This window comes from Hoeflea sp. 108 (genome assembly GCF_000372965.1).
In the GTDB taxonomy this organism is placed as follows: Bacteria; Pseudomonadota; Alphaproteobacteria; order Rhizobiales; family Rhizobiaceae; genus Aminobacter.
In genome coordinates this window covers 1,926,870-1,982,324 of sequence record NZ_KB890024.1, presented here as the reverse complement: position 1 = coordinate 1,982,324, position 55,455 = coordinate 1,926,870, and the positions used below count along the sequence as shown (strand labels likewise).

General features: G+C 62.9%; 55 protein-coding genes, 3 tRNA genes and 2 pseudogenes (2 of these 60 running past the window's edge). 23 read left to right on the top strand and 37 right to left on the bottom strand.

From position 1 onward, the window contains the following. The 4 genes from ttcA to B015_RS0109570 form a co-directional block, all read right to left on the bottom strand. Window positions 1–164: the 5' portion of a tRNA 2-thiocytidine(32) synthetase TtcA gene (ttcA, locus tag B015_RS0109585; protein ID WP_018427472.1), read on the bottom strand. The gene continues 691 nt to the left of window position 1, outside the view; 164 of the gene's 855 nt are visible here — the first part of the coding sequence; its start codon is at window positions 162–164; its stop codon lies beyond the left edge, outside the window. A 171-nt stretch (window positions 165–335) separates the two neighbouring features. Continuing rightward, window positions 336–953, bottom strand: coding sequence for a 30S ribosomal protein S4 (rpsD, locus tag B015_RS0109580; protein ID WP_018427471.1), 618 nt, complete (start codon window positions 951–953; stop codon window positions 336–338). A 223-nt stretch (window positions 954–1,176) separates the two neighbouring features. Then, entirely contained in the window at window positions 1,177–1,902 is a 726-nt protein-coding gene (locus B015_RS0109575; protein WP_018427470.1) for a 2OG-Fe(II) oxygenase, read from the bottom strand. Window positions 1,903–1,974: 72 nt separating this feature from the next. Then, window positions 1,975–2,403 (bottom strand): helix-turn-helix domain-containing protein, encoded by a 429-nt coding sequence (locus B015_RS0109570; RefSeq protein WP_018427469.1) that lies wholly within the window; start codon window positions 2,401–2,403, stop codon window positions 1,975–1,977. A 143-nt stretch (window positions 2,404–2,546) separates the two neighbouring features. Here B015_RS0109570 and B015_RS0109565 point away from each other — a divergent pair, with 143 nt between their 5' ends. Then, complete coding sequence (locus B015_RS0109565) at window positions 2,547–3,185, top strand: NAD(P)-dependent oxidoreductase (protein WP_040456636.1); 639 nt, start codon at window positions 2,547–2,549, stop codon at window positions 3,183–3,185. A gap of 48 nt (window positions 3,186–3,233) precedes the next feature. Here the strand turns inward: B015_RS0109565 and B015_RS0109560 are convergent, their stop codons facing one another. Then, the gene (locus tag B015_RS0109560) at window positions 3,234–3,422 is read right to left on the bottom strand and encodes a DUF3008 family protein (RefSeq protein ID WP_026227078.1); all 189 of its coding nucleotides are present in this window, start codon (window positions 3,420–3,422) and stop codon (window positions 3,234–3,236) included. A 231-nt stretch (window positions 3,423–3,653) separates the two neighbouring features. Here B015_RS0109560 and B015_RS0109555 point away from each other — a divergent pair, with 231 nt between their 5' ends. Beyond that, a complete protein-coding gene (locus B015_RS0109555) occupies window positions 3,654–4,001 on the top strand; it encodes a cupredoxin domain-containing protein (RefSeq protein ID WP_018427466.1) in 348 nt (115 codons plus the stop codon). Window positions 4,002–4,005: 4 nt separating this feature from the next. Further along, window positions 4,006–4,815, top strand: a complete 810-nt coding sequence (locus B015_RS0109550; protein WP_018427465.1) for an FTR1 family protein — start codon at window positions 4,006–4,008, stop codon at window positions 4,813–4,815. Window positions 4,816–4,851: 36 nt separating this feature from the next. Here the strand turns inward: B015_RS0109550 and murI are convergent, their stop codons facing one another. Further along, window positions 4,852–5,652 carry a glutamate racemase gene (gene murI / locus B015_RS0109545; protein WP_018427464.1) on the bottom strand — a complete coding sequence of 267 codons (801 nt, stop codon included), beginning with the start codon at window positions 5,650–5,652 and terminating at the stop codon, window positions 4,852–4,854. Further along, complete coding sequence (locus tag B015_RS0109540) at window positions 5,645–6,523, bottom strand: RNA methyltransferase (RefSeq protein ID WP_026227076.1); 879 nt, start codon at window positions 6,521–6,523, stop codon at window positions 5,645–5,647. Before B015_RS0109540 ends, murI begins: the two co-directional genes overlap by 8 nt. 84 nt (window positions 6,524–6,607) lie before the next feature. Here B015_RS0109540 and B015_RS0109535 point away from each other — a divergent pair, with 84 nt between their 5' ends. Together B015_RS0109535 and B015_RS0109530 are read left to right on the top strand one after the other, a co-directional pair. After that, window positions 6,608–6,940, top strand: a complete 333-nt coding sequence (locus B015_RS0109535; RefSeq protein ID WP_018427462.1) for a TfoX/Sxy family protein — start codon at window positions 6,608–6,610, stop codon at window positions 6,938–6,940. Between the two features lie 180 nt (window positions 6,941–7,120). After that, on the top strand, window positions 7,121–8,332 hold the full coding sequence (locus B015_RS0109530) for an NADP-dependent isocitrate dehydrogenase (RefSeq protein ID WP_018427461.1): 1,212 nt from the start codon (window positions 7,121–7,123) through the stop codon (window positions 8,330–8,332). Between the two features lie 73 nt (window positions 8,333–8,405). On the opposite strand, the gene B015_RS0109525 is transcribed toward B015_RS0109530, so the two are convergent. Next, complete coding sequence (locus B015_RS0109525; protein WP_026227075.1) at window positions 8,406–9,254, bottom strand: AraC family transcriptional regulator; 849 nt, start codon at window positions 9,252–9,254, stop codon at window positions 8,406–8,408. 188 nt (window positions 9,255–9,442) lie between these two features. Between B015_RS0109525 and B015_RS0109520 the strand changes: the two genes are divergently transcribed. Next, window positions 9,443–9,841 (top strand): VOC family protein, encoded by a 399-nt coding sequence (locus B015_RS0109520; RefSeq protein ID WP_018427459.1) that lies wholly within the window; start codon window positions 9,443–9,445, stop codon window positions 9,839–9,841. Window positions 9,842–9,933: 92 nt separating this feature from the next. Here the strand turns inward: B015_RS0109520 and alaS are convergent, their stop codons facing one another. Together alaS and recA are read right to left on the bottom strand one after the other, a co-directional pair. Then, complete coding sequence (alaS, locus tag B015_RS0109515; RefSeq protein ID WP_018427458.1) at window positions 9,934–12,594, bottom strand: alanine--tRNA ligase; 2,661 nt, start codon at window positions 12,592–12,594, stop codon at window positions 9,934–9,936. A gap of 260 nt (window positions 12,595–12,854) precedes the next feature. Continuing rightward, a complete protein-coding gene (gene recA, locus B015_RS0109505) occupies window positions 12,855–13,943 on the bottom strand; it encodes a recombinase RecA (RefSeq protein WP_026227074.1) in 1,089 nt (362 codons plus the stop codon). Between the two features lie 279 nt (window positions 13,944–14,222). On the opposite strand from recA, the gene B015_RS0109500 reads away from it, so the two are divergent. Beyond that, window positions 14,223–15,164 carry a carbohydrate kinase family protein gene (locus tag B015_RS0109500; protein ID WP_026227073.1) on the top strand — a complete coding sequence of 314 codons (942 nt, stop codon included), beginning with the start codon at window positions 14,223–14,225 and terminating at the stop codon, window positions 15,162–15,164. Window positions 15,165–15,184: 20 nt separating this feature from the next. Continuing rightward, entirely contained in the window at window positions 15,185–16,102 is a 918-nt protein-coding gene (locus B015_RS0109495; protein WP_026227072.1) for a pseudouridine-5'-phosphate glycosidase, read from the top strand. Between the two features lie 29 nt (window positions 16,103–16,131). Here B015_RS0109495 and B015_RS0109490 read toward each other — a convergent pair. The 8 genes and pseudogenes from B015_RS0109490 to B015_RS0109455 form a co-directional block, all read right to left on the bottom strand. Next, window positions 16,132–16,425 (bottom strand): annotated as a pseudogene (locus B015_RS0109490) (TfoX/Sxy family protein); the annotation flags it as partial. A 21-nt stretch (window positions 16,426–16,446) separates the two neighbouring features. Beyond that, entirely contained in the window at window positions 16,447–16,827 is a 381-nt protein-coding gene (gene sufA, locus B015_RS0109485) for a Fe-S cluster assembly scaffold SufA (RefSeq protein ID WP_026227071.1), read from the bottom strand. 102 nt (window positions 16,828–16,929) lie between these two features. Further along, window positions 16,930–17,328 (bottom strand): SUF system Fe-S cluster assembly protein, encoded by a 399-nt coding sequence (locus tag B015_RS0109480; RefSeq protein WP_018427451.1) that lies wholly within the window; start codon window positions 17,326–17,328, stop codon window positions 16,930–16,932. Between the two features lie 5 nt (window positions 17,329–17,333). Next, window positions 17,334–18,575: a cysteine desulfurase gene (locus B015_RS0109475; protein ID WP_018427450.1), complete on the bottom strand. Its 1,242-nt coding sequence runs from the start codon at window positions 18,573–18,575 to the stop codon at window positions 17,334–17,336. Window positions 18,576–18,752: 177 nt separating this feature from the next. Then, window positions 18,753–20,018 carry a Fe-S cluster assembly protein SufD gene (sufD, locus tag B015_RS0109470; RefSeq protein ID WP_026227070.1) on the bottom strand — a complete coding sequence of 422 codons (1,266 nt, stop codon included), beginning with the start codon at window positions 20,016–20,018 and terminating at the stop codon, window positions 18,753–18,755. Between the two features lie 10 nt (window positions 20,019–20,028). Continuing rightward, window positions 20,029–20,784, bottom strand: a complete 756-nt coding sequence (sufC, locus tag B015_RS0109465) for a Fe-S cluster assembly ATPase SufC (protein WP_018427448.1) — start codon at window positions 20,782–20,784, stop codon at window positions 20,029–20,031. 30 nt (window positions 20,785–20,814) lie between these two features. Further along, window positions 20,815–22,332 (bottom strand): Fe-S cluster assembly protein SufB, encoded by a 1,518-nt coding sequence (sufB, locus tag B015_RS0109460; protein ID WP_018427447.1) that lies wholly within the window; start codon window positions 22,330–22,332, stop codon window positions 20,815–20,817. Between the two features lie 225 nt (window positions 22,333–22,557). Next, complete coding sequence (locus tag B015_RS0109455) at window positions 22,558–23,721, bottom strand: cysteine desulfurase family protein (RefSeq protein WP_018427446.1); 1,164 nt, start codon at window positions 23,719–23,721, stop codon at window positions 22,558–22,560. A gap of 198 nt (window positions 23,722–23,919) precedes the next feature. On the opposite strand from B015_RS0109455, the gene B015_RS0109450 reads away from it, so the two are divergent. Then, complete coding sequence (locus B015_RS0109450) at window positions 23,920–24,615, top strand: alpha/beta hydrolase (protein WP_323848087.1); 696 nt, start codon at window positions 23,920–23,922, stop codon at window positions 24,613–24,615. Between the two features lie 17 nt (window positions 24,616–24,632). Then, window positions 24,633–25,283 carry an FMN-binding negative transcriptional regulator gene (locus tag B015_RS0109445; RefSeq protein ID WP_018427444.1) on the top strand — a complete coding sequence of 217 codons (651 nt, stop codon included), beginning with the start codon at window positions 24,633–24,635 and terminating at the stop codon, window positions 25,281–25,283. A 132-nt stretch (window positions 25,284–25,415) separates the two neighbouring features. Here B015_RS0109445 and B015_RS0109440 read toward each other — a convergent pair whose 3' ends face one another. Both B015_RS0109440 and B015_RS0109435 read right to left on the bottom strand, forming a co-directional pair. Further along, window positions 25,416–26,774, bottom strand: a complete 1,359-nt coding sequence (locus B015_RS0109440) for an esterase-like activity of phytase family protein (RefSeq protein ID WP_018427443.1) — start codon at window positions 26,772–26,774, stop codon at window positions 25,416–25,418. Between the two features lie 99 nt (window positions 26,775–26,873). Further along, window positions 26,874–27,059, bottom strand: a pseudogene (locus B015_RS0109435) (anhydro-N-acetylmuramic acid kinase); the annotation flags it as partial. A 110-nt stretch (window positions 27,060–27,169) separates the two neighbouring features. Between B015_RS0109435 and tyrS the strand changes: the two are divergent. Then, window positions 27,170–28,423 carry a tyrosine--tRNA ligase gene (gene tyrS / locus B015_RS0109430; protein ID WP_018427441.1) on the top strand — a complete coding sequence of 418 codons (1,254 nt, stop codon included), beginning with the start codon at window positions 27,170–27,172 and terminating at the stop codon, window positions 28,421–28,423. Window positions 28,424–28,506: 83 nt separating this feature from the next. Here the strand turns inward: tyrS and B015_RS0109425 are convergent, their stop codons facing one another. Next, the gene (locus B015_RS0109425) at window positions 28,507–31,911 is read right to left on the bottom strand and encodes a DUF3971 domain-containing protein (RefSeq protein ID WP_018427440.1); all 3,405 of its coding nucleotides are present in this window, start codon (window positions 31,909–31,911) and stop codon (window positions 28,507–28,509) included. Window positions 31,912–32,013: 102 nt separating this feature from the next. Here B015_RS0109425 and B015_RS0109420 point away from each other — a divergent pair, with 102 nt between their 5' ends. Together B015_RS0109420 and B015_RS0109415 are read left to right on the top strand one after the other, a co-directional pair. Continuing rightward, window positions 32,014–32,481, top strand: a complete 468-nt coding sequence (locus tag B015_RS0109420) for a peroxiredoxin (protein WP_018427439.1) — start codon at window positions 32,014–32,016, stop codon at window positions 32,479–32,481. A 118-nt stretch (window positions 32,482–32,599) separates the two neighbouring features. Continuing rightward, window positions 32,600–33,877: a M23 family metallopeptidase gene (locus B015_RS0109415; RefSeq protein ID WP_018427438.1), complete on the top strand. Its 1,278-nt coding sequence runs from the start codon at window positions 32,600–32,602 to the stop codon at window positions 33,875–33,877. Window positions 33,878–34,218: 341 nt separating this feature from the next. Here the strand turns inward: B015_RS0109415 and B015_RS0109405 are convergent. Next, window positions 34,219–34,295, bottom strand: a tRNA-Asp gene (locus tag B015_RS0109405). A gap of 344 nt (window positions 34,296–34,639) precedes the next feature. Then, window positions 34,640–34,716 (bottom strand) — tRNA-Asp (locus B015_RS0109400). A gap of 213 nt (window positions 34,717–34,929) precedes the next feature. Between B015_RS0109400 and B015_RS0109395 the strand changes: the two genes are divergently transcribed. From B015_RS0109395 to B015_RS34140, 4 genes are all read left to right on the top strand, one after another. After that, window positions 34,930–35,005: transfer RNA gene (locus B015_RS0109395), tRNA-Val, on the top strand. A gap of 285 nt (window positions 35,006–35,290) precedes the next feature. Then, window positions 35,291–35,719, top strand: coding sequence for an HD domain-containing protein (locus B015_RS0109390; RefSeq protein WP_018427436.1), 429 nt, complete (start codon window positions 35,291–35,293; stop codon window positions 35,717–35,719). Between the two features lie 161 nt (window positions 35,720–35,880). Then, the gene (locus B015_RS34145; RefSeq protein ID WP_343122974.1) at window positions 35,881–36,096 is read left to right on the top strand and encodes a response regulator transcription factor; all 216 of its coding nucleotides are present in this window, start codon (window positions 35,881–35,883) and stop codon (window positions 36,094–36,096) included. Window positions 36,097–36,110: 14 nt separating this feature from the next. Next, on the top strand, window positions 36,111–36,500 hold the full coding sequence (locus B015_RS34140; protein ID WP_343122973.1) for a response regulator transcription factor: 390 nt from the start codon (window positions 36,111–36,113) through the stop codon (window positions 36,498–36,500). Between the two features lie 210 nt (window positions 36,501–36,710). On the opposite strand, the gene B015_RS30700 is transcribed toward B015_RS34140, so the two are convergent. Then, a complete protein-coding gene (locus B015_RS30700) occupies window positions 36,711–37,724 on the bottom strand; it encodes an HlyD family type I secretion periplasmic adaptor subunit (RefSeq protein ID WP_245262309.1) in 1,014 nt (337 codons plus the stop codon). On the opposite strand from B015_RS30700, the gene B015_RS33800 reads away from it, so the two are divergent. Further along, a complete protein-coding gene (locus tag B015_RS33800; protein ID WP_018427434.1) occupies window positions 37,614–37,835 on the top strand; it encodes a hypothetical protein in 222 nt (73 codons plus the stop codon). The two genes, B015_RS30700 and B015_RS33800, sit on opposite strands and share 111 nt — an antisense overlap. A 99-nt stretch (window positions 37,836–37,934) precedes the next feature. Here B015_RS33800 and B015_RS0109370 read toward each other — a convergent pair whose 3' ends face one another. The 6 genes from B015_RS0109370 to B015_RS0109345 form a co-directional block, all read right to left on the bottom strand. Beyond that, the gene (locus B015_RS0109370; protein WP_026227069.1) at window positions 37,935–38,444 is read right to left on the bottom strand and encodes a hypothetical protein; all 510 of its coding nucleotides are present in this window, start codon (window positions 38,442–38,444) and stop codon (window positions 37,935–37,937) included. Window positions 38,445–38,790: 346 nt separating this feature from the next. Next, window positions 38,791–39,297: a GAF domain-containing protein gene (locus B015_RS0109365; protein WP_018427432.1), complete on the bottom strand. Its 507-nt coding sequence runs from the start codon at window positions 39,295–39,297 to the stop codon at window positions 38,791–38,793. 53 nt (window positions 39,298–39,350) lie between these two features. After that, the gene (locus B015_RS0109360; protein ID WP_018427431.1) at window positions 39,351–40,094 is read right to left on the bottom strand and encodes an ABC transporter ATP-binding protein; all 744 of its coding nucleotides are present in this window, start codon (window positions 40,092–40,094) and stop codon (window positions 39,351–39,353) included. Then, window positions 40,091–40,921 (bottom strand): ABC transporter ATP-binding protein, encoded by an 831-nt coding sequence (locus B015_RS0109355; RefSeq protein WP_018427430.1) that lies wholly within the window; start codon window positions 40,919–40,921, stop codon window positions 40,091–40,093. Before B015_RS0109355 ends, B015_RS0109360 begins: the two co-directional genes overlap by 4 nt. After that, window positions 40,918–41,823 (bottom strand): ABC transporter permease, encoded by a 906-nt coding sequence (locus tag B015_RS0109350; RefSeq protein WP_018427429.1) that lies wholly within the window; start codon window positions 41,821–41,823, stop codon window positions 40,918–40,920. Before B015_RS0109350 ends, B015_RS0109355 begins: the two co-directional genes overlap by 4 nt. Continuing rightward, window positions 41,823–42,815, bottom strand: a complete 993-nt coding sequence (locus B015_RS0109345; RefSeq protein WP_018427428.1) for an ABC transporter permease — start codon at window positions 42,813–42,815, stop codon at window positions 41,823–41,825. The genes B015_RS0109350 and B015_RS0109345 overlap by 1 nt, the downstream gene beginning before the upstream one ends. Before the next feature lie 229 nt (window positions 42,816–43,044). On the opposite strand from B015_RS0109345, the gene B015_RS0109340 reads away from it, so the two are divergent. From B015_RS0109340 to B015_RS0109325, 4 genes are all read left to right on the top strand, one after another. Then, complete coding sequence (locus B015_RS0109340; protein WP_245262308.1) at window positions 43,045–43,698, top strand: XRE family transcriptional regulator; 654 nt, start codon at window positions 43,045–43,047, stop codon at window positions 43,696–43,698. After that, window positions 43,695–45,290, top strand: coding sequence for an ABC transporter substrate-binding protein (locus B015_RS0109335; protein ID WP_018427426.1), 1,596 nt, complete (start codon window positions 43,695–43,697; stop codon window positions 45,288–45,290). The genes B015_RS0109340 and B015_RS0109335 overlap by 4 nt, the downstream gene beginning before the upstream one ends. 78 nt (window positions 45,291–45,368) lie before the next feature. Further along, window positions 45,369–46,463 carry a Xaa-Pro peptidase family protein gene (locus B015_RS0109330; RefSeq protein WP_018427425.1) on the top strand — a complete coding sequence of 365 codons (1,095 nt, stop codon included), beginning with the start codon at window positions 45,369–45,371 and terminating at the stop codon, window positions 46,461–46,463. Window positions 46,464–46,637: 174 nt separating this feature from the next. After that, window positions 46,638–47,057 (top strand): DUF6636 domain-containing protein, encoded by a 420-nt coding sequence (locus B015_RS0109325; RefSeq protein ID WP_157632704.1) that lies wholly within the window; start codon window positions 46,638–46,640, stop codon window positions 47,055–47,057. A gap of 92 nt (window positions 47,058–47,149) precedes the next feature. Here B015_RS0109325 and B015_RS0109320 read toward each other — a convergent pair whose 3' ends face one another. The 4 genes from B015_RS0109320 to B015_RS0109305 form a co-directional block, all read right to left on the bottom strand. Beyond that, window positions 47,150–47,422, bottom strand: a complete 273-nt coding sequence (locus B015_RS0109320; protein ID WP_018427423.1) for an HU family DNA-binding protein — start codon at window positions 47,420–47,422, stop codon at window positions 47,150–47,152. 194 nt (window positions 47,423–47,616) lie between these two features. Beyond that, on the bottom strand, window positions 47,617–50,031 hold the full coding sequence (gene lon, locus B015_RS0109315) for an endopeptidase La (protein ID WP_018427422.1): 2,415 nt from the start codon (window positions 50,029–50,031) through the stop codon (window positions 47,617–47,619). 306 nt (window positions 50,032–50,337) lie between these two features. Further along, entirely contained in the window at window positions 50,338–51,612 is a 1,275-nt protein-coding gene (clpX, locus tag B015_RS0109310; protein WP_018427421.1) for an ATP-dependent Clp protease ATP-binding subunit ClpX, read from the bottom strand. A gap of 299 nt (window positions 51,613–51,911) precedes the next feature. Then, window positions 51,912–52,544, bottom strand: a complete 633-nt coding sequence (locus B015_RS0109305; RefSeq protein ID WP_018427420.1) for an ATP-dependent Clp protease proteolytic subunit — start codon at window positions 52,542–52,544, stop codon at window positions 51,912–51,914. A gap of 139 nt (window positions 52,545–52,683) precedes the next feature. On the opposite strand from B015_RS0109305, the gene B015_RS0109300 reads away from it, so the two are divergent. Continuing rightward, on the top strand, window positions 52,684–53,283 hold the full coding sequence (locus tag B015_RS0109300; protein ID WP_018427419.1) for a methyltransferase domain-containing protein: 600 nt from the start codon (window positions 52,684–52,686) through the stop codon (window positions 53,281–53,283). Window positions 53,284–53,300: 17 nt separating this feature from the next. Here B015_RS0109300 and B015_RS0109295 read toward each other — a convergent pair whose 3' ends face one another. From B015_RS0109295 to B015_RS0109285, 3 genes are all read right to left on the bottom strand, one after another. Then, a complete protein-coding gene (locus B015_RS0109295) occupies window positions 53,301–53,645 on the bottom strand; it encodes a cupin domain-containing protein (protein WP_018427418.1) in 345 nt (114 codons plus the stop codon). 68 nt (window positions 53,646–53,713) lie between these two features. Further along, the gene (locus B015_RS0109290) at window positions 53,714–54,997 is read right to left on the bottom strand and encodes an O-acetylhomoserine aminocarboxypropyltransferase (protein WP_018427417.1); all 1,284 of its coding nucleotides are present in this window, start codon (window positions 54,995–54,997) and stop codon (window positions 53,714–53,716) included. Window positions 54,998–55,141: 144 nt separating this feature from the next. Continuing rightward, window positions 55,142–55,455, bottom strand: the 3' portion of a protein-coding gene (locus tag B015_RS0109285) for a CoA-binding protein (protein WP_018427416.1). It continues 208 nt past the right edge of the window; only the last 314 of its 522 coding nucleotides appear in the window; its start codon lies beyond the right edge, outside the window — the gene reads right to left on this strand; the stop codon is at window positions 55,142–55,144.

The following is a 55,455-nucleotide window of genomic DNA, read 5'->3' as shown; positions in this document are numbered from 1 at the left end:
CGTTCGCCCGGCTTTGCCATGGCGTAATCTTCTATGGCCTGGCGCGCCTGCCGTAGCAGCCGCTTCCGCAGCTTGTTGAATTCCACCGACGAGGGAGCATCGCGATAGAGCGGGAAGTTCACCTCTTCCGGCTCGGCCAGTGCGTCCTGTTCGTGAATGCCCATCGGCCCGTCCTTCAAATCCGCTGGAGCCGCACGCGCGGCAACTGCATGTCTGCTGCGGTATTTCGCAAAATCCTGCGCCGCGCAAGACGCCGAGGCCAAGACAGAAACCCAAACGAAAAGAGCGGCCGTTGCCGGCCGCTCTCTTGAATTCGATGCTGAACCCGTGAGGGATTAGCGCGAATAGAATTCGACGACGAGGTTCGGTTCCATCTGGACTGCGAACGGAACGTCCGACAGGCCGGGAACGCGAGCGAAGGTGGCGACCATCTTGTTGTGGTCGACTTCGATGTAGTCGGGAACGTCACGCTCGGCGAGAGCGACGGCCTCGAGAACGATAACCAGCTGCTTCGACTTCTCGCGGACTTCGATCACGTCGCCAGCCTTGCAGCGGTAGGACGAGATGTTGGTGCGCTTGCCGTTGACGTTGACGTGGCCGTGGTTGACGAACTGACGGGCCGCGAAAATGGTCGGCACGAACTTGGCGCGGTAGACGACCGCATCCAGACGCGACTCGAGCAGGCCGATCAGGTTCTCAGAGGTGTCGCCCTTGCGGCGGTTGGCCTCTTCGTAGGTCTTGCGGAACTGCTTTTCCGACACGTCACCGTAGTGACCCTTCAGCTTCTGCTTGGCGCGCAGCTGCAGACCGAAGTCCGAGAGCTTGCCCTTGCGACGCTGACCGTGCTGGCCGGGGCCGTATTCACGCTTGTTGACCGGGGACTTCGGACGGCCCCAGATGTTCTCGCCAAGACGGCGATCAATTTTGTACTTAGCGGATTCGCGCTTGCTCATCGCATTCCCTTTCAAAACAATACACTCGAAACCTCGTGTTTCGAGTGAAGGAAACGCGCCCTCCTCTGGCCTCCGTTTTCGAGACCTGACAGGACCTTCCACGCACGCATTGCGGAAAAGGCCCACGGGACACGTCAAATGAAACACCGGGCTTTTCGGCCCGGCGTTGGCGGCTAACTAGGGGAAACAGCCCTGGATGTCAACGCCTGGGCCGGCAGCCGGCTCATTTCGCATCATGGAAGATGATGCCGAGCGTGAAGCGCTCGCCGGAGCGAATGCGGCTGACGCCGTGGCGCATCTTTACCCTGTAATCGCCCCGGCTTCCAGCTTTCGGCCTATCGTTGACGGCAAACAGCGCGCCACAGCCCATGTGCAGCGGCACGACCTCGGCGCGTGACTGCATGCGGGGGCGCTGCTCGGTCATGACCAATTCGCCGCCGTCGAACTCCTCGCCAGGTTCGCTCAGCAGAATCACCAGCTGAACCGGGAACAGATGAGTGCCGTACACATCTTGATGCAGGCAATTGTAGTCGTCGGCGCCATATTTGAGCAGCAGTGGCGTCGGCCTGGTCTGGCCGTCGGCATGACATTCGGCCAGGAAGGCATCGAGATCCGGCGGATAGCGCGTGGCGATGCCCATGCGCTCGTTCCACCTGCTAGCGAAAGGTGCAAGGCGCTCGTAGAAGCCATGGCGCAGCGCCGAGATCATGTCGGGTAGCGGATCGGCGAAATACTTGTACTCGCCCGAGCCGAAGCCGTGGCGCTGCATGACGATGCGGCTGCGGAAATGTCCGTCGCCATCGTAGAGCCCGCGTAGCGCGCGGCAGGTTTCGCGATCCAGCAATGGCCCTGTCAAAGCGGTGCCGAACTCATCGAGCTCGGCAAGCACACGCGGCCAATCAACGTTCTCGGCTATGGCGTTGGGCGGGATGATGCGTGTGACTTCCATCTGCTTGCTCCTTCTTTGGAGCCCGGAGACTAGGAGCACACGCCGCGCCACGCATTCCGATTCCTGCAGCGCTCAGCTTGCCTGATCGAAGGCTTCGCGGGCGCCGCGCATCTGGTCGCGGTTGGCGGCGGCCCAGCTGCCGAGCGCGCCGATGGGCACGGCGATCGACTGGCCAAGCTCGGTGAGGCCGTATTCCACCTCGGGCGGGGTGGTCGGGCGCACGGTTCGGCGCACCAGGCCATCACGCTCGAGCGAGCGCAAGGTCACCGTCAGCATGCGCTGGGAGATGCCCTCGATCGAGCGCTTCAGCGCATTGAAGCGCACCGGCTGCTCCTGGAGATTGATGATGACCAGGATGCTCCAGGTGTCGCCGACACGGTCGAGTACTTCACGGATCGGACAATTGCGCCCATCGCTGGCGAAACCCGGCGTGGTGTGCAGCAGCGGAACCAGCGTGTCGGTGCCGGCGTTTTGCCCGACAGGTTTGGTCGAGGCGTTCATGCGGTTCTCTCGGGGTAACCTGGGCACAAAATCATGCGTTCTTTTCGGCCCGTTTCATCGAAGCTATATAGTTATCATTGGTAACCTGATTACAGATTATACCCTCGATGCCATTCCAAGGCAAAGCGGGTGGAATGGAGAAAATCATGAAAATCGCTCTCATCGGCGCATCCGGCTTCGTCGGCAATGCCGTGCTCAAGGAAGCCGTATCGCGCGGCAACAAGGTTACGGCCATCGTCCGCAATCCGGCGAAGGTAGCAACGCTCGACGGCGTCACCGCTGTGAAGGCGGACGTTACCGACATCCCGGCGCTCAAGGCGACCATCGCCGATGCCGACATCGTCATCTCCGCCTTCAACGGCGGGTGGGGCGATCCTGATATCTATGCCAAGCACAGCACCGGCTCGAAGGCCATCATCGAAGCCGTCAAGGCGGCCGGCAAGCGCGTGGTCGTGGTCGGTGGCGCCGGCAGCCTCGAAATCGACGGCAAGCAGCTGGTGGACGGTCCGGACTTCCCTGCCGCCTACAAGGATGGCGCCCGCGCCGCCCGCGACGCGCTGGCGGCGCTGCGCAAGGAGACAGGGTTCCAATGGTCGTTCATCTCGCCAGCCATCATGATGGCGCCGGGCGAACGCACCGGCAAGTTCCGCCTCGGCGGCGACCAGCCGGTGTTCGACGCCGGCGGCCAGAGCCACATCTCGGTCGAGGATTTCGCCGTTGCCGTTGTCGATGAGGCCGAGCACCCAGTTCATACCGGCAAACGCTTTACACTGGGCTACTGAGCCAGCGCTGCCGGAGCTATCGGTGCATCCGAACGGATGCACCGCACCCTAGTGTTTGGCCTTATGCTCCGGCAGGCCCTTGTGCTTGGTCTGGGCGAATTCCTCGAGTTCCTTTTCGGTCATCGATTCATACATTTCCTTCGACGCACCGAAGAGTTCGTTCTTGTTGATTTCGCCGCGCTTGGCAGCGAGGGCCGCGCCAGCGGCCTTCTGCTGGGCTCTGGAAGTGGCGGGCATTGCATTGGCCTCCCTCGGCTGGTTCAACATAGAAGGTCAACGCAAGGCCGTATCCGAGAGTTCCACAGCCACCATATCAAACCGGCACCAATCCTCTAACACTCTGTAATCATTGTATTTATAACAATTCTAAGGTGTCAATTTAACTTGACACACCCCATCACCTTTCTATCCTGATGCCATTCCCTGCCCGGCCGGGCGGACGTTGGCAGGGGCAAGAAGGTCGAAGCCATGCTCCTTTCCCGCACAACATTCGCAATCCTCGCAACGGGGCTGCTCGTCGCTTCCGGCGGCCTCTCGCATGCCGCAACCGATGCAACTTCGTTCACGATCACCATCAAGGACCACCGCTTCAAGCCGCAGAGCGTGACAGTTCCCGCCGGAAAGGAATTCGACCTTGTGGTCGTCAACGACGATCCGACGGCGGAGGAATTCGAAAGCAACGACTTCCATGTCGAGAAGGTCGTGGCCGGCGGCAAGCAGATCACGCTGCATGTCGGACCACTGTCGGCCGGAAGCTACGGCTTCTTCGGTGACAGGCACAAGGAAACCGCGCTCGGCAATCTGTTTGCGGAGTGAACCGATGCTCTCGACTTTCGTCATTGTCTTTCGCGAGACGCTCGAAGCAGCGCTGATCGTCTCGATCGTTTTGGCGGCTAGCAAAGGCATTGCGGGGCGAACCGGTTGGGTGGCGGGCGGCGTGGTGGCAGGCCTTGCCGGCGCTGCGATCGTCGCCTTCTTCGCCAGCGGCCTGTCGGACCTGTTCGACGGCAACGGCACCGAACTGTTCAACGCCACGATCCTGCTCGTCGCCGTCGCGATGCTTGCCTGGCACCAGATCTGGATGAGCGCCCATGCAGCCGAGCTGGCCGGTCATAGCCGCGCCGTCGGCGAAGCGGTCAAGGAAGGCTCGCGACCGCTGTCGGCGCTGGCGATCATCTGCGCGGTTGCCGTGCTGCGCGAAGGTTCGGAGACGGTGCTGTTTCTCTATGGCATCGCCATCGACGGCGAATATGGCCTGGCACCCATGCTGCAAGGCGGATTGCTCGGCGTAGGTGCGGCGGCACTTGTGGGCACGCTGTTTTATGCCGGGCTGCTGCGCGTGCCGCTGAAGCAGATTTTTCGCGTTACCGGCGTCATAATTATCCTGCTGGCGGCCGGGCTCGCCGCGCAGGCCGCGGCCTTCCTGGTCCAGGCCGGCGTGCTTCCGCCACTCGGCTACGACATCTGGAACACGTCGGAAATCCTGCCGCAGACAAACGCGATCGGCTTCCTGCTGCACATACTGGTCGGCTATGTGGCGCGGCCCGAGGGCATTCAGATCGCCGCTTATGTGGCGACGATACTGGTGATCCTGTCGGCATCGGCGATGGTCAGGCGCACCGCGGCCTAGCGACCAGCCTGGGAGCGTGCTTATAGGGCGGTCAGCTCAGGCCAGGCTGAGCCCGAAGCCCTGTATCAGCCGCACCGTTGCGAAATGCGGCTTGCCCGAGGTGAAAATGGCAATGTCGCGGCCGAAGCCCGGTGCCTCATCCCGCAACGAGCCTTCCCTCGGCTTGAGCAGCGACTGGGCGCGGCGGGCGATGGCCTCGGCCGGATCGATCCAGTCGACCGGCCAGGGTGCGGTCTTGCGCATGCGGTTGACCAGGAAGGGATAGTGCGTGCAGGCGAGCACCACGATGTCGGTGCGCCGCCCGTCCTGCTCGACGAAGCACGGGGCGATTTCTTCCGCCACCGCCTGCTCGTCAACGAAGCCCTCGCGCATGTAGATCTCGGCGAGTTCGGCCAGCCGATGGCTTCCGACGAGGCGGACATGGCATTTCGATGCCCATTGGGTGATGAGGTCGCGGGTGTATTGCCGTTTCACCGTGCCGGGCGTCGCCAGCACCGAAACATGGCCCGAGCGCGTGCGCTCCGCCGCGGGTTTGATCGCCGGTACCGTGCCGACGAAGGAATGCCCGGGAAAGCGCTCGCGGATCGCCTCGATGACCAGTGTCGAGGCCGTGTTGCACGGGATGACCGACAGCTCCGGCTTGAAGCGTTCGAGCAGTTCGGCGAACAGACTGAGGATGCGCTCCTTCAGCGCCGGCTCCTCCCAATTGCCATAAGGAAAGGCGGCATCGTCCGCGACATAGACGAAGCGCCGATCAGGCATCAGCACGCGCGCCTCGCGCAGCACGGTCAATCCACCGATGCCCGAATCGAACATCAGGATCGGGCGGTCAGTCATTGTCGAGTCCCTTGCCGCCGACAGGCGGGATGTCATCTTCATCACCGCCTGCGCTGCCGGAATGAACGGCATTATCGACCTTCGCCTTGCGCTCCGGGTAGCCGGCGCCACGCGGCTCCTTGGGCGAGAAATAGTCGAGCGAGGCCACAACACCGCGCAGCACCTTGAGTTCGGGCTCGTGAAAACCGGCGCGGGTCAAGACGGCGCGCAGATTGTCCACCATCTTGGGCTTCTTGGTTGCCGGGCGGAAATAGCCGCGCGATTCGAGCGCCGCTTCGAGATGATCGAACAAGCCCTGCAGCTGCTGCTTGGTGGCGGGCGCCATCTCGGGACCGGAGAAATTGGTCTGGGTCTCACTCTCCAGGCCCGACTTCATCCACTCATAGGACATGAGCAGCACCGCCTGGGCGATGTTGAGCGAAGAAAAGCCGGGATCGACGGGAAAGGTGACGATCTCGTCGGCGAGGCCCACTTCTTCATTGTAGAGGCCGAAACGCTCGCGCCCGAACATGATGCCGGTGCGCTGGCCCGAAACGCTGCGCGCCCTGAGCGCCCTGCCCGCCTCGACCGGGCCGCGGACTTCCTTGAAGCCGTCGCGTTCGCGCGCCGTGGTAGCGAAGACGAAGTTGAGGTCGGCGAGTGCCGAGGCTAGGTCGGGGAACACAGCGACGGCATCGACGACATGGTCGGCGCGGCTTGCGGCTGCGCGGGCCTTCTCGTTCGGCCAACCATCGCGCGGATTGACGAGCCTGAGCTCGGCGAGCCCGAAATTGGCCATGGCGCGCGCCACCATGCCGATGTTTTCGCCGAGCTGCGGCTCGACCAGGATGATGACGGGCATTGCTGACGGCGAGGCTTCAGTGGCTGACATGGATGCGATTGAACCAAAAATTGCGACTTTTGCGCGTCCCTGACATATTTGCGCGCGAAAATGAAGTTCCGGTAAGGAACCAGCATGGCCGACGACCTCGCGGAACGCATCAGACATGCCATTGGCGAAGACCCCAATGTCGGCGAAATCAGGATGTTCGGCGGCACCTGCTTCACGCTCAACGGCAACATGCTGGTGGGCACGCTGAAGGATGGCGCATTGCTTGCGCGCGTCGGCGACGAGCAGGAGCCTGCGGCACTTGCCATGCCCGGCGCGAAGCGGATGGATTTCACCGGCCGCGAGATGAAGGGCTTCATCATGGTCGACGCCGTTGAGCTCGACGACACAGCACTCGGGCAATGGATCGCCATGGCTTCGCGCTTTGTCGGACCGATGCCGCCCAAGAAGAAAAAATGACGCCCAAAACTGCGACCAGGGGCGTCGCAGGCAGGCGTGTTCATACAATGTCAGCGGACAGGCCGAAGGTCGCAATCGCAATCATTTGCGCGCTCCGATTCGCTTTGGTATAGGGGCCGCACTCCCAATCGTGAACCCTCCGGGACCGGCTGGTTCCAGGCAAAAAGAGGCATTTTCCAAATGGCGAAGATCAAGGTGGCCAAGCCCGTCGTCGAGCTCGACGGCGATGAGATGACCCGCATCATCTGGCAGTTCATCAAGGACAAGCTGATCCACCCCTATCTCGACATCGACCTGGAATATTACGACCTCGGCATCGAGCACCGCGACGCCACCAACGACCAGGTGACGATCGACGCCGCCAACGCCATCAACAAGCACGGCGTCGGCGTTAAATGCGCGACCATTACGCCCGACGAACAGCGCGTCGAAGAGTTCAAGCTCAAGAAGATGTGGAAGTCGCCCAACGGCACGATCCGCAACATCCTCGGCGGGACCATCTTCCGCGAGCCGATCATCATGAAGAACGTCCCGCGCCTGGTGCCGGGCTGGACCAAGCCGATCATCGTCGGCCGTCACGCCTTCGGCGACCAATACAAGGCGACCGATTTCAAATTCCCGGGCAAGGGCAAGCTGTCGATCAAGTTCGTCGGCGACGACGGCCAGGTGATCGAGCACGACGTGTTCGACGCGCCGGGCGCCGGCGTGGCGATGGCCATGTACAACCTCGACGAGTCGATCCGCGAATTCGCCCGCGCCTCGCTGAACTACGGCCTGCTGCGCAACTATCCGGTCTATCTGTCGACCAAGAACACCATCCTCAAGGCCTATGATGGCCGCTTCAAGGACATCTTCCAGGATGTCTACGAGAAGGAATTCGAGGCCGAGTTCAAGGCGCGCAAGCTCTGGTACGAACACCGCCTCATCGACGACATGGTGGCCTCGAGCCTGAAGTGGTCGGGCGGCTACGTCTGGGCATGCAAGAACTACGACGGCGACGTGCAGTCGGACACCGTGGCGCAGGGCTTCGGCTCGCTCGGCCTGATGACCTCGGTGCTGATGACGCCTGACGGCAAGACCGTGGAAGCGGAAGCCGCCCACGGCACCGTGACGCGCCACTACCGCCAGCACCAGAAGGGCGAAGAAACCTCGACCAACTCGATCGCATCGATCTTCGCCTGGACCCGCGGTCTGGCCCACCGCGCCAAGCTCGACGACAACGCCGAGCTGAAGCGCTTCGCCGAAACGCTGGAGCGCGTCTGCATCCAGACCGTCGAAAGCGGCTTCATGACCAAGGATCTGTCGCTGCTGATCGGCCCCGACCAGCCCTGGCTGTCGACCACCGGCTTCCTCGACAAGATCGACGAGAACCTGCAGAAGGCGATGGGCTGATCTGCCTGTCGGTATTGAAGCAAAAAGGGCCCCGGAGCGATCCGGGGCCTTTTTCGTTCGGGACATGCCGACTTCACACCAGCGGCAGGTGGATGTCGGTCAGAAGCTCTGCGGGCGTCACTTCGCGCGGGTTGTTGAGATACTCCTCGAACATGAGGGCATCGCGCAGCTGACGGCCCGATTTCGGCAGCCATTCGGCATAGAGCCACTTGTAGGCCTTGTGCATCTCGGCATAGGGGCCCTTGTGGCGCAGAACGGCATACTCACCGCCCGAAATCGCGCGACGCTCAAGCGGTGCGGCCGCGGGTGCCGAGGCATCGGCATTGACGCAGGCAATGGAGCGCAGCCTTTCTTCGGCGACAAGATCGGGATCGTCCAAATAGACGCCGATCATGCGCATGTCCGGTCGCGCCTGGCCGCGGGCGTAGAGCGTACCGAACAGCTGCTCGAAAGCCCTGTCGATCTGCATGTAGGAGCCTTGATGGGCGACGCCGACGAGGCTGGTGTCTGGGATGGTGCGGACCTGAACGTCGAACATGTGGGAAGCCTTTCCTCTGTTGGTTTCGAAGAGCTTGTGGCTTCCCTCCCTCCGGTAGCGCGCCGGCGGCATGCCGTAGACCGCCTTGAAGATGCGGTTGAACGACTGGACATTGGGATAGCCAGACCGCTTTGCAATTTCACCGACACTTAGATCCGTTCCCACGATGTCTCCGGCTGCGCGATGCAGCCTTAGGCGCTTGACCGTTGTGGCCGCCGTTTCGCCGTATATGGCGCGGTAGATCCTGTGCCAGTGATAGCTCGACAGGCAGGCGATGTCGGCCAGACGGTCCATATCCAGCTCCTCGTCGAGGTGCTCGTGGATATGGGCAGAAACCCGTCTCAGGCGGGCTTCATAGACTGCCCATGCCGTTTCGCCGTTCATGCCAAGCCTCATGCAAATCGATCGACCGGACACAACCATAGGCCGATTTGACAAATCCTGCTGACTTCAAGCCGAGGGTCCAGCACGCATGCCGCAAGCGCAAGCGCTGGCGATCAGGCTGGCTGACAGCGCCTGGACGCGATACACATTTCGGGACGGCAAGAGACTGCGTTCAGGGGAACAGCCCTATGCTCCATCACGTCGAAATCTATGTCTCCAACCTTGAGAAATCCCATGCCTTCTGGGCGTCCCTGCTCGGGCAGATCGGCTATCGGCAAGACGGTCGGTGGGACAGTGGCTTCACCCTCGCGCATGAGGACGATGCCTATCTCACCTTCGTGCAGGTGGCGGAGAAACACGCGCAGCGGCCCTATCATCGATCGGGCGTCGGACTGAACCATTTGGCATTTCGTGTGAAGGACCGTGAGACGGTCGACAGGCTGAGGCAGCACTGCCACGACAACGGCGCCTCCTGCCTCTATGACGAGCGCTATCCTTTCGCCAATGGCGGCAGCGACTATTACGCGCTGTTCGTCGAGGACCCGGACCGGATCAAGGTCGAGTTCGTCGCGACCTTTGAAGACTGATCCCAGGGCGCGACCGGTGGCCTGAACATCGACCAAATGAAAAGGGCGGGAACCGAAGCTCCCGCCCTTCAATTCTCGAAGCCGACCTAGGATCAGCCGGCCATCGCCTGAGCGACGGCCTCGACGGCCTCATCGGCCTTGGTGGCGTCGGGACCACCGGCCTGGGCCATGTCGGGGCGGCCGCCGCCACCCTTGCCACCCAGCGCGGCGGAAGCGACGCGTACCAGGTCGACGGCGCTGAAGCGGCCGACCAGGTCTGCGGTGACGGCAACGACAGCGCTTGCCTTGCCGTCGTCGGAAACGCCGACCAGCGTCACCACGCCCGAACCCAGGCCAGTCTTGCCTTCATCGGCCATGCCCTTGAGGTCCTTGGGGTCGACGCCCGAGACCACCCTGCCGAGGTACTTGACGCCTGCGATCTCGCGCACGGCATCTGCCGAGCCGCCCTGCCCGCCGCCCATGGCGAGCTTCTTGCGGGCATCGGTGAGATCCCGCTCGAGCTTCTTGCGCTCATCGAGCAGCGCCTCGACGCGCGCGAGGACATCGCCCGGTGCCACCTTGAGGGTCGAGGCGACCGACTTGAGCCGGCGGTCCTGTTCGTCGAGGTGACGGCGGGCGGCATCGCCCGTCAGCGCCTCAATGCGGCGCACGCCGGCCGCGACCGCGCCATCGGAAACGATGCGGATCAGGCCGATGTCGCCTGTCGAGCGGGCATGAGTACCGCCGCAGAGCTCAACCGAATAGGGCCGGTTGGCCTTGACGCCGTGCAGACCGGTGCCCATGGAGACAACACGAACCTCGTCGCCATACTTCTCGCCGAACAGCGCCATGGCGCCCTCGGCAATGGCATCGTCGACGCTCATCAGGCGCGTGGTGACAGGGCTGTTCTGGACGACGATCTCGTTCGACATGCGCTCGACCTCCTCCAACTCCTCGGCGGAAATCGGCTTGTTGTGCGAGATGTCGAAGCGCAACCGCTCCGGGGCCACCAGCGAGCCCTTCTGCGCGACATGCGTGCCGAGCACCTCGCGCAGCGCCTCGTGGATGAGGTGGGTGGCCGAATGGTTGGCGCGCAGCTTCGAGCGCCTGTTGTGGTCGACCTTCAGCTCCACGGCCGCACCGGTCTTGAGCTTGCCCTTGGTGACCTTGCCATAGTGAACGAACAGGCCGTCGGCCTTCTTCTGCGTGTCGGTGACCTCGATGACGAAACCTTCGCCCGAGATCGTGCCCGTGTCGCCCATCTGGCCACCGGACTCGCCATAGAACGGCGTCTGGTTGACGACGATGGCAACTTCTTCGCCCTCATTCGCAGCGTCGACGACCGCACCGTCCTTGATCAGGGTCAGGACTACGCCCTCAGCCTGCTCCGTCTCATAACCCAGGAAGTCGGTTGCGCCCGCCTTCTCGCGGACGGCGAACCACACGGCCTCGGTCGCGGCTTCGCCGGAACCCGCCCAATTGGCGCGCGCCTCGGCCTTCTGCCGCTCCATCGCATCGGTGAAGCCGGCGAGATCGACCGAAATGCTACGCTGGCGGAGCGCGTCCTGTGTCAGGTCGAGCGGGAAGCCGTAGGTGTCGTAGAGCTTGAAGGCCGTCTCGCCGTCGAGCATGTCCCCGGCACCCAGCGTCTCGGTGGCGTCGGCCAGCAGGCCAAGGCCGCGGGCGAGCGTCTTGCGGAAGCGGGTCTCTTCGAGCTTGAGCGTTTCGGTGATGAGTGCCTCGCCGCGGCCGAGTTCCGGGTAGGCCTGCGCCATCTCGCGGACCAGCGCCGGCACCAGCTTCCACATCAGCGGTTCGCTGGCACCCAACAGCTGCGCGTGGCGCATGGCGCGGCGCATGATACGGCGCAGCACATAACCACGGCCTTCATTCGACGGCAGCACGCCATCGGCAACCAGGAAGCAAGACGAACGCAGATGATCGGCGATGACGCGGTAGGAGGCCACATTGCTCTCATCCGGGCCGCGGCCGATGGCCGACGACGCGGCGTCGATGAGGTGACGGAACAGGTCGGTCTCGAAGACGGTCTCGACGCCCTGCAGGATCGAGGCCATGCGCTCGAGGCCCATGCCGGTGTCGATGGAGGGGCGCGGCAGGTCGATGCGCTCTTCCTTCGTCACCTGCTCGTACTGCATGAAGACGAGGTTCCAGAATTCGAGGAAGCGATCGCCGTCCTCCTCCGGGCTGCCGGGAGGGCCACCCCAGATGTGGTCGCCGCGGTCGATGAAGATTTCCGAGCACGGGCCGCAGGGACCGGTGTCGCCCATCGCCCAGAAATTGTCCGAGGTGGGGATACGAATGATGCGGTCGTCAGAGAAGCCGGCGATCTTCTTCCAGTATTCAGCAGCTTCGTCGTCGGTGTGATAGACGGTGACGAGCAGCTTGTCCTTCTTGAGCCCGTACTCCTTGGTGATCAGATTCCAGGCGAGCTCGATCGCCTGTTCCTTGAAATAGTCGCCAAAGGAAAAGTTGCCGAGCATCTCGAAGAAGGTGAGATGGCGGGCGGTGTAACCGACATTGTCGAGATCGTTGTGCTTGCCGCCGGCACGCACGCTCTTCTGGGCGGTCGTGGCGCGCGAATAGGGGCGCGACTCCAGGCCGGTGAAGACGTTCTTGAACTGCACCATGCCGGCGTTGGTGAACATCAGGGTCGGGTCGTTGCGCGGCACGAGCGGGCTGGAGGCCACCACCTCGTGCCCATTCTTCTTGAAGTAGTCGAGGAATGTCGACCGGATCTCGTTCACGCCACTCATGTTGTCGCCTTTGGTCGCCGAGCAGAACAGATGTCCGCCTTTTGCCGGCGGGATTTCGAACTGGCCTTTTAGCTGCCCACCTTGACCCTGTCCAGAAACCCCGCCGCCGCAAAGGCGCTGATATCCGCCAAGATTACAGGCCAAAGCGGCCGTCGCAGCCACAAACGAAAACCGCCGGCGCTAAGGCCGGCGGTTTCGAACAAGAGCTGAACGTTTAGCTGCGCCGAGCGACAGAACCGCCAACCGGACACAGGGCCAAATCACATGGCGCTGGCTTCATCCTCGCCATCATCCTCACGCGAGCCGTTCTCAAGGAACTTTTCGGCGATCAGCCCGGCATTCTGCCTGAGTACCGTCTCGATCTCGCGCGCAGCTTCGGGATTGTTGCGCAGGAACAGCTTGGCGTTCTCGCGCCCCTGGCCCAGACGCTGGGAATTGTAGGAGAACCAGGCACCTGACTTCTCGACCACACCAGCCTTCACGCCGAGGTCGACGAGCTCGCCGGTCTTGGAGACGCCTTCGCCATACATGATGTCGAACTCGACCTGCTTGAAGGGTGGGGCCAGCTTGTTCTTGACCACCTTGACGCGGGTCTGGTTGCCGACGACCTCGTCGCGGTCCTTGACCGAGCCGATGCGGCGAATGTCCAGGCGGACCGAGGCGTAGAACTTGAGCGCGTTGCCGCCCGTCGTCGTCTCAGGCGAACCATACATGACGCCGATCTTCATGCGGATCTGGTTGATGAAGATGACCATGGTGTTGGAACGCGAGATCGAGGCGGTCAGCTTGCGCAGCGCCTGGCTCATCAGGCGGGCCTGGAGGCCCGGCAGCGACTCACCCATCTCGCCTTCGATTTCAGCGCGCGGGGTAAGTGCGGCGACGGAGTCGACGACCAGCACGTCGATGGCGCCCGAGCGCACCAGCGTGTCGCAGATTTCGAGTGCCTGTTCGCCGGTGTCGGGCTGCGAGATCAGCAGGTTTTCGAGATCGACCCCAAGCTTGCGGGCATAGACTGGATCGAGCGCATGTTCGGCGTCGACGAAGGCGCAGATGCCACCCTTCTTCTGGGCCTCGGCGATCGTGTGCAAGGCAAGCGTCGTCTTACCCGAGCTTTCCGGCCCATAGATCTCGATGATACGTCCGCGCGGCAGGCCGCCGACGCCAAGCGCGATGTCGAGGCCGAGCGAGCCGGTGGAGACCGTGCCGATCTCGACAACCTGCTCATTGGCACCCAGGCGCATGATCGAGCCCTTGCCGAAGGCGCGTTCGATCTGCGACAGCGCCGCGTCCAGAGCCTTAGATTTGTCCACCGAATTATCCTCTACGAGCCGCAATGAATTCTGAGCCATGATACATCATCCCGTGGTCGTCAATGAAGGCCGGCAGATCCGGTACCGATATAAATTTGTATCTGTTTTGTTCTTATTTGGCAAGAGCACCCAACCGATTGAAACAAAACGCAATTCAGCCTGGTGTTCTTTTTTCGTTTCACACACATGCGTGATCCGATGTCGCATGCGAGCGAAGCGACAAACTCCAGCAAATGGCCGCGAAGGCGATTCGCCGTGGTTGCTGCCAACCTCCCGGCGCACTAAGTTCGCCGCTTCGAAATCCGGCCGGACATATCATTGATGACATCACCCAGGATCCTCGCCATCGGCGGCGCGCATGTCGACCGCAGGGGACGCATGACGGCGCCCTTCGTGCCGGGCGCCTCGATCCCCGGCGCGATGAGCGAAGAGGTCGGCGGCGGCGCCTTCAACGCGCTGCGCGGTGCAGTTCGTCGGGGCGCGCGCGGTGCGCTGATGTCAGTGCGCGGCGGCGACGCTGCAGGCGAAGCAGTGGCCTCCGAGATCGCAGCGAACGGCATCGAGGACCTGTCGGTTGTGTTCCTGGACAGGGCGACGCCGAGCTACACGGCGCTGCTCGACCGCGACGGCGACGTGGTGGCGGCATTGGCTGACATGGGGCTCTATGAACTCGCCTTCGCCAAGCAGATGCGGCGCGCCAAGGCACGCGAGGCGATAACAGCGGCAGACGCAGTTCTGTGCGACGCCAACCTGCCCGAAGCGGCACTGACCAAGCTTGGAGAGATTGCCGACAGGCCGCTGTTTGCGATTGCCATTTCGCCGGCCAAGGCGGTGCGGTTGGTGCCGATCCTCGGCAAGCTCTCCTGCCTCTACATGAACCGGCGCGAGGCGGGGGTGCTGGCAGGCACCACCACCGATTCCTCGCCGGCCGAATTCATGCGTGGACTGCGGGCCGCCGGGCTCAAGCGCGGCGTCGTCACGGCCGGTGGCAGCGGAGTCTTCGCCTATGACACGTCAGGGTTGATCGAGGTTGCGCCCCCCGCCCCGCGCCGGATCGTCGACGTGACAGGTGCGGGCGACGCGCTGGCAGGCGCCACGACCGCAGCGCTGATGCGCGGGCTTACGCTGGAGCGCGCGCTGCGCGAAGGCATTGCAGCCGCCGTGCTCGCCATCGAGACCGCTTCCGCTGTACCGGAACTCGACCAACAGGCCTTCGCAGAGATGCTGGCCCTTGTGCCGCAAGCCAAGGAAATGGCATGAGGCCGCCCATGGAGATCAAGATGACACCCGAAACCGCCCGCCCCTTCATCGACGTCCACGCGCCTGTTGCCGCTGCCCTTGCCGCCGGCAAGCCCGTGGTCGCGCTCGAGAGCACCATCATCACCCACGGCATGCCCTATCCCGACAACTCGGCGATGGCGGCGAATGTCGAGAAGATCATCTCGGACGAAGGCGCGGTTCCCGCGACGATCGCCGTCATCAACGGCCGCATCAAGATCGGCCTGTCGGACGGCGAGCGCGAATCGCTTGCCATGACCGGCGGCGCGATGAAACTGTCGCGCGCCGACATCGCCTATGCGGTCGCCGAAGGTCGCACCGGCGGAACCACGGTGGCAGCGACGATGATCGCGGCCCATCTCACCGGCATCAAGGTGTTCGCGACAGGCGGCATCGGCGGCGTGCACAAGGGCGCAGAGAAGAGCTTCGACATCTCGGCCGACCTGGACGAGCTGGCGCGCACGCCCGTGATTGTGGTGTCTGCCGGCGCCAAGGCCATCCTCGACATCGAAAAGACGCTCGAAGTGCTGGAAACACGCGGCGTGCCTGTTGTCGCCTACGGCTCCGACATCGTGCCGGCATTCTGGTCGCGCAAGTCGCCTTTTGCCGCGCCGCTGCGCCTCGATGCGCCCGAGAAGATCGCACGCCTGCATGCGACACGCGCAGCACTGGGCCTCGACGGCGGCCTGCTGGTGGCGAACCCCGTGCCCGAGAGCGACGAGATCCCGACCGAAAAGATGGCCGGCTACATCGAGGCTGCACAGAAGGCAGCTGAGGCCCAGAACATCTCGGGCAAGGCTGTTACGCCGTTCCTGCTCGCCAAGATTCTGGAACTGACCAACGGCGCCAGCCTCAAAACCAACATCGCGCTGGTGGAAAACAACGCACGCCTGGCAGCGAAGATCGCCCGGGCGCTCTGAGGCGCCTGCTATTTCCGGACGCGCAGCGCGGCTTCATATGCCTTGCGCGTCCACACGGCGAGTTCGTCCGGATCATCGACCGCGCTTTCAGGGATGGTCCAATAGGGCATGTTGACCGGCCGGCCGCCGGCATCGCTCCAGCGTGTCGCGCCGGCTGCCTCGAAATCGGGCGCGCTCACCGCATCAGCCTTGAGCAAGATTTCACCGCGCACTTCAACGGCAACGATCTGGCCGTCGTGATAGATGCCCTTGCCGCCAAACATCTTTCGGATGGTGACGTCGCCAAGGCCCGAGAAGGTTTCGCGGATGGCTTCATCGCTCATCGGCCGATGCCTCGTAGTGGATCAGGCCTGCGCGCGCGCCTCGGCGAGCGCCTTGAGGTCGGCGGGCTTCAACTCGACGGATTCGCCGCAGCCGCAGGCCGAGCTCTGGTTCGGGTTGTTGAAGGTGAAGCCGGTACGCAGGGTCGTGGTCTCGAAATCCATCTGGGTGCCGAACAGGAACAATGCCGCTTCCGGCGCGACATAAACATGGGCGCCGTCGCGCTCGATGTGGTCGTCCTTGGGGTTCGGCTCGGTCACCAGATCGACCGTGTATTCCATGCCGGCGCAGCCGCCCTTCTTGATGCCGAGGCGAATGCCCTGGGCATTTTCACGGGTGGCCATGATCTCGCGCACGCGCTCGGCGGCCCGGTCGGTCATTGAGATGACGGCGAAGCGTCCCATTTCAGTCTCCATTCGTCGCCGGGTTAAAGGCCCGGGGAATGTTCCATTACAGAGCTAAGATGGTGAAGATTGCATGTGCATGCAAGCACCACCGTCGATGGCTCAATACCACCCCACCGCGACCTGTGCCTCTTCCGACATGCGGTCAGGCGTCCATGGCGGGTCGAAGGTCATGTTGACTTCGACACCCGACACGCCTTCGACGGTGCCGACGGCGTTCTGCACCCAGCCGGGCATCTCGCCGGCGACCGGGCACCCGGGGGCGGTCAGCGTCATGTCGATCTTGACGGTGCGATCGTCCTCGATGTCGATCTTGTAGACGAGGCCGAGTTCGTAGATGTCGGCGGGGATTTCCGGGTCATAGACCGTCTTCAGCGCCGAGATGATATCGTCGGTCAAGCGCGCCAGTTCGTCGGCCGGGATTGTCGAGGCCGACATGACACCGTTGCCGCCGGTTTCGGGCACGGTCTCTTCAGTGGTCGCGGCGATAACGTCTTCCATGGTGCTCACCCGAAGAATTTGCGCGCTTTTTCAAGCGCCTCGACCAGGACATCGACTTCGGCCCTGGTGTTGTACATGCCAAAGGACGCCCTGCATGTGGAGGTGACGCCGAAGCGTTTCAACAGCGGCTGGGCGCAGTGGGTGCCGGCGCGCACGGCGACACCCTGGCGGTCGATGACCATCGACACGTCATGGGCGTGGATGCCCTGCAGCTCGAACGAGACGATGGCGCCCTTGCCGGGCGCGTCGCCGAAGATGCGCAGCGAATTGATGGAGCGCAGCCGCTCATGGGCGTAGTCGCGCAGCATCGCCTCATGCGCTGCGATGCGCTCGCGGCCGATGCCGTCGATGTAGTCGAGTGCTGCGCCCAGGCCAATCGCCTGGACGATCGGCGGCGTGCCGGCCTCGAAGCGGTGCGGCGGCTCGTTGTAGGTGACGATGTCCTCGGTCACCTCGACGATCATCTCGCCGCCGCCATGGAACGGGCGCATACGCTCGAGCAGCTCGCGCTTGCCGTAGAGCACGCCGATGCCTGACGGACCGTAGAGCTTGTGCCCGGTCATGACGAAGAAGTCGCAGTCGAGGTTCTGCACATCGATAGGCATGTGGACAGCACTCTGGCTGCCGTCGACCAGAACGGGAATGCCGCGCGCATGTGCTATGCGGCAGATTTCCTTGATCGGGGTCACCGTGCCCAGCGCGTTCGACATATGCGTGATCGCGACCAGCTTTGTCCGGTCGGTCAGGCGCTTCTCGAATTCCTCGACATGGAAGGCGCCGAGGTCATCGACCGGCACCCAGACAAGCTTGGCGCCCTGGCGTTCCCTGATGAAATGCCACGGCACGATGTTGGAGTGGTGCTCCATGATCGACAGAACGATCTCGTCGCCCTCGCCGATGTTCGGCATGCCATAGCCATAGGCGACGGTGTTGATCGCCGAGGTGGCGTTGGAGGTGAAAACGATCTGGTCGACGTTGGGCGCATTGAGGAAGCGGCGCACGCTCTCGCGCGCCTTCTCATAGGCGTCGGTCGCGGCATTGGAGAGGTAATGCAGGCCGCGGTGGACGTTGGCGTATTCATTCGAATAGGCATTGGCGATGGTGTCGATAACAACCTGTGGCTTCTGGGCCGAGGCGCCATTGTCGAGATAGACCAGCGGCTTGCCGTAGACCTCGCGCGACAGGATCGGGAAGTCGCGGCGGATCGCCTCGACATCGTAGGTGCTGGCTTCGACTTTCTTGTCCATCGCGTCTTCTCTAAGCCACGTTTCTTCCAACACCCCTCATCCGTCTCAGCGCTTCGCGCCAATCGACTTTCTCCTGCAAGGGAGAAGGTCAGGCGCATTTCCCTCTCCCCTTGTCGGAGAAGGTGGCCGAGCGGAGCGAGGCCGGTTGAGGGTACGCCCAAGCGCAGCCCTCAGCCGTTACCCGTGCGTCGCAAACCAGTTGCTCAGCAGCTCTTCCAGCGGATCGACGACGCTTTCGTCCTCGAGCTCCTCGATGACCTCGGCCAGGAAGGCGCGGATCAGAAGGCCACGGGCCGACTTCTCGTCGATGCCGCGCGCCATCAGGTAGAACAGATGATTGTGGTCGATCTCGGTGACGGTGGCGCCATGGCCGCAGGCGACGTCGTCGGCGAAGATCTCCAGCTCCGGCTTGGTCGAGAACTCGCCGTCGTCGGACAGCAACAGCGTGTTGCAGGCCATGCGGGCGTCGGTCTTCTGGGCGACCTGGTGCACGTTGATGCGGCCCTGGAACACGCCTTTGGCGCGGCCAGTGACCACGTTGCGAACCACCTCGGTCGAGGAGGTGTGCGGCACGGCATGGTCGAGCACCATGGTGACGTCGACATGGCTGTCGCCGGCGAGCAAGTTGACGCCGCGCAGCTTGAAATCGGCGCCTTCGCCTGCCGCCTTGACGATGACTTCCTGGCGGACGAGCTTGCCGCCGGCATTCATCACGAACAGCGTCAACTTGGCGTTCTTGCCGAGCTCGGCCTTGAACTGGGCGAGATGGGTCGCCGTCTCCGGCTGGTCCTGGACGATCAGCCACAACACCTCGGCGTCGTCGCCGAGCAGGAGCTGGCTGACGGAGCTGACAAGGCCAGCGCCCTCGCCCGTCTGGCGTTCGACGATCGTCGCCTTGGCACCGGCACCGACACGCACCGGCAAGCGCACATGGCTCTGGCCGCCGGCCTGGAGGTTCTGCAGCTCGATGGGCTTGTCCAGCTGGCTACCGGCCTCGATGTCGACGAAGTAGCCGTCGGCGACGAAAGCGGTGTTGATGGCGCCGATGGTATCGTCGTTTCCATAGGTGACGAGCGCCGGGGCATAGCTGCCGTCGGTGAGCTTGTCGGCAAGACGCTGGAAGGTCACCCCGTCGATGCCGGAAACAGGCTGCGACACGCCATTGGCGAGCGACAGCACGGTCGAGCCTTCGAGCAGCGGCGCGACCGACTTGGCCTTGGCGCTGGCGTCGAAGTCGGGAACGCTTGCCAGCAGGCGGCGCAGGTCGGTGTAGTGCCAGGCCTCGACGCGACGCGTCGGCAGACCGTTCTTGACCTGCTCGATGGCGTCGTCGCGCTTGACCATGACGGCGCCGTCGCCGGGCAGCAGCGACAGCCGCTCGCCGAAGGCGTCGACCAACGCCGCCTCCGCGGGGGTACGCTGGATTTCAGCACGCATGTTCATGGTCGACACCTCAAGCCGCCTCTTCGATGATCCCGGCGTAGCCGTTCTCTTCGAGTTCGAGCGCCAGCGACTTGTCGCCCGACTTGATGACCTGGCCCTTGTAGAGGACATGGACGGTGTCGGGAACGATGTGGTCGAGCAGGCGCTGGTAGTGGGTGATGACGACGACCGCGCGGTCGGGTGAGCGCAGCGCGTTGACGCCGTCGGAGACGATCTTGAGCGCGTCGATATCGAGGCCGGAATCGGTTTCGTCGAGCACGCAGAGCTGCGGTTCGAGCAGCTTCATCTGCAGGATTTCGGCGCGCTTCTTCTCGCCGCCGGAGAAGCCGACATTGACCGGGCGCTTGAGCATGTTGATGTCCATGTCGAGCGAGGCGGCAGCTTCCTTCACGCGTTTGAGGAAGTCAGGAATCTTCAGCGGGTCTTCACCGCGCGCCTTGCGCTGCGAGTTCATCGCGACCTTGAGGAATTCCATGGTGGCAACACCCGGTATCTCCATCGGATACTGGAAGGCCAGGAAGATGCCCTTGGCGGCGCGCTCGGCAGGATCCATCTCCAGGATCGATTCGCCGTTGTAGAGGATCTCGCCTTCGGTCACTTCATAATCGTCGCGGCCGGCGAGGATGTAGGAAAGCGTCGACTTGCCCGAGCCGTTGGGGCCCATGATGGCTGCGACTTCGCCTGCCTTAACCGTCAGGTTCAGGCCACGGATGATTTCGATGCCGCTGTCGGCGATACGGGCATGCAGGTTCTTGATCTCAAGCATCTTTTTTCTTCCTGAATATCGTGTCGCCGGTCAGCCGACCGAGCCTTCGAGGCTGATGCCGATGAGCTTCTGGGCCTCGACGGCGAACTCCATCGGCAATTCCTGGATGACTTCCTTGACGAAGCCGTTGACGATCAGCGCGATGGCTTCCTCTTCGGGAATGCCGCGCTGCATGACGTAGAACTTCTGATCGTCGGAAATCTTCGACGTGGTCGCCTCGTGCTCGAACTGCGCGGACGAATTCTTCGCCTCGATGTAGGGCACGGTGTGCGCGCCGCACTGGTTGCCGATCAGCAGGCTGTCGCACTGGGTGAAGTTGCGTGCGTTGGTTGCCTTGCGGTGGGCCGAGACCTGGCCGCGATAGGTGTTCTGCGAGAAGCCGGCGGCGATGCCCTTGGAAATGATGCGGCTCGACGTGTTCTTGCCGAGATGGATCATCTTGGTGCCCGAGTCGACCTGCTGGTAGCCGTTCGAAACGGCGATCGAATAGAACTCGCCTCTGGAGTCATCGCCGCGCAGGATGCAGGACGGGTACTTCCAGGTGATGGCCGAACCGGTTTCAACCTGGGTCCACGAGATCTTCGAACGATCGCCGCGGCAATCGCCGCGCTTGGTGACGAAGTTGTAGATGCCGCCCTTGCCCTGGGCATCGCCAGGATACCAGTTCTGGACGGTCGAATACTTGATCTCGGCGTCGTCAAGCGCGACCAGCTCAACGACTGCGGCGTGAAGCTGGTTCTCGTCCCGCTGCGGGGCGGTGCAGCCTTCGAGATAAGAGACGTAGGCCCCCTCCTCGGCGATGATCAGCGTGCGCTCGAACTGGCCCGTGTTCTTCTCGTTGATACGGAAGTAGGTCGACAGTTCCATCGGGCAACGCACGCCCTTGGGCACGAACACGAAGGAGCCATCGGTAAAGACGGCCGAATTCAGTGTGGCGTAGTAGTTGTCTGAGGTTGGCACGACCGAGCCGAGATACTTCTTCACCAGCTCCGGGTGCTCGCGGATGGCTTCCGAGATCGAGCAGAAGATGACGCCGGCCTTGGCCAGCTCGTCCTTGAAGGTGGTGACGACGGACACCGAATCGAACACGGCGTCGACGGCGACGCGGCCCGACTTGTAGACGTTGTCGTTAGCTTCCTCGAGGTCGGGATCGACCTCCTTCTGGACGCCGGCGAGGATTTCCTGCTCGCGCAGCGGGATGCCGAGCTTCTCATAGACCTTGAGAATCTCCGGATCGACCTCGTCGAGCGACTTCGGCCCCGACTGGTTCTTCGGCGCAGCGTAGTAGTGGATGTCCTGGAAGTCGATCTTGGGATAATCGACGCGCGCCCAGTTGGGCTCCTCGAGCGTCAGCCAGCGGCGGAACGCTTCAAGACGCCATTCGAGCATCCATTCCGGTTCGTTCTTCTTGTTCGAGATGAAACGAATGATGTCTTCGTTCAGGCCTTTGGGGGCCTTTTCGGTCTCGATCTCGGTCTCGAATCCGTATTTATACTGGTCCACATCGATCTTGCGGACCTGCTCGATCGTCTCCTGCACAGCAGGCATAAGCGTTCTCCATCCACGCCGGGGTCAAGGCCCGACAGTTTTCAAACTATGGCACCGCTAGCGCGGCGTAAGTTCCATATAGTGCATCCCGCCCCGGAATTCACCCGGAAGCCGCCTTCCGGCGACCGTGACACACCCATTCAACGGCCCTTGGGCCAATTCTGCCGCCTTCTTGCCGGCGCCTGACTTTTCCGAAAAGCGTCGACCGCTTTTCGGGATCATGCACTAGGCGGCTCGTGTCGCCCCGCCACGGCGCGCCAGCAGCTTGGCCAGCGCATCCGCAAACAGGGCGATATCCTCTTCGGTCGTCTGCCGCCCGATCGAGACGCGCAGTGCGCCCAGATTGTCGGCATACCCCATGGCCTTCAGCACATGGCTGGGACCGACCTTGCCCGACGAACAGGCGGAGCCTGCCGAGAGCGCGACGCCCGCGAGATCGAAGGCGATCTGCGCCGTCTCGGCCTTGACGCCCGGAATAGCGAAGAATGTCGTATTGGCAAGCCGTTCGACGGAATTTCCGTAGATTTCAGCATCGGGAGCAAAGCGCATGACGGTCTGTTCGATGCCGTCGCGCAAGCTGCGCACCCGCTCCATATCGGCGAAACCAGCCAGCGCGTCACGTGCCGCAGCACCAAATCCTGCAATGGCCTGAAGATTCTCTGTGCCGCCGCGGTGACCCTTCTCCTGGCCGCCGCCGGCAACCAAGGGCGCAGGCATCATCAGGTCGGCGGTGGCGACGATCGCGCCGGCGCCCTTGGGGCCGCCGATCTTGTGCGAGGAGAGAATCAGGTAGTCGGCGTAACCCTCTGACATGTCGAGAGGAATGCGGCCTGCAGCCTGGACCGCGTCGAGCACCAGAACACCGCCTGCAGCCTTCACCAGCTCCGAGATGGCGCGAACGGGCTGGATGACGCCGGTCTCGTTGTTTGCGGCATGGATCGCCACCAGCGGCAGGCCGTCCGACTTGTCGTGGGCAGCGAGTGCAGCTTCGAGTGCCGCGAGATCGACGATGCCGTTGCCGTCTACGCCGATCCGCGTCACGCGGTCGGCCGGGAAGCGGCCGCCATTGAGCACGCAAGGATGGTCGGCCTCGGAGACGAAGAGCCGGGACATGCGCACGACCCCACGGCCCATGCGCCAGTCGGGTGATAACAGTGTGGTGGCGGCCTCGGTCGCGCCCGAGGTGAAGACGACATGTTCCGGCTTGGCGCCGACGAGTTCGGCAACGGCGCGCCTGGCGTCCTCGATCAGCTTGCGCGCGGCACGGCCCTCGCCATGCACCGACGACGGATTGGCAGCAATGTCGAGCGCCGCAACCACGGCCTCACGCGCTGCGGGCAGCAGCGGCGCACTGGCATTGTGGTCGAGATAGGCGCGTCTTCCGGCCATTTTCCTGGTTTTTGCCCTGTCAAATCACGTTCGGGTGCAGCAACGCGCAATTTCCTTGAAATTCCAAGGCCAGCCGTCCTATCTACCCGCTTTGCCAACCGAGCGGTCACGCAGCCCAGTTTTGAACAGTTCTAAACTAGCTTCTATGTAGACGCGTTCCCCGCGTCAAGGCTGGGCTCAGGATTGTCTCGTCCGCGCCTGCATCAAGTGGAGTATAACATGCCAGAGGTCATTTTCGCCGGTCCGGCGGGTCGCCTGGAAGGTCGATATCAGCCGTCCAGCGAAAAGAACGCCCCCATCGCCATCGTGCTGCACCCGCACCCGCAGTTCGGCGGCACGATGAACAACAAGATCGTGTACGACCTCTTCTACATGTTCCAGAAGCGCAATTTCACCACGCTGCGTTTCAATTTCCGCGGCATTGGCCGCAGCCAGGGCGAATTCGACCACGGCACGGGCGAATTGTCCGACGCGGCGGCGGCACTCGATTGGGTGCAGTCGCTGCACCCAGACTCGAAAAGCTGCTGGGTCGCAGGCTATTCCTTCGGCGCCTGGATCGGCATGCAGCTTCTGATGCGGCGCCCGGAGATCGAAGGTTTCATCTCGGTCGCACCGCAGCCCAACACCTACGACTTCTCGTTCCTGGCACCTTGCCCCTCGTCGGGCCTGATCATCCATGGCGATGCAGACAAGGTGGCACCGCCGAAGGACGTGCAGGGCCTGGTCGACAAGCTGCACACGCAGAAGGGCATCACGATTACGCAGAAGACGCTGACAGGCGCCAACCACTTCTTCGGCAACGCGCCCGACCTGCTGATCGACGAATGCGCCGAATATCTCGACCGCCGCCTGGCCGGCGAGCTTTCCGACGCCCGGCCGAAGCGCCTGAAGTAAGCAAGTAGCAAGCAGCCATGTATCAGCCGCCCCATTTCAAGGAGACACGGCTGGACGTGCTGCATGCACTGATCAAGGCCCATCCGCTGGGCCTTCTGATCTGCAGCGGCACCGATGGCCCCGTGGCCAATCCGGTGCCGTTTCTGCTTGATGCAGAGCCTGCGCCCAACGGCCGGCTGCGCGCCCATCTCTCCCGCGCCAACCCGCAGTGGAAGCTGTTTGCCGACAACCCCGATGCGCTTGTCGTGTTCCAGGGGCTCGACAGCTATGTCACGCCGTCCTGGTACGAGACCAAGCGCGAGACTGGCAAGGTGGTGCCGACCTGGAATTATGCCATCGTGCAGGTGCGCGGTAAGGTCCGCGTGATGGACGATCAGCACTGGCTGACCGGCCAGATCGCCGAATTGACCGCCACCCATGAAGGCGGCCGCGCCGAGCCCTGGCAGGTGACTGACGCGCCCGATGCCTACATCGCCGCCCAGATGAAGGGCATCGTCGGCCTCGAAATCGACATCGTTGCAATCGAAGGCAAGTGGAAGGTCAGCCAGAACCGACCGGTCGCCGACAGGGTCGGCGTGGCAGAAGGGCTGGAGGCGGACAAGCCGACGCCCGACGCCGCCGAAATGGCCAAGCTGGTGCGCACATATGGCGGGATCGACGGCGAATAGCCTCGGTGGCCACGCCTGTAACGGTCGACTTTCCGATTCCTACGTTGTCTCAGCTAGTTGAGACCATACCTTGAGAAAATGAATCCGGGCCGCTCGCGCAGCCCGGACGACGCTTCATGGTGAGAGCCGGCCTTACTTGGCCTTCAGCAGGTCGCTCACCTCGAGCAGCACGAACTCGTTGTCGTCGGCCTTGTCGATGGCGCGGCCGGCCGAGAACGGCAGGTTGTTGTCGTTGCCGACGATGATGTGGCTGTCATCGACCAGATCGACATTCTCGATGGTGACGAAAGGCATGTCGTAGAAGCCCTCACCGCCGCCCTGGCGCTTCTTGTTGTCGGGGTCGGCGATCTTCATCAGATCGATGTAGCCGACCTTGCGCACGGCCTTGCCGACGTTCTCATCCGTCATCTCGATCTTGTAGATGCGCTTCAGCTTGGCCGGACGGGCAAAGCAGTCCGGCTTCGGCGCATTGGCGTCAGCGCAGGCCTTGTCGGCAGTGCCGGCACCATTATCGCGCTCGATGACAAGCGCTTCGGTGGCGCTGATCATATTGAAGTCGCCGATGGCCTCGCCGCCGTCGGCCAGCGGGTAGAGCCAACTGCGGCCGGTCCATTCCTTCTTGGCCGCGTCGAATTCGGCGATGCGCAGCGCTGTCTTGCCGTCGACCTTTTCGACTTCGCCATTGGCCATGTAGCGCGGGCCTTCGAGCAGGCCGTAGAGCTTCGCGCCGTCCTTGGACATGGCGAGGCCTTCATAGCCGCCCGAGCGCTTCAGATTGAAGACCGGATTCTTAGCGGCCGGGTTGCCCGGCAAGGTCAGCGTCGGATGGTCTGGCGAACGAACCGGCTCGCCTTCGATCACGGTGTCGAAGACATCGGTCAGTCGTCCCTCGACATCGAACTTCAGCAGATAGGGACCGAACTCCTCTCCGACCCAGAAGCCGTCAGCGACCGGCTGGATCGATTCGACGTCGAAGTCGGCGCCGGTGAGGAAGCGGTTATCAGAGCCTTCAAGGACGATCGGGAACGGTGCCTTGCGGTCGGGGTCGGTCAGGAACACGGTCTTCTTGCGCTCGACGGTGCCCTTGTCCCAGTCGAAAGCGATGTGATGCAGCATGAGAGCGGCGTCCGACGAGTTCAACTTCGAACCGAAGCCGTTGTCGGACAGCGACCAGAAGGTGCCGTCGCCCATCGACTTGATACCGGAGAAACCCTGAACGGGCTGGCCGTCGAAAGGCAGCGACAGCCCGGTCGGACGGACGCCATCCTTGCCCGGAACGGTGCCGAGACCCTCGGCGCGCTTGCGGTCGGCCGTGGTGAACTTGCCCGAGCTGCGCAGATGTTCCGGCGCGTTTTCGGGAGCCGGGATGATGGTGTTGGCCGGCAGGATCGCGTGGGCGGCAAGCTTTGCCGGAAACTCCTGGTCGTCGGCAAAGGCGGAAGCGGTGGAAAGCGCTAGGACGGCCGCAGCCAGATAGAGAGAGCGTCGCATGGTGGACCCCGGTTGGTTGAACTGACGCGCCTCTGCTAGGGGCGCGGCATGTCGACCGGGTGACGCGGTGATGAAACTTTGATGAAGTCTCCCAAGACGTTAGGGCTCAGCGCGCAAGCCGCCGCTGACCGGCTCGCTGGAGCTTGTGGTGGTCGGGAAAGTCAGCGGCAGGCCAAGGGCCGAGCGCGCGGCGAGATAAGCCCAGGCTTCGGCCTCGGTGGCCTCGCCGTTGAGGCCGGCATCTTCGGCAACGATGACCTTTGGGATTCTTGCGGCCGCCACCGCAGGCATCGGTCTGCCATCCTTGTGATTCCTGCGCTTCAGATGCTAAAGCGCTGGCGTCGCCGATCCAACGCCGGATCGATCGTACCCATCGTCCGCCGAGAGAAAGAGCCATGTCTGCCTTCAAGTCCGATTTCCTGCGCACCCTTTCCGAGCGCGGCTTCATCCACCAGACCTCGGATGACGCCGGCCTCGACGACCTGTTCCGCAAGGAGATCGTATCGGCCTATATCGGCTTCGATCCGACGGCGCCGAGCCTGCATGCCGGCGGCCTGATCCAGATCATGATGCTGTACTGGATGCAGAAGACCGGCCATCGCCCAGTCGCCCTGATGGGCGGCGGCACCGGCATGGTCGGCGACCCGTCCTTCAAGGACGAGGCGCGCAAGCTGATGACGCCGGAGACGATCCAGTCGAACATCGACAGCATCAAGCAGGTGTTTTCCAACTACCTGACCTTCGGCGACGGGCCGCGCGATGCGCTAATGCCGAACAACGCCGAGTGGCTGATGCCGCTCAACTATCTCGAATTCCTACGCGACGTCGGCCAGCATTTCTCCGTCAACCGCATGCTGAGCTTCGATTCCGTCAAGCAGCGCCTCGATCGCGAGCAGTCGCTGTCGTTCCTGGAATTCAACTACATGATCCTCCAGGCCTACGATTTCGTTGAACTGAACAAGCGCCACGGCCTGCGCCTGCAGATGGGCGGCTCGGACCAGTGGGGCAACATCGTCAACGGCATCGATCTCGGCCATCGCCTCGGCACGCCGCAGCTCTATGCGCTGACCTCGCCGCTTTTGACGACGTCGTCGGGCGCCAAGATGGGCAAGTCGATGAACGGCGCTGTGTGGCTGAACGCCGACATGCTCAGCGCCTACGACTTCTGGCAATACTGGCGCAACACCGAGGATGCCGACGTCGAGCGCTTCCTCAAGCTCTACACGGTGCTGCCGCTGGATGAGATTGCACGGCTCGCGGCCCTCGGCGGCTCCGAGATCAACGACGCCAAGAAGGTTCTGGCAACGGAAGTGACGGCGATGCTGCACGGCCGCGACAACGCCGAACAGGCTGCCGAAACGGCGCGCAAGACCTTCGAGGAAGGGGCGCTGGCCGACACGCTGCCGACCGTCGAGGTAGCGGGCGACGAGCTCAAGGCCGGCATTGGCCTGTTGGCGCTTGTCGTACGGGCCGGGCTTGCCACTTCCAACGGCGAAGCCCGCCGACACGTCCAGGGCGGCGCGGTCAGGCTCAACGACCAGCCGGTCAGCGACGAGCGCCGCGCAGTGACGTCAGCCGACCTCACGCCCGAGGGCGTCGTCAAGCTGTCGCTCGGCAAGAAGAAACACATTCTGGTGCGCCCGGCCTAAGGGACAGCAATCTCGCAGATACAGAAATGGCCGGCATCGCCGGCCATTTTCGTATCTGGAGGTGAGTGGCGATCCTGCAGCTCTCAATACTCGAAGATGGTCCGGAAGATGCCGGGAGCGATCACCGACAATGGATTGATGTGCAGCTTGGGCGCGTTGGCGTCGCCGGAGAGCTTGTAGGTCACCCCGATCAGGCCGCGATCGCGGCCGTTGCCCAGGATCACGCCGACCAGCGGCAATTCGCCGAAGATGCGGTTGAGGCCGTAGGCCGGCATGAAGGTGCCGGTCATGTTCATCTGGCCTTGCGGATCGTAGAGCGTGCCCTGAAAAGTCGTGCCGATCAGCGGGCCACGCAGCACGCCGTTTTCCAGCGCCAGATATTTCTCCCGCTTGTCGATCTGGGCAAAGCCGCGCTCGAACTTGACGCGCGAGACGTCGATGTCCTTGCGCACCGCCTGGTTGAGGCTGCGATCGTCGCCTGAGGGCTTGCTGGAAACGATGGAAGCCAGCCGGGGCTCGTCGACCACCCAGAAGTCGCGGACGTCAACCTGACCCTTGAGCGGCCCGCCGCCGGCCGCTTCCAGCGCCAGCGCCAGGCTGCCGCCCTGCATGCGCGCGTAGACGTCGAGGAAGCGCAGGATGGCACCGGCGTCCGCCGAACGCACGTCGAGCCGGCGGCCGTCGCCCTTGGCGACATTGCCAACGGATATCTGGCCGCCGGAGCTTGCGGTCGCATTGACCTGGAGGCCGTCGACCTTCGAGCCCGAGCCCGAATAATCGAGCGAAACGTTGGTCAGTTTCTCGTTGTTGAAGCCGATCAAGGTTCCCACGGAGGCGGTCACGGAGACGGAATTGGAGCCGGCCGACTTAGTGGCGCTGTCGGTATCGGCCATGAACTGCTTGATGAGCGCACGGGCATCGAGCGTGTTGCCCTTGACCTGCACCGCATAACCCTTGCCGGCTCGCTTGACGTTGACCGCGACATCATCGTCGCGGTTGAGCTGCACCTGATCGAACCGGGCCGACGACAGGGCGCCGTTGGTAAGCGTCACGTCGCCCCTGAGGCCGAAGGATTTGCCCTCGAGCCGGAAGTCGGTCAGCGTCGAGCGCTCGCCGTCGGTGTTCATCCTGAAGGACACCTTGGCGGGAATGCCGGGGCCCTTGCTCCAGCCGACCCAGGGAAAGTCGAGCCGGGCGGCCGTGAGATCGGCGACGATGTCGCGCTTGCCCTCTTCCAACTGGTCGACATCGACCTTGATGGTGCCGGACAGCAAGTCGGACAGGCCCGGAATGAGCGTGTTGCGCGCCTTGTCGTCGAGCACGAACTGGACGTTGCGCTCCTTGGCTACGGTGTCGTCGCGCAGCGGCTCGACAAGGTCGAGCTCGGCGGGCACGCCGTTGAGCTTGCCGTTGGCGGAAATGACCGCCTTTTCGGGCGTAACCGTGATCGTGCCCTTGGCGTCCGACAGCTTCTGGCCGTCGAAGGGCTTTGCGACCGCCAGGCCCTCATAGTTCAGCGCTACGGTCCAGCCGAGCTTGTCGCTGTCGATGCCCTTGGTCAGCGGAATGTCAGCCTTGACGTTGCCGGTGACGTCGCCCGCCAGTTCCTCCGGTAGGATGCCGACATGGCGCATGGCGTTGATCGGCTCGTAGGAGGCGAGCTCGGCAATGGCGTCGGCGCTGCCGGCGACATCGATGTCGAGCGCGCCGATGACCGGCATGATATTGGCCTTGGTAACCTTGAGCTTGCCATTGCTGGCGGCAACCGTGCGGCCGCTGGGCATGAAGACCGTGCCCGCCGACAGCGATACGTCGACGTCGTTGGCGTGGAACTCGACAATGCCCTTCGCATCGCGGATGGGCGGAATGCGACCGGCAACGTCGAAGCGCGAACCGTCGATCTCGAAGCGGCCGAAGATTTCCTGCGAGTTGAGCGGCACACCATTGCCCAGCCGATCCGGCGGAACGTTGAACTGGATGTTGCCGTCGACCACTCGGCCGCCGAACAGGTTCTGCAGAACCCAGATGCGCGCATTGTAGGCCGAAAACCAGGGCCAGAGCTGCTTGACGTGCGCGACCTCCATGTCGTGGACGTTGAAGGCGACGAAGATGCCAGGCGCCTTGTCCTGGACAAACTGGACCGAAGCCTTGCCCAGTGCCTCGCCGCCTGGGCCTGACTTGATGCCTATCTGTTCGGCGGTCAGCGTATTGGTGACGATATCATAGCTACCGGCGACGCGGGCGATGAAGCTCAGCACCGGCTCGGGCGACTCGGTCGGCCCCAGACGCGACTCCCGGCTCATCAGCTCGAAGCGATAGGCCGGATTGTCTCCGGCAACGCCAGTCGGCGGGCGTGGCCCGACAGCACCGCTGAAATCGAAGCTCGAGCGGCCTGTGGTCACCTGCAGTTGGCGGATGTCGAGCTTGTCCTGGCCGTCGGCCAACCTGACGTCGAGAGACACGTCGCCGACCAGTTGTCCCCGCGGCCCGAGGTCGAGAGTCGACTTGCTGATGGCACCCTGTGCGATCAGCTCGGAACCGTCGCCGCCGGGGCCTTCGTGTCCGGTGATGATGAGGTCGGCCGAACCGATGCGGCTCGCCTTGCTGGGCGGCAGGTCGGACTGGCCCGCATGCGGGTCGTCCATGGAAACCGTCGCATCGAGCGTGGCGATGCGGCTTGCTGTTTCGTCGCGCGTCGCCGAAGCCGCCAGCTCCACTTCACGTCCGTCGACATCGAAACTGGCGTCGATGAGCAACTCGCCAGCGAGCGTCTTCGAGACAGCCGCGTGCACCACCCTGACGACCTTGACCTCGCCGCCCGCCGGCAACACAAAATCGACATTGCTCCAGGCGATCTGCCGCATGCCGTCGAAGCGGAGTGCATCGAACCCGCGATGCACGCCGCGGAATGTCTCGCGCAGCAGCTTCTGCGGGTCGAACAGGCCGTTCTGGTTGCGCAGGACCTCGCTCCAGTCGCCGCCACCGGTCTCGGGCATGGCGTCGACGACAAAGCGGGCGTCGGAGATCTTGGCATCGCCAAGCGTGACATCGCCCGACAGCAGCGGCAGGAGCCTGATACCGAAACGCATGAGCCCGGCTTCGACCATGGGAGTGCCGTCGCTGCGCGTCAGCTTGACGTCGGGCACCTCGACGGCGACCAGGCGGAGACCATCGAGCGCAAGCCGTGCCTGCCCCATGGAGACCACCACGTCGACGCCGGCCATCTGTTCGATGGCGCGCTCCGCCTCGCGGCGCAGCCGGTCCTGGCCGATGCCGGAATAGCTCACGGCCTCGATGGCGATGATCGCGAGCAAAACCAGCGAGCCCAGCACGGCAACGGCCGCCAGCAGGCAATGGCCGGCGCGACGCCAGCCCGAGTTGCGCGGATGCTGCAACTCCTGGCCGGCAGCCGAAGGCAACGCGCCGAGATCGGTGATCTCGTCGCGCCTGAACCGGATTTTCTCGTGCCGAGGCACTTCCTGAGCCACGCTTTGTCCCGTACTCGTTGTGGTCGTGGACGAATCCAAGTCCGGCATTAATAACCTGACATCGTTGCGCGCTCACGCGTAACTTCAAACAAGGGGTTCGATGTGTCTGAACTCGTCATTGGCCAGGCCGCACCGCAATTCGAACTGCCGCGCGACGGCGGCGGCATCCTGACCCTTTCCGACTTCGCCGGCAAACCTGTGGTCCTCTATTTCTATCCGAAGGACGATACGCCCGCCTGCACGCAGGAAGCGATCGACTTCAGCCGCCTCAAGCCCGAATTCGAGAAGGCAGGGGCGATCGTGGTCGGCATGTCGCCCGACAGCACCAAGAAACACGACAAATTCAAGGCCAAACACCAAATCGGCATCGATCTCGTAGCCGACGAACAGCTAAATACGCTCTCGGCCTATGGCGTGTGGACCGAAAAGAGCATGTACGGCCGCAAATATATGGGCGTCGAACGCACCACCTTCCTGATCGGTAAGGACGGCAAGATAGCCAGAATCTGGAATAAGGTGAAAGTGGCGGGGCACGCCGAAGAGGTGCTGGCGGCGGTGCGCGCGCTCTAGGCCGGGCAGCCCCCTTCCGCGCGGGGTGCTAGGCCGACCAAGCCCGGGCGGCAAAGCTTTGTTAACCCTAATAATGTGTAATCGGACTGTCGGTATCTCCGGGTGAGAGTTCGGTCCGTTGAAAACAAAAGCTGAGACCGCCGTCTTCGGCAGGCGCAAGGAACCCCATACGGTCATCATCGCGCGCGGCAACGAGATCCGTCACTTCACGGTGCGTCCGTGGGCTGCTGCCCTTGCCGGGTCAGCCTTTGCCACGATCGCCATCGGCTATCTGCTGGCAACCTCCTATCTCGTCTTTCGCGACGATCTGATCGGCGCGACCACGGCGCGCCAGGCGCGCATGCAGCACGCGTATGAGGACCGCATATCGGCGCTCAGGGCCCAGGTCGACCGCATCACCAGCCGACAGTTGCTCGACCAGCAACTTATGGAAACCAAGGTCACCGAACTTCTGGCGCGGCAGTCCAAGCTCAGTGAGCGCAACGGCCGGCTGGAGCCGCTGCTCGACAAGGCACCGACCGAGGCTCCAGCAACAGCCCCCGCCCCTGCAAAGATCATCGACGAGCGAGCAGCGCTCGACAGCAAGACCATTGGCGGCACGGCAGCACTCGCCTATGCCGACGCCAGCAGTGCTGCCGCACGCCCCTTCTCGTTCTGGTCGACACGGTCGAGCGACGCCGACAGCGAGAGCCCGGCCGACCGCGCCGACAAGCTGTTCGTCGCCATCAACAAGTCGCTGCGCAGCATCGAGGACGACCAGGTTCAGCGCATAGACACGCTCACCGATGGCGCCTACCAGGCAGCCGATGCCATCTCGGAGACCTTGCAGAGCGCCGGGCTGGCGGTAGCCGACGACTACGGCAAATCAGATGTCGGCGGCCCGCTGGTGGCCATCGACAAATCGACGATGTTCGACAGCAAGGTGAAAGAACTCGACGAAGCACTCGACGCGCTCGACCGGCTGAAAAAACAGGCGCGCAAGCTGCCACTCGCCAATCCGGCGGCGGGGCGCCCGATCTCCAGCAGCTTCGGCGTGCGCAAGGACCCCCTCATCGGCACGCTGGCGCTTCATTCGGGCATGGATTTCCGCGCCCCCTTCGGCTCGCCGGCCCGCGCCACGGCCGCCGGCACCGTCACCAAGGCCGGCTGGAACGGCGGTTATGGCCGGATGGTGGAAATCGACCATGGCGACGGCTTCGTCACCCGCTACGCGCATCTGAGCAAGATCCTGGTGGCACCCGATCAAAAGGTGTCGGCCGGCGACCAGGTCGGCGAAGTCGGCAGCAGCGGCCGCTCGACCGGCCCGCACCTGCACTATGAAGTGCGCGAAGACGGCAATGCCATAGACCCCCTGCGCTTCATCAAGGCCGGCAAGAAACTCGGCCCGTATCTCTAGGTGCGAATCCGGAACACCAAGGCGGTTTCCGGACGGTTTCGTCCACGGGTTCAATGATCTGCGGCGCCCTTTAGACAGGGCGCAGTTGCGAATCCACCTGATCAGCCAGAATCATGCTGCGAAAGCGCCAGGCCGACTGAGTGAGCAAACGCAGCCAGCCGAAGGCGCTTTGCACCAAACGCGATTCGCCATTAGCGATCTTTACCCGCCTCGCGGGCGTTGCCACTGGCGACGGCTCAAATCTGTTTCGCACGACAGAAATACAAACCGAACGGCGCCATCGGCGCTTTCAACCGGCTTAATCTGGAGGATCAGCAAACGGGCCGAAACCCTTGAGAAACTGGCGCGAGTGACGGGGCTCGAACCCGCGACCTCCGGCGTGACAGGCCGGCACTCTAACCGACTGAGCTACACCCGCGCTCTGGACGTTGGCGCTGGGCACCGCGTCGTTGGCGCTGCATTACGGGGTTCTGTCGCACCTGTCAAATGGCGATCTTAGCTGCCCACGACCTTTGTGCAGAACGAAGGAAACCCAGGCCTTCGAACGGCCGTATCCCCGGTTGTTCCGGGACATGAATCGGCCACCGGCCACATCGCACAGCCGATCATTTCAATTCGCAGATCTCACCGGCCCGCCGACGAGTCGCGATACGAGCACTGCGCAAGCAAGACGCCGCACGGAACATGCAGGCAGCAACCACACCAGCTTTGCATCAGTCGATGGTTTTTGGAGTTAGAAAAGGCAATAGCCTTTGGAAAATATGGCGCGAGTGACGGGGCTCGAACCCGCGACCTCCGGCGTGACAGGCCGGCACTCTAACCGACTGAGCTACACCCGCGCTCCAGACGTTGGCGCAAGGCGCCGCGTCGTTGGGCGGTGAATTACGGGGTTCGATGGAGAGTGTCAAGCGACATCGAAGAGATATTCGACATTCTTTGTCGTCTCATTTTCCACAGACTGGAAACGCTACGTCAACTTGCCCTGCCCTTCGACGACCATCAGTATTTGACCTTGCAGATCAGCGGCGAACCGCTTAAACGTCCGCCGGTTGGGGCGATTAGCTCAGTTGGTAGAGCGCTTCGTTTACACCGAAGATGTCGGCGGTTCGAGCCCGTCATCGCCCACCATTTTCTCTCTGAAATTGTTATGTTTTCTGGCTTCGCGGTCAGATTTACGAAGTGCTCAACAGGTTCACCGAACCTGCATGGGCATGAATCGGCGGCAATTCCCTACCCGCTGATAGGGTCAAGGAGATGGTGGCAGCGGGCTGCTGGAATTTGCGGTTTGGGTTGCCGCAAGCTCTATTGCTCGCGGCTGCATTACTACAACACTGGTGTCTGGGAAGAATGGGCAGCGCTTCGGCATACACGCACAGCGGCCTATCGAGCAGCCACACCGCAAGGAAAGCGCCGATGAGCGATTTGACAAAAGCCATCCAACTGGCCGCTGCGGCTCACCAAGGGCAGATCGACAAGGCCGGGCAGCCGTATGTCCTCCACCCGCTCCGCGTAATGCTCGCCCTTGAACGAGAGGATGATCGCATAGTGGCGGTGCTTCACGATGTTGTCGAAGACACTGAGATCAGCGCCGGCGATCTGCGTTGTAAAGGCTTCTCGGAATCCGTCATCGAGGCCGTGTTAGCCCTGACGCGCGGGCATGGAGAGACATACGACAGTTTCATCGCGCGTTGCGCCACCAATGACATCGCAAGACGGGTTAAGCTGGCCGACATCGATGACAATATGAGGCCAGATCGCGTCGAGGCCGCCAAGCTCGATTCGAGCCTGCTTGAGCGGTATCGGAAAGCGCGGTCGATCCTCGAAGCGGCGGCGGCCCTGTGATCCCCCTCGCCCAGTCCGAAGGGCCCAAATGTCCCGTTCTCCGTGCGACCTTGGTCACTTTCCCGGATTGCACAAGCCGCTAACCTAGCCCCATTCTGCTGCACGGCAGCGCGTGTGCAAAGGCCAACTACAAGAAGCTCGAAAGAGCTGAAGGTGCCGGCATGATCCGTCTGGCGGTAGTCGACGACCACCCCCTTCTGCGCGAAGGCGTGGTGCGCAGCTTGTCTGAGATCGGCGGGTTCGAGATCGTCGGCCAGGGTGCTTCGTCGGAAGATGCCGTCCGGCTGATGCAAGAGGATCCCGAGATCATGCTGATGGACATCAGCATGCCGGGTGGTGGGCGGCCGACCGGCCCGGCCTCAGGATCGCGCTGCTGACCGTATCAGAGGCGATGAGCGACCTGATCGAGGCACTGCAGCTCGGCATTCGCGGCTACATCCTCAAAGGCGTCGGGGCGCGCTCGCTGGCCGAGATTCTGCACCGCGTCGCAGGCGGCGAGACCTATGTCGCGCCGCAATTGTCCGCCCGTCTTGTCGAAGATCTCGAAGCGCGAATCTCCAGGGACGGCAGCGGCGATCCACTGCAACAGCTGACCAAGCGCGAGGACCAGATTCTGCGGCTGGTCGGCGGCGGGCTCAGCAACAAGGAAGTGGCGCTGCGCCTGAACCTGCAGGAAAAGACCATCAAGCACCACATGACCAAGGTCTTTGCCAAACTCGGCGTACGCAACCGCACCGAAGCCGCAATGCTGATTCACGAGGTCAGGGCCGGCGCGCGCTGATCGCTGCAGGCACGGCGTTGTCTTGATGCGGCTCTCGGAACATCCGGTGCGACAGCGGCATCATCTGACAGTCCGCAGGTCGCGAAGCAGGGCCCAGATCAACGTGCCTGTAGAACCTCGCCCCGGCATTTCCATTTCGTCCGCTGTTGCCGTGACATCGGCAACTTAGCCACAATACCACTGATCGTTTCGGGTATGCCCTGCCCGCGACTACTGCTCGCGGAACGCCCGGTTGAACTGGTCGGAAAGCGGCTTTACCAGATAGGACATGGCCGTGCGCTCGTCAGTCGAGATGTAGATTTCCACGGGCATGCCCGGCAGAAGCTTGTTGTTTTCGAGCTTTGCCAATTCGTCTGATGTCACCGTGACATTGGCGACATAATAGACCTGACCGCTGGCGGGATCGCTGCTCGTTGCCGGCGAGACATAGGCGATGGCCCCTTGCAGCTCCGGCGTCGTGCGTTGGTTGAACGCCGAGAACCTGAGCTTGGCCGGGCGGCCTATGGAGATCTGGTCGATGTCGGTGGGCGAAAGCCGGGCCTCGATCTTGAGCTTGGCTTCGGCGGGAACCAACGTGACCAGTTTTTCGGCCGGCGTGATGACGCCGCCGATGGTGTGCACGGAAAGCTCGTTGACGGTGCCGGCGATCGGCGCCCTGATGTCGGTGCGTGACAGCACGTCCTCGATCGCCGCACGTCTTTCGTGGAGCTCGGATATCTTGGGCTCGACGATGCTCAGTTCACGCTGGGCCTCGGTGCGCGCGGTCTCGTCGACGGCGATGATCTGGAGCCTGATCTCGCTCATCCTCGCCCTGGCGCGCGCGATCCCCGCTTCGATCTCGGCACGTTCACCGCCAAGGCGGGCGGTGTCCCGCTCGCTGTTGTAAACACGAGCGCCCTCGATCAGGCGGCGGTCGGCCAGCCCCTTGATCTTCGAGGCTTCCTTGGCGACGAGCGCAATCTCATCGGACTTGGATTTCAGCTGGGCCTCCAGCCCCTTTACCTCCTCGCCAAGCTGCCGGACGCCGAGTTCAAGCTGGTCCTTCTGGCTGCGCCGGTTCAGCTGGTTGCCGCGAAACAGGCGCATTTCACCTGCCGAAACCACATCGAACCCATGCTGGTTCTGGACCAGTTCGGTTGGGAACGCGACCCAATCGAGATTGTCGCGCTCAGCGACGAGCCGCGCCTGGCGCGCCTTGAGTTCGGCGAGTTGGGTGCGAACGATGGTCAGTTACAAGACGGCCTAGCCGCGGATAGCGGGTTGAAACCGGGCAAAGGAAAGGCCGGAAAGGTCTTGAACCTTTCCAGCCTGTCGCCTGAGTTGGCCGGGGCATGATCGGGAACCGGGCGGGTAAACCTGGTCGGGGTTGTTCATGAACCGGCAGCGTTGGGGTCTCATCCGGTTGCGGCGTGATGAGACTGGCCCTGGCTGGCGTCAGCTTGCCAAGGCCGCCAGCCGATCTATGTCGGCTTGTGTCGCGCGGCGCTCGATGATGGTCCGCCCTCGGGCGTCCTTCATTTCATATACGCCGCCGTCGATTTCCTCCTTCGTACCGTCGGGATGCAGAACCTGGATGTTGTCACCGTCGACTTCGACGCGATCGCCGGTGCTCGGATTGACGTGGTGGTCGCCACCCTTGTCATCGTCGTCATCATCGTCATCGTCGTTGCCATGGCCGCTTGAGCCGCCATGGTCGTCGTCATCATCGTCATCGTCATGGCCGCCGCCATGATCGTCGCCACCGTCGTTGTCATCGCTGTCATGGCCGCCCGAATCGCGATCACCGCCGCCGCCGGAATCGTCGCTGTCGGCCAATGCAGTTGCCGCCACAAGCTTCGGCATGGCGCCGTCGAAGGCGAGGTGCAGCGGCGCGGCAGTCAAGGCGAGTGCGGCGGAGGCACGAAGCATGAGCAAGGTGAGTTGCAGGGAGGATCTTGCACGCATCTTAGGGCTCCTTTCGTTCGCACGGCGCGATGCGCCATGGATCGTCTTGCAAGAACCACCCTGCCGCAGCCTCGCTCACATGTGCAGCGTCCTGCGACCGATACGCCCCCGAGCCGGACCAATGTGCCACCGGCGCCAGCCTTTGGTCCTATTCCGAGCTCAAGCCGCTCAGTTGATTGAGCGCTTCGCTTACACCGAAGATGCTGACTTGCGCGTTGGCGAGACGTCCGCTTGACGACGAACGGCGCGGCCGAGCCATCGAATGCGGACGGCAGAAAAAATCCGCCGGCACACGAGGCGCCGGCGGATGATCTTGAGGCGTTGCCGCCTGCGGTGCTGGAGCGCCTCAGCGGCGCTCGATGTGTTCCACGGCCAGGAAGGCAGCCTTGGCGGCCAGCGACAGGTGGTTGGCGGCTTCGACACGCTGGGGCGTGTAGTAGTGTTCCTCGTGCAGCATATTGACCGTGCCGAGCATGGTGTCGCCGACGAAGACGGGCCAATTGAGCACCGAACCGCAGCCAAGCGACCAGATCGTCTCGTGATCAGGGAAAACGTCGGCGATGTCCTTGATTGTGTTGGCAACGAAGGGCTTGCGCTGGACGTGGATCGTGTCGAACCAATGGGTGCGGTTGATCGGCTTGGTGCCGGAGACCGGATAGGCGTCCGGATGGCTGGTATAGGTGCGGCCCGAAAGGTCCTTGGCCCAATCGAGCTTCATGACGGTGAAGAGCTTGGCGCCGACCACAACGTCGGCCAGCGCCTCAAGAGCCTTCCACACGCCTTTGACTTCGGTCGTGGTCGCAATGGCGGCATCGAAGGCGGCCAGCGCCTCGGCGAATGCAGTGTCAGTCATGATTACCTCGATATTTCAGGTCTTGGGACTTCAGTTTGGGAGCGTCAAGGGTTTCAAGCCTTGGCGTGAGACGCGCTGAACTCGATCAGCTCGCGCGAATAGGGGGTCTCCAGCGCGCCGCGCTTGAGCTGGTCGACGTTGGCTACTTCGACAATCCGGCCATGGCGCATGACGGCCAGACGGTCGCAGAGGAAGGAGACGACGGCGAGATTGTGGGTGACCATGAGATAGGTCAGCCCCTGCTCGCGACGCAGGCGCTTGAGCAGGTTGAGGATTTCGGCCTGCACCGACACGTCGAGCGCCGACGTCGGCTCATCGAGCAACAGCAACTTAGGCTTGAGGATGAGCGCGCGCGCAATCGCCACGCGCTGACGCTGCCCCCCCGACAGCTGGTGCGGGAAGCGGAAGCGGAAGCGGCGGTCGAGGCCGACCGACTGCATCACCTCGTCGACGCGCTCGCCATTGTCGGAGATGCCATGGATGGCCAGCGGCTCGCTCAGCGTTGCGTCGACTGTCTTGCGCGGATGCAGAGAGCCATAGGGGTCCTGGAACACCATCTGGCACTGGCGGGCAAAGCCGCGGTCGATACCGGGTGTGCGGGCGTGACCGAAGGCGGTGATGGAGCCGGTCCAGCTCCTTGCCATGCCGGCAATGGCCTTGAGCACGGTGGTCTTGCCCGAGCCGCTCTCGCCGACAAGCGCAAAGCTCTCGCCCTCGGCGACCGAAAGGCTGATGTCGTGGGTGACCCTCGAATCGCCGTAGGAGATGTCGAGGTGTTCGATCTTCAGCGCACTCATGTCGAAGCCTCGTTGCGTTGCAGGACCGGAAGCTCCTCGCGATCTTCGTCAAGACGCGGGATCGCGGCGAGCAGGCCGCGCGTGTAGGGATGTTTGGCGTTGCGGAGTTCGCCGGCAGCACACTCCTCCACCACCTCGCCGCCCCGCATCACCAGGATGCGGTCGCAATAGGTGGACACCAGATCGAGGTCGTGGCTGATCAGGATCAGGCCCATGCCCTTGCGCTTGACGAGGTCGTCGATGATCTCGAGCACCTGTGCCTGGACCGAAACGTCCAGCGCCGAGGTCGGCTCGTCGGCAATCAGCAGGTCCGGCTCGGGGATCAGCATCATGGCGATCATAATGCGCTGGCCCATGCCGCCCGAAACCTCGTGCGGATAGAGGCCAAGCACACGCTCGGGATCGTTGATGCGCACCGCCTCGAGCATGGCCAGCGTGCGGCCCCTGATGTCGGCGCGGGCAAGCTTCTGGTGCGTCAGAAGCGCCTCTGCGATCTGGTCGCCGATGGTCATGACCGGATTCAGTGAGAACTTGGGGTCCTGCATGACCATGGAGATGCGTGCGCCCCTGACGGCGCGCATCTGCTTTTCCGACTGGGCGAGCAGGTCGATGCCATCGAAGCGCAGCTTGTCGGCTGTGACCCTGCCGGGGGCACGGATCAGCCGCAGGATCGAGCGGCCGGTCATCGACTTGCCCGAACCGCTTTCGCCGACGATGCCGAGACGCTCGCGGCCGAGCGTCAGCGATAGGCCCTTGACCACGTCCACCGGGCCGCGCGCCGTCGGAAACGTGACGCGCAGGTTCTCGATTTCCAGGAGCGCGCTCATTGGCGGTCTCCATGTTTGGGGTCGAGGACATCGCGCAGGCCGTCTCCGAGAAAGCAGAAGCCGAGGCTGACGATGACGATGGCGAAACCGGGCATGGTCGCAACCCACCACTGGTCAAGAATGAAGGAGCGGCCGCGCGAGATCATCGCGCCCCATTCCGGCAGCGGCGGCTGGGCGCCGAGACCGATGAAGCCGAGGCCGGCCGCCGTCAGGATGATGCCGGCCATGTCGAGTGTGACACGGATGATCATCGACGAGGTGCAGAGCGGCAAGATGTGGTTGACGATGACGCGCAAGGGCGAAGCCCCCTGCAACTCGACCGCGGAGACGAACTCGGAGTTGCGGATGGTGAGCGTCTCGGCTCGGGCGATGCGGGCATAGCCGGGCCAGGTGGCAATGGCGATGGCGATAATGGCGTTCTGGATGCCGGGCCCAAGAGCCGCGACGAAGGCCAACGCCAGGATCAGCTTCGGCATCGACAGGAAGATGTCGGTGATGCCCATCAGGATGCGGTCGGTCCAGCCGCCGAAATAGCCAGCGACAGCACCGACGATCAGACCGACGGGGGCCGCGAGCACCGCCACCAGCGCCACGATCATCAAAGTGATGCGTGCGCCGTAGACGACGCGGCTCCAGATGTCGCGGCCGAGCTCGTCAGTGCCCATCCAGTTTTCGGCGCTCGGTGGCTTGAGCCGGTTGGCAAGGTCCTGGCCGATGGGCGAATGCGTGGCGATCCAGGGCGCAAACAGCGCGACCAGGATCAGGGCCAGCACGATGATCGCGCCGACCACGGCCAGGGGATTGCGCATCAAGGAGCGCGAAAGACGATAGCTGCGGCCAAGGCGCGCCTGCAGGCGCGAGGACGGCGAATCGTCGAGAAGCCAGTCGCGGGTGGTCGCCATCAGCGTGCCCTCGGGTCGAGGACGCGGTAAAGCACGTCCGAAATCTTGTTGATGCCGATGAAGACCGCGCCAATGACCAGCGTCGAGCCGAGCACGGCGTTCATGTCGGCGTTGAGCAGCGCGGTCGTCAGGTAGTTGCCGATGCCGGGCCAGGAGAAGACGGTCTCGATCATGACCGAGCCCTCGAGCAGGCCGGCATAAGACAGACCGATGACGGTGATGAGCGGCACGAGGATCGGCCGGAAGGCATGACGCCACAGCACCAGCCGCTCCGACACGCCCTTGACGCGGGCGGTGGTGACATATTCCTGCGCCAGTTGGTCGAGCATGAAGGAACGCGTCATGCGGGCGATGTAGGCCAGGCTGAAGAAGCCGAGCACGGCCGCAGGCAGCGCGATGTGCGAGAAAGCGTTGAAGAATATCTCGGTTTCGCCGGCAAGCAGGCTGTCGATCAGGATCAGGCCGGTCACCGGGTCGACCATGCCGTCATAGAAGATATCGAGGCGGCCGGGGCCACCGACCCATTGCAGCTTGGCGTAGAACAGCGCAAGACCGACGAGGCCAAGCCAGAAGGCCGGCACCGAATAGCCGAGCAGGCCGACGACACGGATGACCTGATCGAGGAGACTGCCCTGCCGGCTGGCGGCATAAACGCCCATCGGCACGCCCATGAGCACGCCGATGATGATGCCCAACGTCGCCATCTCAAGCGTTGCCGGGAAGACGCGGGCCAGATCCTCGGCGACGGGCCTGCCGGTCGAAACCGACATGCCGAGATCTCCCGTCAGCACGTTGCCGACATAGTGGAGGAATTGCACGATCAGCGGCTTGTCGAGGCCCATCTCGATGCGGGCGGCCTCATAGACGGCGCGCGGCGCGCGGTCGCCGACGACGGCGAGCACCGGGTCGATTGGCACCACGCGGCCGATGAAGAAGGTGATGGCCAAAAGGCCCAGGAAGGTGAATGCAACGGCAGCAAGGACGCCAAGCACCCCCTTTGCCGTTTTCCAGGCGTGCCGCGCATTGCGCGACGAGCCGCCGGGCCCTGTTGGAAGCGCCTGTACGGCGGAGTCGGTTTCTGATGCCACGCGGTGTCGGTTCCTACCACATTGGCCGCACCGCTGATGCGGCACGGATGTTTTCTGTCCAGCAAAATTCTGCTTGGACTATACAAATAATTTTGCTTAGATCAAAAAAATTTTGATGGGAGCAAAATTGAGCGTGTCCTCGGAGGCCAGCAAGACCGCGATGGCGAGCCAACCAAAGGTGGGCGCACTGATCCGTGCTCGCCGCCGGCAGCTGTCGATGACACTGCAGGAATTGTGCGACGCCGCGGGCATTTCCGTGGGCTATCTCAGCCAAGTCGAACGCGACCATGCCACCCCTTCCCTCGGCACCCTCGCCCAGCTGGCACGCAGCCTCGACGTGGCTGTGGATTATTTCATCGCCACCCCCTCGATGGAAGATGGGCTGACCCGCGCCGACCAGCGCAACCGCTTCTCGGTCGACGGCTCTTCGATCATCTACGAGCGCATCGCCGCCGACTTCACCGGCAACGTGCTGTCGTCCTTCATCCTCAACGTTCCGCCCGGCTACCGGTCCGAGACCGTCAGCCACGAAGGCGAGGAAATCCTGTTCATCCTCGAAGGCAAGATCACCCAGCGCCTCGAGGACGACGAAATGGTGCTTTCGGCCGGAGACAGCCTGCATTTCCGCGGCAACCGTCCGCACTCCTGGTCGAACGACACCGACAAGTTCGCGCGCATGCTCTGGACCGGCACCTTGCCGATGTTCAGGTCACGCACGGAGCATCCGGCCCTACGCGGTTCAAGGGCCGAGACAAAGACATTGGGAACCAAAAAGGAGAGAAAATGACCAAAATGTTCAAGGCCGCGCTGCTCGCCGCAGCCCTGGCTATGCCGATGATGCCGCAGGCCAGCCTGGCGGCGACGCCGGCCAATGTGCTCGTCGTGGCGCAGAACATCGACGACATCGTCAGCATCGACCCGGCCGAGGCCTACGAGTTCTCGTCGGGCGAATATGTCGCCCAGACCTACGATCGCCTGGTGCAGTATGACGCCGTCGACACCAAGACGCTTGCCGCCGGCCTCGCCAAGGAATGGGCTGCCGACGACGCCAACAAGACCATCACCTTCACGCTGCGCGACGGCGTCAAGTTCACTTCCGGCAACCCGCTGCGCGCCGAGGACGTGGTCTATTCGTGGAAGCGCGTCATCACCCTCAACAAGGCTCCTGCCTTCATTCTGACGCAGCTCGGCTGGACGCCCGAGAACTACGACAAGATGGTCACTGCCGACGGCAACAAGGTAGTGGTGAAGTATGAAGGCGACTTCTCGTCGGCCTTCGTGCTCAACGTGCTCGCAGCCCGTCCGGCTTCGATCGTCGACGCAGTGACGCTGCAGGCCAACGAAGCCAATGGCGACATGGGCAACGCGTGGCTGAAGTCGAACTCGGCAGGCACTGGCCCGTTCGCGCTCAAGGCCTTCCGTCCGGGCGAGCTGATCAACCTGACCGCCAACGCCGACTATTTCAACGGCGCCCCGGCGATCAAGGGCGTGATCATCCGTCACGTCGCCGAAGCTGCGACCCAGCAGCTGCTGCTGCAGTCGGGCGACGTCGACATGGCCAAGAACCTGACGTCGGACCAGATCGCGACGCTTGCCGGCAACGACAAGGTGGCGACCGAGACCTATCCGCAGGCTGCCGTGCACTTCCTGTCGTTCAACCAGAAGACCGAGACGCTGACGCCGCCCGCCGTGTGGGACGCCGCCCGCTACCTGGTCAACTACAAGGGTATGACCGACACCTTCCTCAAGGGCCAGATGCAGACGCACCAGGCCTTCTGGCCGAAGGGCTTCCCCGGTTCGCTCGACGAGACGCCCTACAGCTACGATCCCGCCAAGGCCAAGAAGATCCTGGCCGATGCCGGCATCAAGACGCCGATCAAGGTGACGCTCGACGTCATCAACTCGACGCCGTTCACCGACATGGCGCAGTCGCTGCAGGCAAGCTTTGCCGAAGCCGGCATCAACTTCGACATCATCCCGGGCACCGGCTCGCAGGTGATCACCAAGTACCGTGCCCGCACGCATGAGGCGATGCTTCTGTATTGGGGGCCTGACTTCATGGACCCGCACTCCAACGCCAAGGCCTTCGCCTACAACACCGACAACTCTGACGGAAACTACCAGTCGACCACCACGTGGCGTAACAGCTGGGCAGTGCCGGAAGAGCTGAACAAGGAGACCAAGGCAGCTCTCGCCGAAGCCGATCCGGCAAAGCGCAGCGCCATGTATGTCGATCTGCAGAAGAAGGTGCAGGAGAAGTCGCCGATCGTCATCATGTTCCAGGCAGCCACCCAGGTGGCCCGCGCCAAGAACGTCGAGGGCTACGTCAACGGCGCAACCTCCGACTTCGTCTACTACCGCCTCGTCAAGAAGAACTGACCAGGCAGACGACCCGGGGCCGCTCGCAAGGGCGGCCCCTTTTCCTTACCCCACGCACAATCCTAGAAGGCAAAGACAATGTACGAAGAGCGGATGGCGCGGTTGCGCGAACGCATGGCTGAGACGGGAACCGACCTCGTGATCGTCGGACCCTCGTCGCATCTGGTGTGGCTCGCGGGCATGTCGCCCCATGGCGACGAGCGCCCGGTCATGCTGATCGTGTCGCGGAAGCACGCGGGCTTCCTGATGCCAGTTCTGAACGCCGACAGCCAGCGTCCCCACACCAAGCTGCCCTTTTACCCCTGGGCCGACGCAGACGGCCCGCAGGCAGCGCTGTCGCAGCTGCTCGCCGATTGCGGCGCCAAGGATGGCGACGTCTCGGTAGCCCTCGACGAGACCATGCGCGCCGATTTCGCGCTGCTTGCCCTCGATGCCCTGCCCGGCGTCAAGCGCAGCTTCCTCAACGACACGGTCAGCTTCCTGCGCGGCAAGAAGGACGAGGCCGAGTATGCGCTCCTGAAGATGAACGCCGTGCTCAACGACGGCGCCATGAAGGCAGGTTTCGCCGCCCTCAAGGAAGGCGTGACCGAGCTGGAAGTGGCCAAGGCGATCCGCGACTTCTTCGCAGCCAACGGTGCCACCGCCGAGTTCGCCAGCGTCTGCTTCGGCGAGAACGGCGCCTTCCCGCACCACCACACCGGCAACCGCAAGCTCAAGGCCAATGAAGCCGTGCTGATCGACATCGGCGGCCGCAAGGACGGCTACCCGTCCGACATGACCCGTGTCGGGGTGTTCGGTGACAAGCCTGAGGGCTTCGACGAGGTGCATAGCGTGCTGGAGCGCGCTGTGCAGGCAGCCATCGCCGCCGCCAAGCCCGGCGTTGCCGCCAAGGAAGTCGACAAGGCCGCTCGCGACGTCATCACCGCCGCCGGCTACGGCCCGAACTTCCTGCACCGTACCGGCCACGGGCTCGGCATCGACATTCACGAGCAGCCCTACATCACCGGCACGTCGGAAACGATCCTGCAGGAAGGCAACGTGTTCTCGATCGAACCCGGCATCTACCTGCAGGGCCGCTTCGGCCTGCGGCTCGAGGAGATCGTAATCCTGCGCGGCAACCGCGCGGAAGTGCTGTCCGACCTGCCGCGCGAGGCATTCCTGGTCGAAGCCTGAGCCTTCGCCACTCCAATCGAACAAGGAAAGGGCCGCAACCGCGGCCCTTTTTCTTTGGCGCAATGCCCCCACCTGCCCCCGCAACGACGGACGATGTGACAAGCAGGCCATTCATTTTCCTGGCGCGGGTGGTATCGTCGCGGTCAGGAGCCGGAACATTGCGCGGAGGGGGCGGTGCGTTCTTTTCTCTTGGCGACAGCGGCGTTGATCTCATTACAAGCGAACGCCGCGGAACAGACCTTTCCGGCCGATGGCGGCCTGATCTACTTCAACATGCCCTCAGGCAATGTCGGTTGCCAGTACACGCCATCAGGCGGATCGGACGTCTACATGCCCGAGGATGGCGGCCCCGAACTCGGCTGCGACCGCATCGAGCCGACCTACCAGAGGTTCATCCTCGGCAAGGCGGGGAAAGCCAAGCGTTACCAAAATGTCGGCGACACCGGATGCTGCGATGGCACGCACACGCTCGACTACGGCAACAGCTGGAGGAAAGGTCCGTTCACCTGTACGTCGGCAAAAGCCGGGCTGACTTGCACCCGCAACGACGGCCACGGCTTCTTCATCAGCAAGACCAGGACCGAAGTCAACTGAGCGGCCGAAGCAGTCGCGGCACAGGTTGCCGGCCGTCAAAAAAAGAAAAGCCGGGCAAGCCCGGCTTTTCAATCAATTCTGGAAGGCAGCGATCAGTTGACCGCGTCCTTCAGGCCCTTGCCGGCCGAGAACTTCGGGACCGTGCGGGCCGGGATCTTCACTTCCGCGCCCGTCTGCGGGTTACGGCCAGTGGACTCCGCGCGTTTTGACACGGTGAAATTTCCGAAACCGACAAGCCGGACATCGCCGCCGTTCTTCAGTTCGCCGGTGATGACGGAGAACACCGCATCAACAGCGGACTGCGCATCGCCCTTGGAGAGCTTGGAAGCCTCGGCGACAGCGGACACTAGTTCGTTCTTGTTCATTCAAATTCCCTTCCATGAGAAAACCGGGACATAAGACTCAGCCGGTAGGAGGAGGACTTTAGAAAAAGCTTCCGCCACAACCAAGTCTAAAAGGCCCCAAAAATCGAAAAAAGCCCGGAATTCCGGGGTTTTTCACATGAAAAAAGCCGGACCGAAGTCCGGCTTTTTGTTTGCAGTGCAACTTAAGGTGCAGCTTAATGAGCGAAGCTCGCGCCGACATCCTCAGAAGCGTCCGGCTTGGCCGCCGGAACATCGACCGGCTCGGTCCATTCGATCGGCTCTGGCTGGCGCACCAGGGCGTGCTTGATGACCTCGCCCATGCGGCTGACCGGGATGATCTCCATGCCGCTCTTCACGTTTTCCGGAATGTCGGCCAAGTCCTTGGCGTTCTCTTCCGGGATCAGCACCTTCTTGATGCCGCCGCGAAGCGCTGCAAGCAGCTTCTCCTTGAGGCCGCCGATCGGCAGCACGCGACCACGCAGCGTGATCTCGCCCGTCATCGCCACGTCTGCCCTGACCGGGATACCGGTGAGGATCGAGACGATGGCGGTGGCCATCGCGGTGCCGGCAGACGGACCATCCTTCGGCGTCGCACCTTCCGGCAGATGCACGTGGATGTCGCGCTTGTCGAACAGCGGCGGCTCGACGCCGAAGTCGAGGGCACGGCTGCGGACATAGGATGCCGCGGCCGAGATCGACTCCTTCATGACGTCGCGCAGGTTGCCGGTGACCGTCATGCGGCCCTTGCCCGGCATCATCACGCCTTCGATGGTCAGCAGCTCGCCGCCAACCTCGGTCCAGGCCAGACCGGTGACGACACCGACCTGATCCTCGCCTTCGACCTGGCCGTGACGATAGCGCGGCACGCCGAGATACTCGTCCAGATTGGCCGATGTGATCTTCACCGACTTCTTCTTGGTCTTCAGGATCTCGGTCACGGCCTTGCGCCCGAGCTTCATCAGCTCGCGCTCGAGGCTGCGCACGCCCGCTTCACGAGTGTAGGTCTGGATGACGGCACGGATCGCATCTTCCGAGACCGAGAACTCCTTGGGCTGGAGCGCGTGGTCGCGAACCACCTTCGGCATCAGGTGCCGCTTGGCGATCTCAACCTTCTCGTCCTCGGTGTAGCCGGCGATACGGATGATTTCCATGCGGTCCATCAAGGGCGCAGGGATGTTCAGCGTATTGGCCGTCGTCACGAACATCACGCTCGAGAGGTCGTACTCAACCTCGAGATAGTGATCCATGAACGTTGCGTTCTGTTCCGGATCGAGCACCTCGAGCAGCGCCGACGACGGGTCGCCGCGGAAGTCCTGGCCCATCTTGTCGATCTCGTCGAGCAGGAAGAGCGGGTTGGACTTCTTCGCCTTCTTCATCGACTGGATGACCTTGCCGGGCATCGAGCCGATATAGGTGCGGCGGTGACCGCGGATCTCGGCCTCGTCACGCACGCCGCCGAGCGCCATGCGAATGAACTCGCGGCCGGTCGCCTTGGCGATCGACTTGCCGAGCGAGGTCTTGCCAACGCCGGGAGGACCGACGAGGCACAGGATCGGGCCCTTGAGCTTCTTCTGGCGGCTCTGCACGGCCAGGTACTCGACGATGCGGTCCTTGACCTTGTCGAGACCGAAATGATCGGTGTCGAGCACCTCCTGGGCAAAGTTCAGGTCCTGCTTGACCTTGGAGTTCTTGCCCCACGGAATGGACAGCAGCCAGTCGAGGTAGTTGCGCACGACAGTGGATTCTGCCGACATCGGCGACATCGTCCGAAGCTTCTTCAGCTCGGCCTCCGCCTTTTCGCGGGCCTCCTTGGACAGCTTCGTCTTCTTGATGCGCGCCTCGATCTCGGCAGCCTCGTCACGGCCGTCCTCACCCTCGCCGAGCTCCTTCTGGATCGCCTTCATCTGCTCGTTGAGATAGTACTCGCGCTGGGTCTTCTCCATCTGCCGCTTGACGCGGCTACGGATGCGCTTTTCCACCTGAAGGACGGAGATCTCGGCTTCCATGAAGCCCATCGCCTTTTCCAGCCGCTCCTTGACGGAGAGCGTGCCAAGCATTTCCTGCTTCTCGGTGATCTTGATCGCGAGATGCGAAGCGACCGTATCGGCGAGCTTGGAATAGTCCTCGATCTGGCCGGCTGCGCCAACCACCTCGGGCGAAATCTTCTTGTTCAGCTTGACGTAGTTTTCGAAATCGGAAACCACCGAACGCGCAAGCGCCTCGACCTCGACTGCCTCCTCTTCCGGTTCGCTCAGGATGAGAGCGTGGGCCTCGTGGAAGTCGGGCTTGTCGGTGAAGGACTGAATCTTGGCACGCGTTGTGCCTTCGACCAGCACCTTGACGGTGCCATCGGGCAGCTTCAGCAACTGCAGCACATTGGCGAGCGTGCCGATGTCATAGATGGCATCCGGCTCGGGATCGTCGTCGGCGGCATTCATCTGGGTCGCAAGCAGGATCTGCTTTTCCTGACCCATTACCTCTTCCAAAGCCTTGATCGACTTTTCACGCCCCACGAAAAGCGGGACGATCATGTGCGGGAACACGACAATGTCGCGCAACGGCAGGACCGCGAAGGTTCCTTCGCTGGAAGAGCGGGATATTTTGGCCATTGTCCAACCTTTCATATCGCAGCCGCGCAAGCGCCAGCCGCGAATCTCATATTAACGACCATGGACGGTTCCGCCTACCGCCGATTACCGCGCGGTGCATTAGAGCACGGAACATAACCCATCGCCTCATCTCCGTTAGTTGGAGCTTCGCCGGGTAAACATCAAGGCCAATCCCCAACAGGTTTGGCACACGTTTCCCTGAAGCCCCAAAATGCGGAACGGCGCCGCTGGGGCGCCGTTCGCTGGAGCGGTAGTCCGTATCGCCGCATCGCGCGTTCACGAAGCGGCAGGCAGTTTGCCAAGCCCTCAGGCGCTGACGTTGCCCTTCTTTTCCTTCTGTTCGGAGTAGATGTAGAGCGGCCGGGCGCTGCCGGTCACCACTTCCTCCGAAATCACCACTTCCTGTACGCCTTCCAGCGCCGGAAGCTCGAACATGGTGTCGAGCAGGATCGCTTCCATGATGGAACGCAGGCCGCGGGCGCCGGTCTTGCGCTCGATGGCGCGCTTGGCGATCGCCGACAGAGCGTTCTCGTGGAACGTCAGGTCAACATTCTCCATCTCGAACAGGCGCTGGTACTGCTTGACCAGCGCGTTCTTCGGCTCGGTCAGGATCTGGATCAGCGCCGGTTCATCGAGGTCCTCGAGCGTCGCCAGGACGGGCAGACGGCCGACGAATTCGGGAATCAGGCCGAACTTCAGCAGATCTTCAGGCTCAACCTGGCGGAACAGGTCACCGGTGCGGCGATCTTCCGGCGAAGCAACGGTGGCACCGAAGCCGATCGAGGTCTTGCGGCCGCGGTCGGAGATGATCCGGTCGAGGCCGGCAAAGGCGCCGCCGCAGATGAACAGAATATTAGCGGTGTCGACCTGCAGGAACTCCTGCTGCGGGTGCTTGCGGCCGCCCTGCGGCGGCACGGAAGCGACGGTGCCTTCCATGATCTTGAGCAGCGCCTGCTGAACGCCCTCACCGCTGACGTCGCGGGTTATCGAGGGGTTGTCCGACTTGCGGCTGATCTTGTCGATCTCGTCGATGTAGACGATGCCGCGCTGGGCCCGCTCGACATTGTAGTCGGCAGCCTGGAGCAGCTTGAGGATGATGTTTTCGACATCCTCGCCAACGTAACCGGCTTCGGTCAGCGTCGTGGCGTCAGCCATGGTGAACGGCACGTCGATGATGCGGGCGAGCGTCTGGGCGAGCAGCGTCTTGCCGCAGCCCGTCGGGCCAATCAGCAGGATGTTCGACTTCGCCAATTCGACGTCGTTGCTTTTGCCGGCATGAGCCAGGCGCTTGTAGTGGTTGTGGACGGCCACCGACAGCACGCGCTTGGCGTGGGGCTGCCCGATGACATAGTCGTCCAGTACCTTGAGGATCTCCTGCGGGGTGGGCACGCCTTCGCGCGACTTCACCATCGAGGTCTTGTTCTCCTCGCGGATGATGTCCATGCACAGTTCGACGCACTCGTCGCAGATGAAGACGGTCGGGCCGGCGATGAGTTTGCGTACCTCATGCTGGCTCTTGCCGCAGAACGAGCAATAGAGCGTGTTCTTGGAGTCGCCGCCGCCGTTGCTGACCTTGCTCATCGTGTCCAAGTCCTTTCACAGCCGTCCTGCCGGTCGCCTGGCCAGTGACGCATATGCAATCTAACGACGGACGCCGCTACCGCCATCCCAGGCCGCCGCAACGAAATCCGTACAACACACATTCCAGAAGTCGCTGCAACGATTCGCGGCACCCACGGACGACGCTAAGCCGTCGAAACTCAACGCAGCCTTAACGTAGGCTGCCGCAAGCGCCGAGGGAACAGCAAATTGTGTCCGAAATGCCGCAAGGCATCTCAAAAATGCGAGATGTGACCTCGTATGCAGGTCGCAGCGTCCAATCACGAAGCCGTGGCACCCTCGGCAACGTCACGGCTTTCGATGACCTTGTCGATCAAACCGAAGTCGCGCGCTTCGTCGGCGGTCATGAAATGATCGCGGTCGAGCGTCCGTTCAATGGTCTCGTAGTCCTTGCCCGTGTGCTTGACGTAGACCTCGTTGAGGCGACGCTTGAGCTTGACGATATCCTGGGCGTGGCGCTCGATGTCGGACGCCTGCCCCTGGAAGCCGCCGGAAGGCTGGTGCACCATGATGCGGGCGTTCGGCGTGGCAAAACGCATGTCCTTGTGGCCGGCGCAGAGCAGCAACGATCCCATCGAAGCCGCCTGGCCGATGCAGAGCGTCGAGACCGCCGGCTTGATGAACTGCATGGTATCGTAGATCGCCATGCCCGAGGTCACGACGCCGCCGGGCGAATTGATGTAGAGGTTGATCTCTTTCTTCGGGTTCTCGGCTTCGAGGAACAGAAGCTGGGCGCAGACCAGCGTCGCCATGCCATCCTCGACCGGACCGGTGATGAAGATGATGCGCTCCTTGAGCAGGCGCGAGAAGATGTCATAGGCCCGCTCACCGCGATTGGTCTGCTCGACCACCATCGGAACGAGGTTCATGTATGTTTCGACGGGGTTCTTCATCGACTATCCCTTTATCGAGATGGGATTCCAGCGCCGGACGGGCAGAATCGGTTCAGAGGCTTTGCCCTGTAAATAGGATGCCGCCTTGCCATTGCGCAAGATGTGCAAGCAAGCCTGCATAAGCGAGGGAGACGAGACAATGAGCGAAGCCCGGGACGATGCGACCATCGGCTTCTACGGGATTGAAGCGGATGCCTATACGTCACGCAGCAAGCCGGCAACCGAACGGCTCGAACGTTTCGTCGAGCGCCTGCCCCTCGGCGGCAAGGTGCTGGAGCTTGGTTGCGGCGCGGGCCAGGACAGCGAGGCGATGATTGCGCTCGGCTTCGACGTCACGCCGTCGGACGGCACGCCCGAGATGGCCGCTGCAGCAGCCAGGCGACTGGGGCGGCCGGTCGAGGTGCTGCTGTTCGGCGACATCGACGGACACGAACTCTACGATGGCGTCTGGGCGAACGCCTGCCTGCTGCATGTGCCGCGCGTCGACCTGCCCGGCATCATCGCCAGAATACAAGCTGCGCTGCGGCCAGACGGCGTCTTCTACGCCAGCTACAAGGCAGGCACCGCCGAAGGCCGCGACGGCTTCGGTCGTTACTACAACTATCCATCGGCCGAATGGCTGTCCGGCGCCTATGGCCACGTTGGCTGGCAGAATGTGGAAATCGGCGAAGCTGCCGGCGGCGGCTATGACGGGCTGCCGACAGACTGGCTCTATGTGCTGGCGACGAAGGACAGCTAGCCCCGTCGCCGCCGGCCCTACAGCCGGATCACATATTCCTTGCGGGTCGTCTCGAGCACTTCCCAGCTTCCCCTGAAGCCGGGCCTGAGGACGAAACTGTCGCCGGCGCGCACTGTGCGGGCTTCGCCGCTGTCTTCCGCAATCACCGAGACGCCCGCGAGGATGTGGCAGAACTCCCATTCGTCATATTCGATGCGCCACTTGCCTGGCGTCGATTCCCATATGCCGGCATAAAGCCCGCCATCGGCCTCTTCGGCGTTCCAGGTGCGGAATTTCGGATCGCCCGAGATCAGCCGCCCTTCGGCCGGCGCTCCGGCTTCCGGCTCGATGCCGTTGACGTCGATGGTCAGAAAATTCGCCAAGATCCTGCTCCAGACATGAAAAACCCCGGCAGCGCGAAACTGCCGGGGTCCAACTCTTGCACGGCCGATCAGGCCTTGGCCAGCGCCTGCTCGAGGTCGGCGATGATATCGCTGACATCTTCGATGCCGACGGAGAGACGAACCACATCGGGGCCGGCGCCCGCCGCCACCTTCTGCTCGTCGGAGAGCTGGCGGTGGGTCGTAGAGGCCGGGTGGATGACCAGCGACTTGGTGTCGCCGATATTGGCGAGATGCGAAAACAGCTCCAATCCCTCGACGAACTTGACGCCGGCTTCGTAGCCGCCCTTGAGGCCAAAGGTGAAGACGGCGCCTGCGCCCTGCGGCGAATATTTCTTCATCAGCGCATGGTTCTTGTCGCTCTTGAGGCCGGGATAGGCCACCCATGCAACCTTGGGGTGGTCGGAGAGCCAGCCGGCGACGGTGAGCGCGTTGTCGCAATGGCGCTGCATGCGCAGCGGAAGCGTCTCAAGTCCGGTAAGGATCAGGAAGGCGTTGAAGGGCGAGATCGCTGGGCCGAGGTCGCGCAGGCCAAGCACGCGCGCGGCAATGGCAAAGGCAAAATTGCCGAAGGTCTCGTGCAGCACCACCCCGCCATATTCGGGGCGCGGCTGCGACAGCATCGGGTATTTGCCCGACTTCGACCAGTCGAAGGTGCCGCCGTCGACGATGACGCCACCGATCGAATTGCCGTGGCCGCCAATGAACTTGGTCAGCGAGTGCACGACAATGTCGGCGCCATGTTCGATCGGACGGATGAGATAGGGGCTCGCCAGCGTGTTGTCGACGATCAGCGGCAGGCCGTGCCTACGGGCGATGTCGCTGATCTTGTCGATGTCGACGAAGGTGCCACCGGGATTGGCCAGGCTCTCGATGAAGATGGCCTTGGTCTTGCTGTCGATCTGCTTTTCGAAGCTTGCGATATCACCGGTGTCGGCCCAGCGGACCTCCCAGCCGAAATTCTTGAAGGCATGACCGAACTGGTTAATCGAGCCGCCATAAAGCTTGTTTGCTGCGACAAAGTTGTCACCGGGCTGCATCAGATTGTGAAACACCAGCATCTGGGCGGCATGACCAGATGCTGTGGCGAGCGCCGCCGTGCCGCCTTCGAGCGCGGCGATGCGCTCCTCGAGCACGGCCTGCGTCGGGTTCATGATGCGGGTGTAGATGTTGCCGAAGGCCTTGAGCCCGAACAGCGAGGCCGCGTGGTCGGCGTTGTCGAACACATAGGACGTCGTCTGATAGATGGGCGTGGCACGGGCGCCGGTGGCCGGATCGGGCTTGGCGCCGGCATGGACGGCGAGCGTGTTGAAGCCCGGGGTGCGCTGGGACATCTTTTTCCTCCAAAGAACAGGTCAGTCAAATCGGCTGACATCTTTGGCGAAGGCCGCGGCGGAAAGCAAAGACGAAAATTTCACAACCGCCTGCAACAACAGACATAATTTGCGCGGCGGCCGAAGTGGCCGTGCGAAAACAGACTATTTTGCGCGGATGCCGAAGCTCTGGAAACCCTGGCGCATGACCGGGCGCTTCGACGACAGCACGCCTGAATTGACACCCGTCCAGCCGATTTCGCCGGCAAGGCGGGCATATTCGATCTTGGGGCAGCGGTTCATCACCACCTTGATGCCCGCCGCCTCCGCCCTCGCCGCGGCCTCGTCATTGCGGACGGTGAGCTGCATCCAGACGACCTTGGGCAGCGGATCGAGGTTCAGCACCTCATCGATGATCGCCGGCACCGCGCTTGCGGCACGGAAGATGTCAACCATGTCGATGGCGACAGGAATGTCGG

Excerpts from the sequence above, each read along its gene's own strand:
- rpsD (WP_018427471.1), bottom strand. The coding sequence starts at position 953 with ATGAGCAAGCGCGAATCCGCTAAGTACAAAATTGATCGCCGTCTTGGC.
- B015_RS0109575 (WP_018427470.1), bottom strand. The coding sequence starts at position 1,902 with ATGGAAGTCACACGCATCATCCCGCCCAACGCCATAGCCGAGAACGTT.
- B015_RS0109570 (WP_018427469.1), bottom strand. The coding sequence starts at position 2,403 with ATGAACGCCTCGACCAAACCTGTCGGGCAAAACGCCGGCACCGACACG.
- B015_RS0109560 (WP_026227078.1), bottom strand. The coding sequence starts at position 3,422 with ATGCCCGCCACTTCCAGAGCCCAGCAGAAGGCCGCTGGCGCGGCCCTC.
- B015_RS0109555 (WP_018427466.1), top strand. The coding sequence starts at position 3,654 with ATGCTCCTTTCCCGCACAACATTCGCAATCCTCGCAACGGGGCTGCTC.
- B015_RS0109550 (WP_018427465.1), top strand. The coding sequence starts at position 4,006 with ATGCTCTCGACTTTCGTCATTGTCTTTCGCGAGACGCTCGAAGCAGCG.
- murI (WP_018427464.1), bottom strand. The coding sequence starts at position 5,652 with ATGACTGACCGCCCGATCCTGATGTTCGATTCGGGCATCGGTGGATTG.
- B015_RS0109540 (WP_026227076.1), bottom strand. The coding sequence starts at position 6,523 with ATGTCAGCCACTGAAGCCTCGCCGTCAGCAATGCCCGTCATCATCCTG.
- B015_RS0109535 (WP_018427462.1), top strand. The coding sequence starts at position 6,608 with ATGGCCGACGACCTCGCGGAACGCATCAGACATGCCATTGGCGAAGAC.
- B015_RS0109530 (WP_018427461.1), top strand. The coding sequence starts at position 7,121 with ATGGCGAAGATCAAGGTGGCCAAGCCCGTCGTCGAGCTCGACGGCGAT.
- B015_RS0109525 (WP_026227075.1), bottom strand. The coding sequence starts at position 9,254 with ATGAACGGCGAAACGGCATGGGCAGTCTATGAAGCCCGCCTGAGACGG.
- B015_RS0109520 (WP_018427459.1), top strand. The coding sequence starts at position 9,443 with ATGCTCCATCACGTCGAAATCTATGTCTCCAACCTTGAGAAATCCCAT.
- alaS (WP_018427458.1), bottom strand. The coding sequence starts at position 12,594 with ATGAGTGGCGTGAACGAGATCCGGTCGACATTCCTCGACTACTTCAAG.
- recA (WP_026227074.1), bottom strand. The coding sequence starts at position 13,943 with ATGGCTCAGAATTCATTGCGGCTCGTAGAGGATAATTCGGTGGACAAA.
- B015_RS0109495 (WP_026227072.1), top strand. The coding sequence starts at position 15,185 with ATGACACCCGAAACCGCCCGCCCCTTCATCGACGTCCACGCGCCTGTT.
- sufA (WP_026227071.1), bottom strand. The coding sequence starts at position 16,827 with ATGGGACGCTTCGCCGTCATCTCAATGACCGACCGGGCCGCCGAGCGC.
- B015_RS0109480 (WP_018427451.1), bottom strand. The coding sequence starts at position 17,328 with ATGGAAGACGTTATCGCCGCGACCACTGAAGAGACCGTGCCCGAAACC.
- B015_RS0109475 (WP_018427450.1), bottom strand. The coding sequence starts at position 18,575 with ATGGACAAGAAAGTCGAAGCCAGCACCTACGATGTCGAGGCGATCCGC.
- sufD (WP_026227070.1), bottom strand. The coding sequence starts at position 20,018 with ATGAACATGCGTGCTGAAATCCAGCGTACCCCCGCGGAGGCGGCGTTG.
- sufC (WP_018427448.1), bottom strand. The coding sequence starts at position 20,784 with ATGCTTGAGATCAAGAACCTGCATGCCCGTATCGCCGACAGCGGCATC.
- sufB (WP_018427447.1), bottom strand. The coding sequence starts at position 22,332 with ATGCCTGCTGTGCAGGAGACGATCGAGCAGGTCCGCAAGATCGATGTG.
- B015_RS0109455 (WP_018427446.1), bottom strand. The coding sequence starts at position 23,721 with ATGGCCGGAAGACGCGCCTATCTCGACCACAATGCCAGTGCGCCGCTG.
- B015_RS0109445 (WP_018427444.1), top strand. The coding sequence starts at position 24,633 with ATGTATCAGCCGCCCCATTTCAAGGAGACACGGCTGGACGTGCTGCAT.
- B015_RS0109440 (WP_018427443.1), bottom strand. The coding sequence starts at position 26,774 with ATGCGACGCTCTCTCTATCTGGCTGCGGCCGTCCTAGCGCTTTCCACC.
- tyrS (WP_018427441.1), top strand. The coding sequence starts at position 27,170 with ATGTCTGCCTTCAAGTCCGATTTCCTGCGCACCCTTTCCGAGCGCGGC.
- B015_RS0109390 (WP_018427436.1), top strand. The coding sequence starts at position 35,291 with ATGAGCGATTTGACAAAAGCCATCCAACTGGCCGCTGCGGCTCACCAA.
- B015_RS34145 (WP_343122974.1), top strand. The coding sequence starts at position 35,881 with ATGATCCGTCTGGCGGTAGTCGACGACCACCCCCTTCTGCGCGAAGGC.
- B015_RS34140 (WP_343122973.1), top strand. The coding sequence starts at position 36,111 with ATGAGCGACCTGATCGAGGCACTGCAGCTCGGCATTCGCGGCTACATC.
- B015_RS33800 (WP_018427434.1), top strand. The coding sequence starts at position 37,614 with ATGCTGGTTCTGGACCAGTTCGGTTGGGAACGCGACCCAATCGAGATT.
- B015_RS0109370 (WP_026227069.1), bottom strand. The coding sequence starts at position 38,444 with ATGCGTGCAAGATCCTCCCTGCAACTCACCTTGCTCATGCTTCGTGCC.
- B015_RS0109365 (WP_018427432.1), bottom strand. The coding sequence starts at position 39,297 with ATGACTGACACTGCATTCGCCGAGGCGCTGGCCGCCTTCGATGCCGCC.
- B015_RS0109360 (WP_018427431.1), bottom strand. The coding sequence starts at position 40,094 with ATGAGTGCGCTGAAGATCGAACACCTCGACATCTCCTACGGCGATTCG.
- B015_RS0109355 (WP_018427430.1), bottom strand. The coding sequence starts at position 40,921 with ATGAGCGCGCTCCTGGAAATCGAGAACCTGCGCGTCACGTTTCCGACG.
- B015_RS0109350 (WP_018427429.1), bottom strand. The coding sequence starts at position 41,823 with ATGGCGACCACCCGCGACTGGCTTCTCGACGATTCGCCGTCCTCGCGC.
- B015_RS0109335 (WP_018427426.1), top strand. The coding sequence starts at position 43,695 with ATGACCAAAATGTTCAAGGCCGCGCTGCTCGCCGCAGCCCTGGCTATG.
- B015_RS0109330 (WP_018427425.1), top strand. The coding sequence starts at position 45,369 with ATGTACGAAGAGCGGATGGCGCGGTTGCGCGAACGCATGGCTGAGACG.
- B015_RS0109320 (WP_018427423.1), bottom strand. The coding sequence starts at position 47,422 with ATGAACAAGAACGAACTAGTGTCCGCTGTCGCCGAGGCTTCCAAGCTC.
- lon (WP_018427422.1), bottom strand. The coding sequence starts at position 50,031 with ATGGCCAAAATATCCCGCTCTTCCAGCGAAGGAACCTTCGCGGTCCTG.
- clpX (WP_018427421.1), bottom strand. The coding sequence starts at position 51,612 with ATGAGCAAGGTCAGCAACGGCGGCGGCGACTCCAAGAACACGCTCTAT.
- B015_RS0109305 (WP_018427420.1), bottom strand. The coding sequence starts at position 52,544 with ATGAAGAACCCCGTCGAAACATACATGAACCTCGTTCCGATGGTGGTC.
- B015_RS0109300 (WP_018427419.1), top strand. The coding sequence starts at position 52,684 with ATGAGCGAAGCCCGGGACGATGCGACCATCGGCTTCTACGGGATTGAA.
- B015_RS0109290 (WP_018427417.1), bottom strand. The coding sequence starts at position 54,997 with ATGTCCCAGCGCACCCCGGGCTTCAACACGCTCGCCGTCCATGCCGGC.